This is a genomic window from Mycolicibacterium nivoides, from assembly GCF_003855255.1.
GTDB classification, from domain to species: Bacteria; Actinomycetota; Actinomycetes; order Mycobacteriales; family Mycobacteriaceae; genus Mycobacterium; species Mycobacterium nivoides.
The window spans coordinates 400,733-458,403 of sequence record NZ_CP034072.1; the positions used below are offsets into that span (position 1 = coordinate 400,733).

Annotated in this window: 53 protein-coding genes (2 of these 53 running past the window's edge); 39 read left to right on the forward strand and 14 right to left on the reverse strand. The window is 65.5% G+C overall.

Going from position 1 to position 57,671, the window contains the following annotated elements; genetic code table 11:
• Both rimM and trmD read left to right on the forward strand, forming a co-directional pair.
• Positions 1-284, forward strand: partial view of a ribosome maturation factor RimM gene (gene rimM / locus EH231_RS01980; RefSeq protein WP_090425063.1) — the 3' portion only. It extends 244 nt beyond the left edge of the window; the window shows 284 of its 528 coding nt (coding positions 245-528); the start codon falls outside the window, past its left edge; its stop codon occupies positions 282-284.
• Positions 285-297: 13 nt separating this feature from the next.
• Complete coding sequence (gene trmD / locus EH231_RS01985; RefSeq protein WP_090425064.1) at positions 298-981, forward strand: tRNA (guanosine(37)-N1)-methyltransferase TrmD; 684 nt, start codon at positions 298-300, stop codon at positions 979-981.
• On the opposite strand, the gene EH231_RS01990 is transcribed toward trmD, so the two are convergent.
• On the reverse strand, positions 978-1,934 hold the full coding sequence (locus EH231_RS01990) for a serine hydrolase (protein WP_124711775.1): 957 nt from the start codon (positions 1,932-1,934) through the stop codon (positions 978-980). The two genes, trmD and EH231_RS01990, sit on opposite strands and share 4 nt — an antisense overlap.
• Before the next feature lie 324 nt (positions 1,935-2,258).
• Here EH231_RS01990 and rplS point away from each other — a divergent pair, with 324 nt between their 5' ends.
• The 5 genes from rplS to EH231_RS02015 all read left to right on the forward strand — a co-directional run bounded on the left by rplS (position 2,259) and on the right by EH231_RS02015 (position 5,967).
• Entirely contained in the window at positions 2,259-2,600 is a 342-nt protein-coding gene (gene rplS, locus EH231_RS01995; RefSeq protein WP_029111328.1) for a 50S ribosomal protein L19, read from the forward strand.
• Positions 2,601-2,667: 67 nt separating this feature from the next.
• On the forward strand, positions 2,668-3,528 hold the full coding sequence (gene lepB / locus EH231_RS02000) for a signal peptidase I (RefSeq protein ID WP_124711776.1): 861 nt from the start codon (positions 2,668-2,670) through the stop codon (positions 3,526-3,528).
• A gap of 22 nt (positions 3,529-3,550) precedes the next feature.
• The gene (locus EH231_RS02005; protein ID WP_124714148.1) at positions 3,551-4,390 is read left to right on the forward strand and encodes a ribonuclease HII; all 840 of its coding nucleotides are present in this window, start codon (positions 3,551-3,553) and stop codon (positions 4,388-4,390) included.
• The gene (locus EH231_RS02010) at positions 4,387-4,692 is read left to right on the forward strand and encodes a DUF2469 domain-containing protein (protein WP_003881082.1); all 306 of its coding nucleotides are present in this window, start codon (positions 4,387-4,389) and stop codon (positions 4,690-4,692) included. Before EH231_RS02005 ends, EH231_RS02010 begins: the two co-directional genes overlap by 4 nt.
• 72 nt (positions 4,693-4,764) lie before the next feature.
• Positions 4,765-5,967, forward strand: a complete 1,203-nt coding sequence (locus EH231_RS02015; protein ID WP_090426035.1) for an amidohydrolase — start codon at positions 4,765-4,767, stop codon at positions 5,965-5,967.
• Here the strand turns inward: EH231_RS02015 and EH231_RS02020 are convergent.
• From EH231_RS02020 to EH231_RS02035, 4 genes are read right to left on the reverse strand one after another with little or no spacing between them, the layout of a single operon-like run.
• Positions 5,954-6,658 (reverse strand): dienelactone hydrolase family protein, encoded by a 705-nt coding sequence (locus tag EH231_RS02020; RefSeq protein WP_164480737.1) that lies wholly within the window; start codon positions 6,656-6,658, stop codon positions 5,954-5,956. The genes EH231_RS02015 and EH231_RS02020 overlap by 14 nt on opposite strands.
• A gap of 24 nt (positions 6,659-6,682) precedes the next feature.
• On the reverse strand, positions 6,683-8,137 hold the full coding sequence (locus tag EH231_RS02025) for a protein adenylyltransferase SelO (RefSeq protein WP_124711777.1): 1,455 nt from the start codon (positions 8,135-8,137) through the stop codon (positions 6,683-6,685).
• Between the two features lie 19 nt (positions 8,138-8,156).
• Entirely contained in the window at positions 8,157-8,543 is a 387-nt protein-coding gene (locus tag EH231_RS02030) for a DUF2237 family protein (RefSeq protein WP_090425068.1), read from the reverse strand.
• 35 nt (positions 8,544-8,578) lie between these two features.
• Positions 8,579-9,319 carry an IclR family transcriptional regulator gene (locus EH231_RS02035; protein WP_124711778.1) on the reverse strand — a complete coding sequence of 247 codons (741 nt, stop codon included), beginning with the start codon at positions 9,317-9,319 and terminating at the stop codon, positions 8,579-8,581.
• A gap of 137 nt (positions 9,320-9,456) precedes the next feature.
• On the opposite strand from EH231_RS02035, the gene EH231_RS02040 reads away from it, so the two are divergent.
• Positions 9,457-10,812: an SLC13 family permease gene (locus EH231_RS02040; protein WP_090425070.1), complete on the forward strand. Its 1,356-nt coding sequence runs from the start codon at positions 9,457-9,459 to the stop codon at positions 10,810-10,812.
• 36 nt (positions 10,813-10,848) lie between these two features.
• Positions 10,849-12,258, forward strand: coding sequence for an acyl-CoA synthetase (locus tag EH231_RS02045; protein ID WP_124711779.1), 1,410 nt, complete (start codon positions 10,849-10,851; stop codon positions 12,256-12,258).
• A gap of 5 nt (positions 12,259-12,263) precedes the next feature.
• On the opposite strand, the gene EH231_RS02050 is transcribed toward EH231_RS02045, so the two are convergent.
• Positions 12,264-13,868: a PucR family transcriptional regulator gene (locus EH231_RS02050; protein WP_090425072.1), complete on the reverse strand. Its 1,605-nt coding sequence runs from the start codon at positions 13,866-13,868 to the stop codon at positions 12,264-12,266.
• Between the two features lie 112 nt (positions 13,869-13,980).
• On the opposite strand from EH231_RS02050, the gene EH231_RS02055 reads away from it, so the two are divergent.
• From EH231_RS02055 to EH231_RS02075, 5 genes are all read left to right on the forward strand, one after another.
• Positions 13,981-15,474 (forward strand): CoA-acylating methylmalonate-semialdehyde dehydrogenase, encoded by a 1,494-nt coding sequence (locus EH231_RS02055; RefSeq protein ID WP_090425073.1) that lies wholly within the window; start codon positions 13,981-13,983, stop codon positions 15,472-15,474.
• Between the two features lie 13 nt (positions 15,475-15,487).
• Positions 15,488-16,873, forward strand: a complete 1,386-nt coding sequence (locus EH231_RS02060) for an aspartate aminotransferase family protein (protein ID WP_090425074.1) — start codon at positions 15,488-15,490, stop codon at positions 16,871-16,873.
• Positions 16,874-17,005: 132 nt separating this feature from the next.
• Complete coding sequence (locus EH231_RS02065) at positions 17,006-17,779, forward strand: HAD-IIA family hydrolase (RefSeq protein WP_124711780.1); 774 nt, start codon at positions 17,006-17,008, stop codon at positions 17,777-17,779.
• Positions 17,780-17,898: 119 nt separating this feature from the next.
• Positions 17,899-18,624, forward strand: coding sequence for a GntR family transcriptional regulator (locus EH231_RS02070; protein WP_124711781.1), 726 nt, complete (start codon positions 17,899-17,901; stop codon positions 18,622-18,624).
• The gene (locus EH231_RS02075; protein WP_090425077.1) at positions 18,621-19,082 is read left to right on the forward strand and encodes a RidA family protein; all 462 of its coding nucleotides are present in this window, start codon (positions 18,621-18,623) and stop codon (positions 19,080-19,082) included. The genes EH231_RS02070 and EH231_RS02075 overlap by 4 nt, the downstream gene beginning before the upstream one ends.
• On the opposite strand, the gene EH231_RS02080 is transcribed toward EH231_RS02075, so the two are convergent.
• Entirely contained in the window at positions 19,083-19,676 is a 594-nt protein-coding gene (locus EH231_RS02080; RefSeq protein ID WP_124711782.1) for an SRPBCC family protein, read from the reverse strand.
• A gap of 98 nt (positions 19,677-19,774) precedes the next feature.
• Here EH231_RS02080 and EH231_RS02085 point away from each other — a divergent pair, with 98 nt between their 5' ends.
• The 14 genes from EH231_RS02085 (at position 19,775) to EH231_RS02155 (ending at position 36,144) form a co-directional block, all read left to right on the forward strand.
• A complete protein-coding gene (locus EH231_RS02085; RefSeq protein ID WP_234927095.1) occupies positions 19,775-20,770 on the forward strand; it encodes an LLM class flavin-dependent oxidoreductase in 996 nt (331 codons plus the stop codon).
• A 354-nt stretch (positions 20,771-21,124) separates the two neighbouring features.
• Positions 21,125-22,108, forward strand: a complete 984-nt coding sequence (locus EH231_RS02095) for an ABC transporter substrate-binding protein (protein ID WP_090425079.1) — start codon at positions 21,125-21,127, stop codon at positions 22,106-22,108.
• Positions 22,109-22,143: 35 nt separating this feature from the next.
• A complete protein-coding gene (locus EH231_RS02100; RefSeq protein WP_090425080.1) occupies positions 22,144-22,953 on the forward strand; it encodes an ABC transporter ATP-binding protein in 810 nt (269 codons plus the stop codon).
• A complete protein-coding gene (locus tag EH231_RS02105) occupies positions 22,950-23,801 on the forward strand; it encodes an ABC transporter permease (RefSeq protein ID WP_090425081.1) in 852 nt (283 codons plus the stop codon). The genes EH231_RS02100 and EH231_RS02105 overlap by 4 nt, the downstream gene beginning before the upstream one ends.
• Positions 23,798-24,598 carry an ABC transporter permease gene (locus EH231_RS02110; RefSeq protein ID WP_090425082.1) on the forward strand — a complete coding sequence of 267 codons (801 nt, stop codon included), beginning with the start codon at positions 23,798-23,800 and terminating at the stop codon, positions 24,596-24,598. The genes EH231_RS02105 and EH231_RS02110 overlap by 4 nt, the downstream gene beginning before the upstream one ends.
• Entirely contained in the window at positions 24,595-26,928 is a 2,334-nt protein-coding gene (locus tag EH231_RS02115) for a xanthine dehydrogenase family protein molybdopterin-binding subunit (RefSeq protein ID WP_124711784.1), read from the forward strand. The genes EH231_RS02110 and EH231_RS02115 overlap by 4 nt, the downstream gene beginning before the upstream one ends.
• Positions 26,925-27,806: an FAD binding domain-containing protein gene (locus EH231_RS02120; RefSeq protein WP_090425084.1), complete on the forward strand. Its 882-nt coding sequence runs from the start codon at positions 26,925-26,927 to the stop codon at positions 27,804-27,806. Before EH231_RS02115 ends, EH231_RS02120 begins: the two co-directional genes overlap by 4 nt.
• Positions 27,793-28,314, forward strand: a complete 522-nt coding sequence (locus EH231_RS02125) for a (2Fe-2S)-binding protein (protein ID WP_090425085.1) — start codon at positions 27,793-27,795, stop codon at positions 28,312-28,314. Before EH231_RS02120 ends, EH231_RS02125 begins: the two co-directional genes overlap by 14 nt.
• Before the next feature lie 95 nt (positions 28,315-28,409).
• Positions 28,410-29,339: an FUSC family protein gene (locus tag EH231_RS02130; protein WP_205263341.1), complete on the forward strand. Its 930-nt coding sequence runs from the start codon at positions 28,410-28,412 to the stop codon at positions 29,337-29,339.
• 110 nt (positions 29,340-29,449) lie between these two features.
• Complete coding sequence (locus tag EH231_RS02135; protein ID WP_090425087.1) at positions 29,450-30,670, forward strand: amidohydrolase family protein; 1,221 nt, start codon at positions 29,450-29,452, stop codon at positions 30,668-30,670.
• Between the two features lie 31 nt (positions 30,671-30,701).
• Positions 30,702-31,901 carry an acyl-CoA dehydrogenase family protein gene (locus EH231_RS02140; protein ID WP_090425088.1) on the forward strand — a complete coding sequence of 400 codons (1,200 nt, stop codon included), beginning with the start codon at positions 30,702-30,704 and terminating at the stop codon, positions 31,899-31,901.
• Between the two features lie 31 nt (positions 31,902-31,932).
• Positions 31,933-34,095 carry a thiamine pyrophosphate-dependent enzyme gene (locus EH231_RS02145; RefSeq protein WP_090425089.1) on the forward strand — a complete coding sequence of 721 codons (2,163 nt, stop codon included), beginning with the start codon at positions 31,933-31,935 and terminating at the stop codon, positions 34,093-34,095.
• A 10-nt stretch (positions 34,096-34,105) separates the two neighbouring features.
• Positions 34,106-35,335, forward strand: coding sequence for a CoA transferase (locus tag EH231_RS02150; protein WP_124711785.1), 1,230 nt, complete (start codon positions 34,106-34,108; stop codon positions 35,333-35,335).
• On the forward strand, positions 35,332-36,144 hold the full coding sequence (locus EH231_RS02155; protein WP_124711786.1) for an acyl-CoA thioesterase: 813 nt from the start codon (positions 35,332-35,334) through the stop codon (positions 36,142-36,144). The genes EH231_RS02150 and EH231_RS02155 overlap by 4 nt, the downstream gene beginning before the upstream one ends.
• A gap of 265 nt (positions 36,145-36,409) precedes the next feature.
• On the opposite strand, the gene EH231_RS34185 is transcribed toward EH231_RS02155, so the two are convergent.
• The gene (locus EH231_RS34185; protein WP_241177862.1) at positions 36,410-36,568 is read right to left on the reverse strand and encodes a hypothetical protein; all 159 of its coding nucleotides are present in this window, start codon (positions 36,566-36,568) and stop codon (positions 36,410-36,412) included.
• Entirely contained in the window at positions 36,565-37,575 is a 1,011-nt protein-coding gene (locus EH231_RS02165) for a hypothetical protein (protein ID WP_124711787.1), read from the reverse strand. The genes EH231_RS34185 and EH231_RS02165 overlap by 4 nt, the downstream gene beginning before the upstream one ends.
• Before the next feature lie 486 nt (positions 37,576-38,061).
• Here EH231_RS02165 and EH231_RS02170 point away from each other — a divergent pair, with 486 nt between their 5' ends.
• The 10 genes from EH231_RS02170 (at position 38,062) to EH231_RS02210 (ending at position 50,746) form a co-directional block, all read left to right on the forward strand.
• Positions 38,062-38,751, forward strand: a complete 690-nt coding sequence (locus tag EH231_RS02170) for a FadR/GntR family transcriptional regulator (protein ID WP_241177863.1) — start codon at positions 38,062-38,064, stop codon at positions 38,749-38,751.
• A 138-nt stretch (positions 38,752-38,889) separates the two neighbouring features.
• Positions 38,890-40,008 (forward strand): ABC transporter substrate-binding protein, encoded by a 1,119-nt coding sequence (locus EH231_RS02175; RefSeq protein WP_090425094.1) that lies wholly within the window; start codon positions 38,890-38,892, stop codon positions 40,006-40,008.
• Between the two features lie 530 nt (positions 40,009-40,538).
• On the forward strand, positions 40,539-41,747 hold the full coding sequence (locus EH231_RS02180) for an MCE family protein (RefSeq protein WP_241177864.1): 1,209 nt from the start codon (positions 40,539-40,541) through the stop codon (positions 41,745-41,747).
• A gap of 50 nt (positions 41,748-41,797) precedes the next feature.
• The gene (locus tag EH231_RS02185) at positions 41,798-42,772 is read left to right on the forward strand and encodes an MCE family protein (RefSeq protein ID WP_241177865.1); all 975 of its coding nucleotides are present in this window, start codon (positions 41,798-41,800) and stop codon (positions 42,770-42,772) included.
• Positions 42,772-43,869: an MCE family protein gene (locus tag EH231_RS02190; RefSeq protein ID WP_090425096.1), complete on the forward strand. Its 1,098-nt coding sequence runs from the start codon at positions 42,772-42,774 to the stop codon at positions 43,867-43,869. Before EH231_RS02185 ends, EH231_RS02190 begins: the two co-directional genes overlap by 1 nt.
• A complete protein-coding gene (locus EH231_RS02195) occupies positions 43,866-45,320 on the forward strand; it encodes an MCE family protein (RefSeq protein ID WP_090425097.1) in 1,455 nt (484 codons plus the stop codon). Before EH231_RS02190 ends, EH231_RS02195 begins: the two co-directional genes overlap by 4 nt.
• The gene (locus EH231_RS02200; protein ID WP_090425098.1) at positions 45,317-46,645 is read left to right on the forward strand and encodes an MCE family protein; all 1,329 of its coding nucleotides are present in this window, start codon (positions 45,317-45,319) and stop codon (positions 46,643-46,645) included. Before EH231_RS02195 ends, EH231_RS02200 begins: the two co-directional genes overlap by 4 nt.
• On the forward strand, positions 46,645-48,252 hold the full coding sequence (locus EH231_RS02205; protein WP_090425099.1) for an MCE family protein: 1,608 nt from the start codon (positions 46,645-46,647) through the stop codon (positions 48,250-48,252). Before EH231_RS02200 ends, EH231_RS02205 begins: the two co-directional genes overlap by 1 nt.
• A gap of 47 nt (positions 48,253-48,299) precedes the next feature.
• The gene (locus EH231_RS34890) at positions 48,300-48,797 is read left to right on the forward strand and encodes an Rv2253/PknI dimerization domain-containing protein (protein WP_458251956.1); all 498 of its coding nucleotides are present in this window, start codon (positions 48,300-48,302) and stop codon (positions 48,795-48,797) included.
• Positions 48,798-48,985: 188 nt separating this feature from the next.
• The gene (locus EH231_RS02210) at positions 48,986-50,746 is read left to right on the forward strand and encodes a GMC family oxidoreductase (protein WP_241177867.1); all 1,761 of its coding nucleotides are present in this window, start codon (positions 48,986-48,988) and stop codon (positions 50,744-50,746) included.
• Positions 50,747-50,749: 3 nt separating this feature from the next.
• On the opposite strand, the gene EH231_RS02215 is transcribed toward EH231_RS02210, so the two are convergent.
• The 3 genes from EH231_RS02215 to EH231_RS02225 form a co-directional block, all read right to left on the reverse strand.
• Positions 50,750-51,583, reverse strand: coding sequence for a CbbQ/NirQ/NorQ/GpvN family protein (locus EH231_RS02215; protein ID WP_124711788.1), 834 nt, complete (start codon positions 51,581-51,583; stop codon positions 50,750-50,752).
• Complete coding sequence (locus EH231_RS33735; protein WP_164480738.1) at positions 51,570-52,379, reverse strand: nitric oxide reductase activation protein NorD; 810 nt, start codon at positions 52,377-52,379, stop codon at positions 51,570-51,572. Before EH231_RS33735 ends, EH231_RS02215 begins: the two co-directional genes overlap by 14 nt.
• Positions 52,380-53,275: 896 nt before the next feature.
• Positions 53,276-54,406 (reverse strand): spirocyclase AveC family protein, encoded by a 1,131-nt coding sequence (locus tag EH231_RS02225; RefSeq protein WP_090425103.1) that lies wholly within the window; start codon positions 54,404-54,406, stop codon positions 53,276-53,278.
• Positions 54,407-54,546: 140 nt separating this feature from the next.
• Between EH231_RS02225 and EH231_RS02230 the strand changes: the two genes are divergently transcribed.
• Positions 54,547-55,032, forward strand: coding sequence for a MarR family winged helix-turn-helix transcriptional regulator (locus EH231_RS02230; RefSeq protein WP_164480739.1), 486 nt, complete (start codon positions 54,547-54,549; stop codon positions 55,030-55,032).
• Here EH231_RS02230 and EH231_RS02235 read toward each other — a convergent pair.
• Both EH231_RS02235 and EH231_RS02240 read right to left on the reverse strand, forming a co-directional pair.
• The gene (locus EH231_RS02235) at positions 54,971-57,541 is read right to left on the reverse strand and encodes an AMP-binding protein (protein WP_124711791.1); all 2,571 of its coding nucleotides are present in this window, start codon (positions 57,539-57,541) and stop codon (positions 54,971-54,973) included. The genes EH231_RS02230 and EH231_RS02235 overlap by 62 nt on opposite strands.
• A protein-coding gene (locus tag EH231_RS02240) for an ABC transporter ATP-binding protein (RefSeq protein WP_124711792.1) crosses the window boundary here: on the reverse strand, positions 57,538-57,671 show its 3' portion. The gene runs 925 nt beyond the window's last position; 134 of the gene's 1,059 nt are visible here — the last part of the coding sequence; its start codon lies beyond the right edge, outside the window — the gene reads right to left on this strand; the stop codon is at positions 57,538-57,540. The genes EH231_RS02235 and EH231_RS02240 overlap by 4 nt, the downstream gene beginning before the upstream one ends.

A 57,671-nucleotide genomic window follows, 5' to 3' on the forward strand; every position in this document is an offset into this window, starting at 1 on the left:
TCATCGTCGACACCGCCGACCTGCCCGCGATCGATGACCCCGACGAGTTCTACGACCACGAACTCGAAGGACTGCGGGTCGTCACGGTCGACGGCACCGCGGTGGGCGCGGTCCGCGAGGTGCTGCACACCGCCGCCGGCGAACTGCTGTCGGTCAAAGCCGATACGGATGGCCGCGAAGTACTGATCCCGTTCGTCAGCGCCATCGTCACCTCGGTGTCCCGGGAAACCGGAACCGTCGTCATCGATCCTCCAGACGGTCTGCTGAACCTGGACCTGGTCTAGAAGGTGCGCAACCGTGCACATTGATGTCGTCACGATCTTCCCGTCCTACCTCGATCCCATCCGGCAGTCGCTGCCGGGCAAGGCGATCGACGCCGGAATTCTCACCGTGTCCGTGCATGACCTGCGGAACTGGACCCACGATGTGCACCGTTCGGTGGATGACTCCCCGTACGGCGGGGGACCCGGAATGGTCATGAAAGCGCCGGTGTGGGGTGAGGCGCTCGACGAAATTTGTTCCGAGGAAACGCTTCTGGTCGTACCGACCCCTGCGGGACGGCCGTTCACCCAAGCGGTGGCCGAACGCTGGAGTGCGGAGTCTCACCTGGTGTTCGCCTGTGGACGGTACGAGGGGATCGACCAACGGGTGGCCGACGACGCGGCCCGCCGGATGCGGGTCGAAGAGGTTTCCATCGGCGACTACGTCCTCAACGGCGGCGAGTCCGCGGCGTTGGTGATGATCGAGGCTGTGGTCCGGTTGATGCCCGACGTGTTGGGCAATCCCGCTTCGCACCAACAGGATTCGCATTCCGACGGACTGCTTGAGGGGCCGAGCTACACCCGGCCGCAGAGCTGGCGCGGGCTCGAAGTGCCCGATGTTCTGCTGTCCGGGGATCACGCCAAGGTGGCAGCGTGGCGCCATGAGCAATCGCTGCAACGGACCCGTGAACGCAGGCCGGATCTGCTCGACGAGTCCTAGATCCGGCCGCCGGGGAACATCGTCTTGACGGCGTCGGTGATGGTGTCGCGCGCGGTGGCGGCGTTCGTGGGCTGCAGTGAACCGATCACCATGATGAAGCGACGGTCGGGGCCGATCACGCCGGTCGACAGGTGCATCCAGTCCGAACCGATACAGCACATCCAGCCCTGCTTGACCGCGACGGGTTCGGCGTAGAGGCCTTCGGGAATGCCGAATCGCTGGGGGTAGATGCCGCCCGGTTGGGTGCCGTCGATGGCGTTCGGGGTGGATTGGGCCAGGTTGGCCAGGATCACGTTGGCTTGTTCGGCGGGAAGGCCGCCGCTGCCGTTCATCAGCATGTCGTAGTAGCGCACCAGATCCGCCGCGGTGCTGATGGTGTTCCACCATCGCCCGTCGTTCGGCGGCCGGGTGGAACCCAGGCCGTAGCGGGCCGCCACCCGGTTCACGATCGCGCTGCCGCCGCTGCGGTTCCAGAACACCTCGGCGGCGCTGTCGTCGGAGGACCGCAGCATCACGTCGAGCTGTTCGCGGTCGTCGGGGGTGATCACCGTCTGCCCCTTGGCCTCCTGCAGCAGGAGATCGTCGGCGATGAACAACTTCACCACCGACGCGATGGCGATGGTCGTCCCGTTTCCGTTGGACACCAGCTGGCCGGTGTTGCGGTCGAGGACCAGCAGTGTGATCTCGGCGCCGGCGTCGGCGGCGTTCTCGGTGGCCAGTTGGGCTCGGTCCCCGAGCCCCATGAATGCGGCGGCGGGTTCGCCGGGCGGCGCCTCGGGCAGCGGGGCCAGGCTGCCCTGGGGGACGACGACGGTCAGCTGCGGCGCCCCGGCCGGGGCCGGGGGTGTTCCGTAGACGCGAGCTTCGCAACCAACCGTTACGACGGCCATCGCGACCACTGCCGTCACGCCGGCCGCGTTCGCAATCCTCAGCTTCGACGGCCGCCGTCGCATGGTCCTCCTTGCACCGTCAAGAAAATCCGATGGGCTCTACAGGACCGGCACATCGGTGTGTGCAGCCTAACTGTTCGCCTTGTGGCTCGCGTGCTCAGTCGTGCTCGAAGTATGCTGCCCGAGTCGGTGCAGATGGGTACGGAGACCCGCCGGATTTCACGGTATGGGGACCCGTCTGGCACAATTGAGCAGTTGTCTGCGCAGGCCTGGTCCGGCTTGTCCGCGTTCCGCTGCGAGATACACCCCGATACACCCGAAAATAGCTTCGGCTGCGCGCCACGTGCGTGCCCGTCCGGAGCCGCGAACAACAAGGAAGTGTCACCGATGAACACGCTGGACTTCGTCGATCAGGCGTCGCTGCGCGACGACATCCCGACCTTCAGCCCCGGCGACACCGTCAACGTGCACGTGAAGGTGATCGAGGGCTCGAAGGAGCGCATCCAGGTCTTCAAGGGTGTCGTGATCCGTCGCCAGGGCGGCGGCATCCGCGAGACCTTCACCGTGCGGAAGGAGAGCTACGGCGTCGGCGTCGAGCGGACCTTCCCGGTGCATTCGCCCAACATCGATCACCTCGATGTCGTGACCCGCGGTGACGTGCGTCGCGCCAAGCTCTACTACCTGCGCGAACTGCGTGGCAAGAAGGCGAAGATCAAGGAAAAGCGCTGAGCGCGCTGCTCCGCCTGACGAAGCTCTCGTCGCGGGACCGGTCACAACGCTCGCTACTGTGGTGCCTGTGACCGGACCCACCGATTCCGCCGACGCGTGCTCGGAGGGCAGCCTCGAATCGGACTCAGAGCCTGATTCCGCCCCAGATTCGGCGGAGTCGGCCACCGGCGAAGCGCCGGACGAGTCACCCAAGCGCAAGCATTCCACCGCGCGCGAGATTGCCATTCTGGCCACCATCGCCTTGGTGCTCTATTACGTGACGCTGACGTTCATCGCGCGTCCGTACCTGATTCCGTCGGAGTCCATGGAACCGACGCTGCACGGCTGTGCCGGCTGCGTGGGTGACCGGATCATGGTCGACAAGGTCACCTACCGGTTCTCCAAGCCCGAGCCGGGCGATGTGGTGGTCTTCAAGGGTCCGCCGTCGTGGAACATCGGTTACAAGTCGATCCGTTCGGACAACACCGCCATCCGCTGGGTGCAGAACGCCCTTTCGTTTGTCGGGTTTGTGCCGCCGGACGAGAACGACCTGGTCAAGCGGGTGATCGCGGTCGGCGGTCAGACCGTGCAGTGCCGTGCTGACACTGGGCTGACGGTCGACGGAAAACGCCTCGACGAACCGTACCTGGACCCGGCCACCATGATGGCCGACCCGGGCATCTACCCGTGCTTGGGTCCTGAGTTCGGACCCGTCACGGTCCCATCCGATCGCCTGTGGGTGATGGGTGACAACCGGACGCACTCGGCCGACTCACGCGTGCACTGCAGCAACCTGCCCGCCGACGCGCGGAATGGACTTCAGTGCACCGGCGATCCGATGGCCGGCACCGTTCCGGTGGAGAATGTAATCGGAAAGGCACGGTTCATCGCCTGGCCACCGTCCCGCTGGGGCGGTATCAACGGCGTGAACCCGCAGACCGACTCCTAGGAGCTGCCCTGTGCCTCCAGTGGTGAAGACGTCGTGGCCGCCGCGAACGGTCATCCGGAGGTCATCCGGGCTGCGCACCCTGGAATCCGCCTTGTATCGCAACGGTCTCGGCCCGGTCGCCGGGGTGGACGAGGTGGGCCGCGGGGCCTGTGCGGGACCGCTGGTGGTGGCCGCCTGTGTACTGGGCCCCAACCGGATGGACAGCCTGGCGTCTCTCGATGACTCCAAGAAGCTCGGGGAGCGGGAGCGGGAGCGGCTGTTTCCACTGATTCGCCGGTACGCGCTGGCCTATCACGTGGTGTTCATCCCCTCCGACGAGGTGGACCGGCTCGGTGTTCACGTGGCCAACATCGAGGGCATGCGGCGTGCGGTGGCAGGGTTGTCCCTGCGGCCCGGCTACGTACTGTCCGACGGGTTCCGGGTGCCGGGCCTGGCGGTGCCGTCCTTGCCGGTGATCGGGGGAGACGCCGCGGCCGCCTGCATCGCGGCGGCCAGCGTGCTGGCCAAGGTCAGCCGGGACCGGTTGATGGTCGAGATGGAGCAGCACCACCCCGGTTACGGGTTCGCCGAGCACAAGGGGTACAGCACTGCGGCGCACTCCGAGGCGTTGGTCGAGTTGGGACCGTGCGCGGAGCACCGCTACTCGTATGTGAACGTGCGGCGGGCCGCAGAGAGCACCGGCGTGCGGCGGGCCGCAGAGAGCACCGGCGTGCGGCGGGCCGCAGAGAGCACCGGCGTGCGGCGGGCCGCAGAGATGACAGACGTACGACGGGATGTGGCACCAATGCGGCATGCTGAAGTGGGGTACGCAAAGATGGTCGACAGGGCATCAGCACAACCAGAAGGACAGCACACCAGATGAGCGCCGAGGATCTCGAGAAGTATGAAACCGAGATGGAGCTCTCGCTTTACCGCGAATACAAGGACATCGTCGGGCAGTTCAGCTACGTCGTGGAGACCGAGCGCCGGTTCTACCTGGCCAACAGCGTGGAGCTGATTCCGCGCAACTCCGAGGGCGAAGTCTATTTCGAGCTGAGGCTCGCCGATGCCTGGGTGTGGGACATGTACCGCCCGGCTCGGTTCGTCAAGCAGGTGCGCGTCATCACGTTCAAGGACGTGAACATCGAAGAGGTCGAAAAGCCCGAGCTGCGGTTGCCGGAGTAGCGGCGGACAGGGGGCGACGCGATGGCGGCTGTCAGTACCGGACCCGACGATGTTCGCCGCCGCGCCGAGGCCGTGCTGGCGCATCTACCCGCGGTGCGGGCATGGCAAGAGCCGCTCTATCGGGACCTGCATCAGCATCCCGAGCTCTCACATCAGGAACGACGCACTGCCGGCGTGGTGGCCGCCCGCCTACGGGAGTCCGGCCTGACCGTCCATGAAGGTGTCGGGGGAACCGGTGTGGTCGGGGTGCTGAGGAACGGCGACGGTCCCCGGGTGCTGTTGCGTGCGGATATGGATGCGCTGCCGGTGACCGAGGCAACGGGTCTGCCGTATGCGAGTAGCGAGGCCGGCGTGATGCATGCCTGTGGTCACGACACGCACGTGACCTGTCTGCTGGGTGCGGCGGATTTGTTCGCCCGGGCGACGGATCACTGGCGTGGCACGGTGATCGCGGTTTTCCAACCCGCCGAAGAGGTGGGCGACGGGGCCCGCGGGATGGCCGAGGACGGTCTGGCCGATCTGGTCGGCCCAATCGATGTGGCGTTGGCCCAGCATGTATTTCCGGCGCCGGCCGGGCAGCTGCGTACCCGCAGCGGACCGGTGTTGTCTGCGGCCGACAGCATGAGAATCACGGTCTTCGGTCGTGGTGGGCACGGTTCGATGCCGCAGGCGACGGTGGATCCGGTGGTGCTGGCGTCGATGATCGTCATCCGCTTACAGACGATCGTGTCGCGCGAGGTGGATCCGAGCCAGACGGTCGTCCTGACCGTCGGCAGCATTCAGGCGGGGACCAAGAGCAACGTCATCGGTGATCATGCGGTACTCGAACTCAACCTGCGCACCTTCGACGAATCGGTGCGCACCGCGGTGCTCGCCGCGATCCGGCGCGTGGTGATCGCCGAGTGCCAGGCGTCCGACTCGCCGCGCGACCCGGAGTTCGAGTTGTACGCCAGCTTTCCGCTGACCGTCAACGACGAAGCGGTGACGGCTCGTGTCGAGGCCGCGTTCGGTGAGTACTTCGGCGACCGGGCGCAGACCATGCCGGCCGGATCGGCCAGTGAAGACTTCAGCGACATCCCGGCTGCGCTGGGAGCGCCCTACACCTATTGGGGTTTCGGCGGAATCGACGACGAGGCCTTCCGCGCGGCGGTGGCCGCCGATCGCGCTCGTGTGGACATTCCGGTCAACCATTCTCCGCGGTTCGCCCCGGTGATCCAGCCGACGTTGGACACCGGTACCGAGGCGCTGGTGGTGGCCGGGCTCAGTTGGCTTTAGCCCCCAGGTGCTCGCCGAAGAACGCAAACACCCGCGACCAGGCGTCGGCGGTGGCGGCCTCGTTGTAGCCGAAGCCGGCAATCCGCAGAAAGGCCTGCCCCGGTAGCTGATTGGCGAAGCTGTGCCCGGCTTCGGGGTAGACCTTGATGTCGGCCGGGATGTTCTTGTCGTCCACGACGCGCTGCAGCCGGCCGGCGGCACCGATGCCCATCGGATCGCGGCGGCCGAAGCTGGCCACCACCGGGCACGAGGCGTTCAACGTCTGGTCTAGCCGCCTCGGCAGCGGGGTGCCGTAGAACGGCGCTGAGGCGCCGAATCCCTTGGGGCCCATGATCAGAGCGAACTGGCCGCCCATGCAGAACCCCGCGATGCCGATGGTCCCGTTGCACTGCGGGTGCGCGCGCAGGTGGTCGCGCGCGGCCAGGATGTCGTCGAGCGCCCGGCCGCGCTGGGTCAGCAGTTCACGGAACACCCGGGTGATACACCGGGCCCTGCCGCCGCGGGAGTAGAGGTTCGGCGTGAGCGCGACATAGCCGGCCGCCGCGACGCGTTCCGAGATCGCCTCATTGTCGGGTCCGTGGCCGATCGCGTCATGAATGATCACCACCCCGGGCCACGGTCCTTCGCCGCTTGGGAGGCTGAGGAGAGCGTCGATCGGGCCGGCCGGAGTATCCATCGTGATCGTCGTCACCCGACCTACGGTAGCGGCTGGTCCTCAGGTTCCGCAGAACGTGCGGTAGGCACCGAAGTCGGCGGGCGCGGGTGCGGCATATCGTTCGAGCCCGGGGCGTTCGTCATAGGGCGCCGTGAGGGCGTCCATCAGGTGCTCGACGGGTTCCAGGTCGCCGTTCGTAGCGGGGTTCAGTGCTTCCTCGACGAGGTGATTGCGGGGGATGTAGACGGGATTCACCCGGTCCATCGCGGCGGTGTCGGGGTCGAGGGCACGCCACCGCGCCAGCCACTCGTCGAACCCGGCGGCGATCCTGCTCTCTCCGCCCGCGGTACGGCCGAGGTCACGGAAGAACGACGTGTAGTCAGTTCGGTTCTGCTGCAGCAGCGCAAGCAGGTCGTCGATCAGAGTGCGTGCTGCTTCGTCGGTGACATCGGCGGGCAGGCCGAGCTTGGCGCGCATACCCGCCGACCACGCCGCGTCGAACTGCGGCCCGAACCCGTGCAGCGCTCGGGTGGCCAGCTCGACGGCCTGCTCACCGTCGTCGGCGAGCAGGGGGAGCAGGGTTTCGGCGAAGCGGGCCAGGTTCCACGCGGCCACGGTCGGCTGGTTGCCGTAGGCGTACCGGCCGCCATGGTCGATCGAACTGAATACCGTTGCGGGATCGAAGGTTTCCATGAATGCGCACGGCCCATAGTCGATGGTCTCACCCGAGATGGTCATGTTGTCGGTGTTCATCACGCCGTGTACGAACCCGACCAGCATCCACTGCGCGAGCAGCGAGGCCTGCGCCGAGATGACCGCCTCGTAGAGAGCCAGGTATGGGTTGGCGGCGTCGGCCGCACCGGGATGGTGGCGGGCGATGGCGTGGTCGGCCAGCCGGCGCAGCAACCCGATATCGCCGGCGGCCTGGGCATGTGCGATGGCGTACTGGAAACTGCCGACACGTAGATGGCTGCCGGCGACCCTGGCCAGCACCGCCCCGGGCAGCAGGGTTTCGCGCCGGACGTCGCGTCCGGTGGCGACGACGGCCAGTGCCCGGGTCGTGGGAATGCCCATGGCGTGCATGGCCTCGCTCACGATGTACTCGCGCAGCATGGGCCCGACGACGGCCAGGCCGTCGCCGCCCCGGGCGAACGGGGTACGTCCCGATCCTTTGAGATGCAGGTCGCGGGGACGGTCGCCGGGGCCGACGAACTCACCGAGCAGCAGCGCACGGCCATCGCCCAGCCGTGGGACGTATCCGCCGAACTGATGACCGGCGTAGGCCTGCGCGACGGGTGTGGCGCCGTCGGGGACCACGGTGCCCGACAGCAGACCGAGCCCGTCGGGGCTGCGCAGCCAGGAGGCATCGAGGCCGAGCTCGTCGGCGAGCGGCTCGTTGAGCACGAGCAGCCGCAGTGCCGGGGCCGCCTCGGCCTGCCACGCGACGGCCATCTCGGGAAGCGCGCGGGCGAAGCGGTTGTCCAGGATGACGGTCGGATCAGGTGCGACGCTCACACCACGAGCCTACGGAGCCTCAGAGGCTGCCCAGGTCGTCGGGCACGTCGACGGCGTACTGCTGGAGGACGTCGAGGGGCACAAGGTCGAGGGTGCGTTCATGGGTGGCTGCCAGCACCACCGGGGCGGCCTTGCCGTCGTCGTGTGCGCGCAGCCAGTTGACCGCGGTGACGCACCAGCGGTCCCCGGGTGTCAGGCCGGGAAACCGGTACTGCGGTGCCGGCGTCGACAGGTCGTTGCCGATGGATTGCTGATGTTCGAGGAATTCGGCGGTCACCACCGCACAGATTGTGTGCCGGCCCGCGTCGGCGTCGCCGGTCGAGCAGCAGCCGTCGCGGTAGAAGCCGGTGAGCGGGTCGGTGCCACACTCCGCCAGCGGGCCACCCAGCACATTGCGATCAGCCATCTCGGTATCGCCTCTCCAGAGTTTTCTGCGCGGGTTCACAATGCCGCGGAGATTCGTTGCGCGGTCTCGCGCACCGCACATCCGAACCTAGCGAACTTGTCGGCGGTAATCCTGCTGCTCGGTCCCGATATCGAGACCGATCCGACGGGTTCGCGCTGTGCGTTGACGATACTGGCGCCGAGTGCGGTGATGCCGGCGTTCAGGCCCTGCTCGTTCACCGAGTATCCCCGCGTCCGCACCAAGTCGATGGTCTCGTTCAACCGGTCCGGATCGGTGATCGTGTGTTCGGTCTGCGGTGCAAGCTGCTGCGAAAGATATCGCGCGACGTAATCGTCGGTGCTGGCTGCGAGAAAGGCGATTCCGGTTGCGGAGGCGTGCAACGGAATTCGTGATCCCAATGGCATGAAGGCGCGCAGCGGATGCGGGGTGTCCAAGCGTTCGATGAGTACCAACTCCGGTCCGTCTGGTGCGGCAAGGTGAATGGTCTCGGTGGTATCGAGCTGCAACTCGTTGAGGAACGGGAGCGCGGTTTCGCGCATCAGCTGATGATCGCCGGCCCGGCTGCCGACGGAAAACGCCCGGTACGTCAGGTTCCACCGGGTGGGTTGCGCGGAAGTTGGTCGCAGCCAGCCGATCTCGTGCAGCGTCAGCAAACACCTCTGCACCGTGCTCTTTGGCAGGCCGACCGCACGCGTGAGCTCGGACAGCCCCACCGGCTGCATTCGTGCGACCGTTTCCAACACCTGAAACGCGGACACCACGCTGTTCGTCGACACGCGCCCTCCTCGGCGATCCACATTGACCCGTGGCACGGATGTGAGCTAGCTTACCCGCACCGGTTCATACAGTAGACCACTGTGCCACACAGTGGACCAGTTGGGGAAGCGGGTCCAACGTTTCGAAAGGCGATGGAATGACAATTCAGCTGCTGGCGCTGGCGATCTTTGTCGGTGTCTTCGCGGTTTCGGCATGGCGCAATGCCCACCTGGGCGTGTTGATGTTCGCCGCGGCGTGCGGGGTGGGGCTCGGAATGGCGGGCATGCCGATCGACGACATCATCGACGGCTTCCCGATCGACATCCTGGTGCTGCTGGTCGGGGTGACCTATTTCTTCGGGATCGCCCACGCCAACGGCACCATCGACCGGATCATCGAGGTCACCCTGGCCAAGGTCGGGCACCGGACAGTGCTGCTGCCCCTGGTGTTCTTCCTGCTGACCGCGGCGATCTCGGCGATGGGCTCCCCGCTGGGCGGGTTGGTGATGGCGCCGATCGGCATGATGGTGGCCGACAAGCGCGCGATCGATCCGATGCTGATGGCTCTGTCGATCGGCACCGGCCTGAGCGCTGGGGCGTTCGCGCCAACCAGCCTGTTCGGCATCGTCACCTACGGCACCGCGCACCAGGCCGGCATCGACCTCAACCCGTTCGTGCTGTTCGTCGTGGCCCTGACGGTCAACCTGGTTTTGCTGGTGGCGGCATACGTCCTGTTCGGAGGACTCAAACTGCTGCACCGCAATGTGGTCACCGAGCCGGCGGTGGCCATCCCCGCCGAGGATCGACTGATCACAGTCGGCGGTGGTGGTGGGCGGGACGTGCCCCGTGGCGGCGCATCGAGCCCGGACCTGCCATCCGGACCGGAACGAAACCCCTTCACGCCCAACCAGATTGTCACCGTTGCAGCCATGGTCGGCCTGATCGGCGCGGTCATCGGAATGTCGCTGGCAGGCATGGATCCCGACATCGGCGTACTGGCATTCGCACTCGGCGCGGTGCTCACCCTCGTGGATCCACGATCAGGAAACAAGGCGATTCCCCGGATCGACTGGTCGACAGTTCTGCTGGTGGGCGGAATCATCACGTTCGTCGGCGTGCTCGACAAGCTGGGATCGGTCGATCTGCTCGGTGAATTCGCCGGCCACATCGGCGTCCCGCTCGTCTCTGCGCTGTTCATATGCCTTGTGGCAGGGCTTGTCTCGGCGTTCGCCTCGACCACGGGCATGCTGGCGGCACTCGTTCCGCTCGCTCTGCCCCTGGTGGCCGCCGGAGGCATCCCCGGCTGGGCGCTGATGTGTGCGCTCGGCGTGTGCGCGTCGATCGTTGACGTGTCGCCGTTCTCGACGGTGGGCGCGACGCTGGTGGCGACCACCGTCGACGAAGCGCAACGGCCCCGCATGACCAGGCTGCTGATGCGCTGGGGGCTGTCGATGGTGGTGATCGGCCCGGTGCTGCTGGTCGGTGCCCTTGTCCTGCCGGGCACGGTGTTGTGAGTGTCCGCCGCAAGCAATGAAAGGACTTGTCCGCCGATGTTTTTGACGTCTCTTGACCCTGCCGGGAGCGACTCGGTCGACACTGCCGCCGCACTCTCTGTGGGTGCACGGAGCGTGTCGCGGGCTCAGCTGTTCGAGGCTGCCTGCGCGCTTGCCGGCGCATTGCCTGACGGGGGACCGGTTGCCGTGTGCGCCCAACCGACGCTGGAGACGGTCGTCGCTGTGGTCGGCTGCCTGTTGGCCGGCGTTCCAGTGGTGCCCATTCCACCCGACTCCGGCTCTGCCGAACTGCGGCACATGCTCACCGATGCGCGTGTCACGTGTTGGGCGGGGCCGCCGCACCGGGATTCCGAACTCCCCGCGATACCGGCAACGGTCCGGCGTTCCAGTGGCGAATTGCCGGAGGCGCCGTCTCCCGAAGCTGTCGCGATGATCTTGTACACCTCGGGGACCACCGGTGCGCCCAAGGGTGTCAATCTCAGCCATCGGGCGCTCGCGGCCGGTATCGACGCCGTTGCCGAAGCCTGGCAATGGACACGCGACGACACGGTGGTGCACGGTCTGCCGTTGTTCCACCTACACGGACTGATGCTCGGCGTGCTCGCCTCGTTGCGCATCGGCTCCCGCGTGGTCCATACCGTCAAACCGCGGCCGGAGCGCTATGCCGCCGCGGCCGGGACGATGTACTTCGGCGTGCCCACGGTGTGGTCGCGCATCGCCGCCGACGAAGCATCGGCGCGGGCGCTGCGTGGTGCCCGGCTGCTGGTATCCGGTAGCGCGCCGTTGGTCACGCCGGTGTTCCACCGCATCGCCGAGCTCACCGGTTGCACACCGATCGAGCGGTACGGCATGAGCGAAACGATGATCACCCTTTCCACCCGCGCGGACGGCGAACGCAGGCCCGGCTCGGTCGGTCAACCCGTTCTCGGCGTCGATACCCGGCTGCGCACGGAGGACGGTCAGGTAGTTCCCGACGACGGCACCAGTATCGGACGGCTCCAGGTTCGCGGCCCCATGCTGTTCGACGGCTACCTCAATCGACCCGAGGCCACGGCGGACGCATGGACCGACGACGGCTGGTTCATGACCGGAGACGTCGCCACCCGCGACACGGACGGATTCCACCGAATCGTCGGGCGGGAATCAGTGGATCTGATCAAGTCGGGCGGATACCGCATCGGCGCGGGCGAGGTCGAAACCGCGCTGCTGGCCCATCCGTCGGTGCGTGAGGCAGCTGTTGTCGGACGCGCGGATGCCGACTTGGGGCAGCGGGTCGTGGCATACGTGGTGGCCGATGACGGGAACCGCCCTCAGCTCGCCGACGGTCTCATCGAGTTCGTGTCCCAGACGCTGTCGCAGCACAAGCGGCCGCGCGAAGTCGTGTTCGTCGGCGAGCTGCCGAGAAACGCGATGGGCAAGGTGCAGAAGAAGCTGCTCACCGATTGAGTGGATCAGGGTGCAGCTTGCGGGCTGGCGCTGCGCTGGGCGTCGAGGATGAGCAACGCCACGTGCAGTGAGGTCATCGATTCGCCGTCGTCGAGGTTGACGCCGAGTCGGCGTTCGATCGAGGCCAGCCGGCTGTAGAGGGCCGGGCGGCTCATGTGCAGGCGTTTGGCCAGTGCGGACTTGTTGCCCGCGAGTTCCAGGTAACCGCGCAGCACTGCCACGTCGTCGCTGCCCTGCTCGGCGGCGTGGATCAGCAGGGTCCTGAGTTCGGTTTCGGCGAACATCTGGACTCGCGGATCGTCGAGCAGCAACGTGATCAGCCCGCGCAGCCGGACATCGGAGGCGCGCACGAACGGACGCGTCAGATCCGACATCGACGCCGCGACCTCGGCGACGTGAGCGGCCTCGCGCAAGCCGTGGACGGCGTCGGCGAACGCACCGGCGTCTCCGCCGACGGCGATGACGACCTTGTCGGTGTCGCCGCCGCGCGCGATGGCCTCCCGCCAGCCCTCGGCCAGGCGGCTGAGCGTGGCATCGGCGCTGGATCCGCGCCGATGGTTCAGTGCCAGCACCAGGCCGATCTCGCCGTCCCGCCGGATCGAGCAGATCGCGCTGTGCCCTTGGGCTTTCACGCTGTGGGCGACGGCATCGAGGATGCGGATGTTCCGGCGTTGCGTGCCGACCGGGTCGAGCCGGTCCGCTGGCGCACCGACCCGGACCGTGGCCGGGAGGTACGGGCCCCCGGCCCGCAGGCCGAGGGCCAGGGCCCGCGCGTCCGCCTCGCGGTCGTCGTCGATCCGTCCGCCCAGTACATCGTCGATCAACCCGCTCTGGGCCTGATGCTCGAGGCCGGACCGGCCGCGTTCGGCCATCCGCTGCAGGGCCAGCGCCTGGGCGGCGCGTTCGAGGACCATCTTGGTCTTGGCCGGCGCGGACGGGGTGCGCGGCACGATCAGCCGGCCCCACTCCTCGGCGCGAGGGCCCACGGCGGTGGTGGCCCACGGTTCGGTCATCGCCCGGGACCGGCGTTGCCAGTCGGACAGGACGCCGGTGGCCGGCTCGTTGCGGGGTGAGATCGCCAGCACCTGGTGCGACAGATCCTCGAGTACCACCGATTCGTCGATCATCTCGGCTGCTGCCCGCACGATGTCCGCCATCGTCGGGCGCTTCATGCTCAACTCGGTGAAGGTCTTGTGGGTGCGGTGGGCGAACTCGAGTTCCTCGTACTGGTCGGCGACGATGAGCCGGTGCACCGCCTCGGTGACCTCGACGAACTTGGTCTCCTGGTGCAGCACGACAAGCGCGAGGCCGAGGGTTTGGGCCGTCTCGCCAACACTGTCGGGAAGCGATTCGATGCGGGTGCCCAGTTCGACCACCACGCCGACCGCACCGGCGCGCTGCATCCCTCGCAGGTAGTCACGGGGCGCGTCGCGGAGTGCGGCGCCGGTGGTGAGCACCAGTTCGCCACCTTGCAACAGGCCGGCGAGGTCGGGCATATCGCTGACATGGACCCACCGCACCGGGCGGTCGAGTTGTTGCGCGCTGAGTACCTCGGGCTGGCCGGCCCGGACCACCGGAAGCCCGATGATGTCGCGCACGGTCGGGATCATTGACAAAGTGTAATAAACGATCAGATGAGACTTACAAATTGATCGCTCCGACGGCGTGAATGGTGGCTCAGAGTGATAGCCGTACCCCAATGCCGCAGGAAGGTTCGGACCCATGAGCAATGTCATCCAGCACTGGCGCGACGGCAAGATCTTTGCCGGGACTTCGACCGCCACCGCCCCGGTAACCAACCCGGCCACGGGCGCGGTGACCGGTGAGGTCGCACTGGCCAGCGTGGATGACGCGCGCGCGGTGATCGACGCCGCCGCGGCGGCCTTCCCGGCCTGGCGCGACACGTCGCTCGCCAAGCGCACCTCGGTGCTGTTCGCGTTCCGCGAGCTGCTGAACGCCCGTAAGGAGGAGGTGGCCGCGCTCATCACCGCCGAGCACGGCAAGGTGCTCTCCGATGCCCTCGGTGAGGTGAGCCGGGGCCTCGAGGTCGTCGAATTCGCGTGCGGCATCCCGAGTCTGCTCAAGGGCGGATTCAGCGAGAACGCCTCGACCAACGTGGATGTGCACTCCGTGCTGCAGCCGCTGGGACCGGTCGGCATCATCTCGCCGTTCAACTTCCCGGCCATGGTGCCGATGTGGTTCTTCCCGATCGCCATCGCCGCGGGCAACACCGTGGTGCTCAAGCCCTCGGAGAAGGACCCCAGCGCTGCGCTGTGGATGGCCCGCCTGTGGGCCGAGGCCGGCTTGCCCGAGGGCGTGTTCAACGTGCTGCAGGGGGACAAGACCGCGGTCGACGAGCTGCTGACCAACCCCAAGATCAAGGCGATCTCCTTCGTCGGCTCCACCCCGATCGCGCAGTACGTCTACGCCACCGCCACCGCGGCCGGCAAGCGCGTGCAGGCATTGGGCGGGGCCAAGAACCACGCCGTGATCCTGCCCGACGCCGATCTGGACCTGGCCGCCGACGCCATGGTCAACGCCGGTTTCGGCTCCGCCGGTGAGCGCTGCATGGCGATCTCCGCCGCGGTCGCCGTCGGTCCCATCGCCGACGACCTGGTGGCCAAGATCGCCGAGCGCGCCGCCACCATCAAAACCGGTGACGGAACCAAGGATTCGGACATGGGCCCGTTGGTCACCAAGGTCCACCGCGACAAGGTGGCCTCCTACATCGATGCCGGCGAGGCCGACGGGGCCAAGGTCGTGCTCGACGGTCGCACCGTCATCGCCAACGGCGGAGCCGACGGCTTCTGGCTGGGCCCGACCCTGCTCGACAACGTCACCCCCGAGATGAGCGTCTACACGGACGAGATCTTCGGCCCGGTGCTGTCGGTGCTGCGCGTCGAGTCCTACGACGAGGCTCTTGAGTTGATCAACAACAACCCCTACGGCAACGGCACGGCGATCTTCACCAACGACGGCGGCGCCGCGCGGCGTTTCCAGAACGAGGTCGAGGTCGGCATGGTCGGCATCAACGTGCCGATCCCGGTTCCCATGGCCTACTTCAGCTTTGGCGGCTGGAAGGCATCGCTGTTCGGCGACAGCCACGCCCACGGCGCCGAAGGTGTGCACTTCTTCACCCGGACCAAGGCCATCACCACCCGCTGGCTGGACCCCAGCCACGGGGGCATCAACCTCGGCTTCCCCGAGAACAAGTGAGAGAATTTCACCCATGACTGTGATTCAAGAGTCCGCCGCGCTGCCCAACGGGTTGACCGTCGAGGCGGCGAAGGCCGAGGCCGCGCGGGCCTATGAACTCGACCGCGCACACGTGTTCCACTCCTGGTCGGCGCAGGAGGAGATCTCGCCGATGACGATCACCGCCGCGCAGGGTTCGTACGTGTGGGACGGCGACGGCAACCGCCTGCTGGACTTCTCCTGCCAGTTGGTCAACACCAACATCGGCCACCAGCACCCGAAAGTTGTTGCCGCCATTGCCGAGCAGGCCGCCAAGCTGTGCACGGTGGCCCCGCAGTACGCCAACGCGGCCCGCTCGGAGGCGGCCCGGCTGATCGCCGAGCGCACCCCCGGTGAGCTGAACAAGGTGTTCTTCACCAACGGCGGTGCCGACGCGGTCGAGCACGCGGTGCGCATGGCCCGCCTGCACACGGGTCGCTACAAGGTGCTGTCGCGGTACCGGGCCTACCACGGTGGCACCGACACCGCGATCAACCTGACCGGTGACCCGCGGCGCTGGCCCAACGACCGCGGCAACGCCGGCATCGTGCACTTCAACGGACCGTTTCTGTATCGCTCGTCGTTCTACGCCGAGACCGAGGAACAGGAATCGCAACGCGCGCTGGAGTACCTCGACAAGCTGATCCAGATGGAGGGCCCGGCCACCATCGCGGCGATCATCCTGGAGTCGATTCCGGGTACTGCCGGCATCATGGTGCCCCCGCCCGGATACATGGCCGGGGTGCGGGAGATCTGCGACCGCTACGGCATCGTGTTCATCGCCGACGAGGTGATGGCGGGATTCGGCCGCAGCGGAAAGTGGTTCTCCATCGACCACTTCGACGTGGTGCCGGATCTGCTCACCTTCGCCAAGGGCGTCAACTCCGGTTACGTGCCGCTCGGTGGTGTGGCGATCAGCCCGGCCATCTACGAGACGTTCGCGCATCGCGCCTACCCGGGTGGGTTGACCTACTCCGGGCATCCGCTGGCCACCGCGGCCGCCGTCGCGACCATCAATGCGATGGCCGACGAGGGCATGGTCGAGAACGCGGCCAAGATCGGCGCCGAGGTTCTGGCGCCGGGCCTGGCCGAGCTGGCCGCCAAGCACCGCAGCGTCGGTGAGGTGCGCGGCGCCGGTGTGTTCTGGGCCGTCGAACTGGTCGCCGACCAGCAGACCCGGGAGCCGTTGGCGCCGTACGGTGGGTCCAGCCCGGCGATGAACGCCGTGGTCGGCGCGTGCAAGGCCAATGGTCTGCTGCCGTTCGCCAACTTCAACCGCGTCCACGTGGTGCCGCCGTGCAATGTCACCGCGGAAGAGGCGCGCGAAGGTCTGGCGATCCTGGACAAGGCGCTCGACGTCGCCGATCAGCACACGAACTGACGTCCGATCCCGATGCCCGGCTGCGCCATTGGCGTGGCCGGGCATCGGCGTTCACCGGGCTGTGACGTCGCCGCACCCTGCGGATAACTTCGTTGGCCCCTGAGCGGCGGCGCAAGTTGGGACACTGGACTCGTGCGTTCACCTGCCCAGTGCTGGCTAACCGACATGGACGGCGTCCTGGTGCGCGAAGAACATGCGCTCCCGGGTGCCGCTGAATTCCTGCAGACATTGGCCGACAAGGAACGGCCATTCCTGGTGCTGACCAACAATTCGATCTTCACGCCGCGTGACCTGGCTGCCCGGCTGGCTCGCTCGGGCTTGATCGTCCCCGAGGCTGCGATCTGGACGTCGGCGCTGGCGACCGCCGCGTTTCTCGACGATCAGCTGCCGGGCGGCTCGGCCTATGTGATCGGTGAGGCCGGGCTGACCACCGCGCTGCACGAGGCTGGTTACACCCTGACCGACATCGCGCCGGACTATGTGGTGCTGGGGGAGACCCGCACCTACTCGTTCGAGGCGATCACCAAAGCCGTCCGGTTGATCCTCGGCGGTGCCCGGTTCATCGCCACCAATCCTGACGTCAGTGGCCCGTCGGCGGAGGGGCCGCTGCCGGCTACCGGGTCGGTTGCCGCGATGATCACCAAGGCCACCGGACGCGACCCCTATTTCGTCGGCAAGCCCAATCCGATGATGTTCCGCAGCGCGCTCAATCGGATCGAGGCGCACTCGGAGAACACCGTCATGGTGGGGGATCGGATGGACACCGATGTGGTGGCCGGTATCGAGGCGGGGCTGGACACCATCCTGGTGCTCACCGGTTCGACGTCGGTCGAGGACATCGAACGCTATCCATTCCGGCCCAGCCGGGTAATGCCGTCGATCGCCGAGGCGATCGAGCTGATCTGAGCCGTTGACTACGTTCGACGGTCAACTCTGCAGTTATGACGCGCCGCAAAGGGGCGGCGATCTGGCATAGCAACCTGGTGATCGCATAGAGTATCCAATATTAGCGAAAGCGAGATTTGATGCCACCGCGAACAGCCAACCGGCGTACAGCCGTCGCGTCCGCCTCCGCCACTGGAGCGCGGTCGGATTTCGTCCGGCCCAAGACCGCCCAGCAAGCGGTGGCCGAAGCGCTGCGACGCGACATCACCAGTGGCAAACTCGCGCCCGGCAGCTGGATCGTGCAGGAGAGCCTGGCCGAGCAGTTCGGTATGTCGCGAATTCCGGTTCGCGAGGCGCTGAAAACCCTTGAGGCCGAGGAGTACATCACCTACGTGCCGCACAGCGGATATCGCGTCGCGCAACTCGGGTTGGACGAACTCGTCGAGGTGTTCCGGATTCGCGACATCCTCGAGGCCGAACTCATTCGTGATGCGATGCCGGCGGTCACCGACGAACTCATCGATGCCATGCGTGAGCAGATGGCCGTGATGGACCGGGCCGCAGCCGAGGCTGATCTCATCGGGGTGGGCCTGGCTAACCGGCAGTTTCACTTCCTGACCTTCGAGGCCAGTCGCATGGCGCGCACCAAGCGGATCGTCACCCAGCTGTGGAACACCGCTGACGCATATCGCCCGATGTATGCGCACCTGATGGACCTGGACCAGGTCAACAGTGAGCACGTGCTGCTGGTCGATGCGATGGCGGCACGCGATGTCGATCGGGTGGTCGCGTTGAACCACCAGCACCGCAGTCATGCCATCGAACACCTGCACACCGTCTTCGGCAATCAGGACCCGGGAGCGTGACGGTCGGGGAACGCTTGGCTTCGTTGGGGATCGAGCTGCCTGCACCGGCGCGGCCGAAGGGAGCCTATTTTCCGAGCCGCCGGCATGGAGACCAGCTGTGGGTTTCGGGAACCACCGCGCGTCGTCCCGACGATCGGGGTGCGGTGGGTGTGGTCGGCGCTGACGTCACCGCTGAGCAGGCGGCAGCCCAGGCGCGGCTGGCTGCCCTCAATCTCGTGGCAGCGTTGGATGCCGCCGTCGGCCTGGATTCGGTCACCGCACTGGTGCATCTGCGTGGATACGTCCGCGCCACTTCGGATTTCGATTCCCATCCCGGGGTGATCGACGGAGCGTCGGAGCTGTTGCTCGAGGTATTCGGAGAAGAGTGCGGGGCGCACGCCCGCACCGCGATCGGGGTGGCGTCCTTGCCTGGTGGCGCGTGCGTGGAACTCGAACTCGTCGCAGCCGTGCGCGACTGATCAGGACCGTCGCGCGGCGGTGCGTCCGATCGCAAGGCCGAGCGCGATCCCGGCCAAGGTGGTCAACAGGATCGAACACCAGTCGTTTTCGGTGAACCCTGCCTGTCGTCGGGTCGGGATCACTTCGACGACCGCGCTCTGGGTGCCGTCTGACCCCACAATCATCGTGTTGAGCTTGCGGACGAACTGCCCGATGATGCGATTGCTGACCTGAGAGATGACTCCGCTGCCGAACTGGGCGATGCGGCCGCCTAGTTCGAGGTCGGTACGTACCGTGACTTCGGTGTGGTCGCCCCGTTCGCAGGCCGACATGGTGACTGTGGCTTCCGCCGAGCCGTTCCCTTTCCGGTCGCGGGCCTGGCCATGGACCGCCATCTCGTGCGTGCCGTCGTCGCGACGGATCACCGTCGCGGTGCCGGCGAGGGTGAGTCCGACCGGGCCCACTTTGATGGCGACGTTGGCGCGGTAGTCGTCACCGTCGTGGCTTTCCAGCGTCGCGCCAGGGATGCACTCGACCACGCGGGGCACGTCCGTCAGTGCCGCCCAGGCGATGTCGAGCGGGGCATCGACGGAGAACTCGTTGACTAGCTGCATGGCGGTTTCCGTCTCCTCGATCGCGTGCTGCGGTTGTGCGTCCCGAAGGCCCGCCCTACGATTGGATACGATATCCAACGTCGCCCAGGAGGTCGATAGTGCTGAGTAAGGGAGTCGGTCTGTTTCCGACCGAACCGGTGGGCACGATGTGTGAATACGTGCGGTTGAGCGAATCGCTCGGTTACGACAACGTCTGGTTCGGGGATTCGCAGAACATCTGGCGGGAGTCCTCCACCGTCATGGGAGCCGCAGCCGTCGGAACCGAACGCATCATCTTCGGCACCGGCGTCACCAATGCGGTGACCCGGCATCAATCCCTGCTGGCGTCCACGTGGGCGACCCTGGCCGAATACACCGGTGGCCGGGTGGCGCTGGGCATCGGTACCGGCGACTCGTCTTTGCGGACAATGGGTCTCAAGCCGCTCAAGCTGGCTGAGCTCGAAGAGTCGATCCGCGAGCTGCGCGCGTTGTTCAGGGGCGAGAAGGTGGCGGAGCCGACCAGCGGCTCCGAGTATCACCTCAACTATCTCACTGGTCCGATGGACATTCCGATCTACATCGCCGCCTCCGCCCCGAAGATCCTGCGGATGTCCGGACGCATCGCCGACGGTGTCATCGTGCTCGTCGGCACTGCACCGCACTTCATCGAGGCGGCGTTGCAGACGATCGAAGCCGGCGCCGCCGAGAGTGGCCGTTCCCTCGATGACATCCACGTGGTGCTGTGGACCCCGACGGCCATCGACGAAGATCGGACCAAGGCGCGGGATCTGGTGCGCGCGCACGTGTCCCGCGTGGCGATCAGGCCGCTCCCGGCCAAGGTGGATCCCGCCTTGGAGAAGGTGATCGATCGGATCCGAGACTCCTACGACTATTACCAGCACATGAATCCCGAGGCCTCGCACGCCGACCTGGTGCCCGACGAGCTGGTCGACCTGTTTGCGCTCGCCGGGACACCTGACGAATGCGCGCAGCGCCTCAAGGAGATCGAATCGCTTGGCGTCGACCAAGTGTCGATCGTGCCGTTCGTGCGACCCGGGGAGAGCCGGGCGCCCACCATCCGTACCTTCGCGCGCATCGTCGACGGCCGTGGCTGAGGGGCCTCACGGGGAGTTTCCCGCACCCGGTAGCGCGGTGCCGGGTGCCCCGCCCCCGCTGAGGAGGAATCTCACTGCGGCTGACGGCGTTTCGGTTGTGGCGGTCGGGGCCGGGGAACCGGGTGTCCCGAGCGCGGCACCCCTTCGGGTACCCGCCGCGCCGAGGTCGAGGTTCACCACGGCTGCGGCACTGATCGGTGTGGCGGTCGGACTGGAGCTGTCTCGGCTGTGGATGGGTGGCGGTGCTTCCCGCATTGGACCAAAATGTTGACCTATTGGACAAAAACATTGACCTAGATCACAGTAATTCGTATAGTGTATCCAATATTCAACCCGTCTCGGAGGTTTGCGTCCATGGCCTGGTTTCGTAAAGTGTTCGCCGCGGCGGGTACCGCGGTAGCACTCGTCGCGGCAGCAACCGCCTGTGCCGACGAATCGACAGGCCCGGAAAGTGGCGGTGCCGATACGCTGAGCATCTCGGCGACCGGCGTCGACAGTTTGCCGTTCATGGCGATACTGCAGGTCGGAATCGACAAGGGCTGGTTCAAAGAGCAGGGTGTCAACGTCGATCTTTATTCCGGTGGTGGCGGCGGCAACACTCTGCGTGTGGTCACCAGCGGCGACGCGGATATGGCGATCGCCGGCAACAGTTCGGTGATTCTCGCGGCGCAGCAACCGAATTCGAACCTCAAGGTGGTTGCGCCCTGGTTCCAGGTCAACGACTTCTCGTGGATCTCGCCACCGGGCCGGAAACTGGAGAACGCCACCCTCGGGTTCAGTTCTGCGGGCTCGTCCACCGAGCTGATCGTCAAGGGCCTGGAGCGCAAGCTCGGGGTCAAGTCGCAAGCGGTGGGACCGATGGGTGACAACTGGACCGCTGCGAAGGCCGGTCAGATCACCGCGGGTTGGGCCATGCAGCCGTTCATCGCCGACAAGCAGGCTTCCGATCACGCCGAGGTGCTCGTCGATTCCAGGGACGTGGTGGGCGACCTACCCGCCGACCTGGTCGCGGTGAATGCCGAATACGCTCAACGGAATCCCGATAAGGTGCGCGCGTTCTTCACCGTCGCCGATCGACTGAACGACTGGCTGGTGGCCAACCCCGGTGAGGCGGCCGATGAGATCGCCCCCCTGGTCGGAGTGTCGCCCGAAGTGATGAGGGCAGCGTTCGCCGGTAATCCCGATCTTGCCAAGGGCTATTCCCTGAAAGTCGACGCGGAGGGGCTGAAGAATCTTTCCGAGCTGATGGTCGGTGCCGGGCAGATCCCGGAGCAGATCGATTGGGCCGCAACGCTTGATCAGCAGTACCTGCCCGACGACGCGCAGACCGACATCTGAGCTGACCAGGGCCAGTGCCCCCGAAAGGCGTATCAATGGATCGTGACGGTATCCGGATCGACAACGTCTCCGTGGTCTTCGACACCCCGGCCGGCAAGGTGACAGCGGTAACCGACATCAAACAGCACGTGCCGCATGCCAGTTTCGTGTCCATCGTCGGACCGAGCGGGTGCGGAAAGTCGACCCTGCTGGCCGTGATCTCCGGTCTGCAGGAGTCATCAACCGGATTGGTGCGCGTCGCCGGAAGGCCCGTCACGGGCCCTGACCCGTCAATCGGTGTGGTGTTTCAGGAAGATTCCACGCTGCCGTGGCGCACGGTCGAAGAGAACGTGGCATTCGCGATGGAGATGATCGGGACCGACAAGGCCGATCGCCGTCGACGGGCGAACGAGGCGATCGAACTGGTCGGACTCGGCGGCTTCGAAAAATCCTATCCCTCCATGCTTTCCGGAGGCATGCGGCAGCGGGTCGCGCTCGCGCGGACCTTGGCGGTTCAGCCGGAAGTGGTGCTGATGGACGAGCCGTTCGCGGCGCTCGACCAGCAGACCCGGCTGTTTCTCGGTGCCGAGGTACGGCAGATCTGGGCGAGAACCAAACAGACCATCGTGTTCGTCACCCATGATATTTCCGAGGCGATTCTGCTCTCCCAACAGGTTTGGGTGATGTCGTACCGGCCTGGATCGATCATCGATGTCGTTGACATCGACCTACCCGCCGAGCGTGACGCGAGCATGGTCTCCACCCCGCGATTCAACGAACTCCAGAACCGGATCTGGACGTCACTGCAAGCCGAATCCATGCGCGGGTTCAGACAGCAGGAAGCCCAGAAGAAGGTGGCTACGTGACGACGTCTTATGTCGCACAGGATGACCTGCCCACCGAGGCCATGAGTACCCACGCGGGCCGCCCGGAGCCCCAGCGGCGCAAGGTCCGGTTGGGCAGCTCGGCGATCAGTCTGGTCTCGACACTCGCGCTCATCGTCGGCTTCCTACTGATCGCCGAGTTGGGAGCCCGGACGGGGCTGTGGAGTGACCGCATTCTGCCCGCGCCTTCGGTGATTCTGTCCGAGCTCGGCAGCCTCCTCGGCGAAGCGCAGTTCTGGAAGGACGCGGCCCGGACGGGTATCGAGGTGGCGTTCTCGATTCTGTTCGGCAGTTTACTGGGTTTCGCGGCCGGCCTGACCTTCTGGAAGCTGCCTGCCGTCGGGCGCATCTTCGAGCCGTACCTGGTGTCGTTCTATGCGGTGCCGCTCGTGCTGTTCTATCCCGTGATGATCGTGATCGTCGGGATCAACGCGACGTCGGTGATCATCCTGGCGACCATCATGGCGGCCATTCCGATGGCGCTGAACACGGCGGTCGGGCTCAACACGATGCCGCCGGTGTACATGAAACTGGCCCGCTCACTGAAGGCTTCGCCCCGCCAGACCCTTTTCGCGATCGCCATCCCGGCGGCCGGCCCGTACATCGTGGCGGGCCTGCGCCTGGCCGTCGTCTACGCGCTGATCGGAACCATCGCGATGGAGTTCACCACCGCGCAGGCCGGCCTGGGCTACCGGATCCGGTACCTCTACGAGATTTTCAACAACAACGAGATGTTCGCCTACATCGCGGTCGTGCTGGTGCTGTCCTGCATCCTCACGGCGCTGCTGGCCGCGGTGGAACGCATTCTGCTGCGCGGGAGGAACCGATGACCTCGACCCTGCAGTCACCTGCCGGACACCATGCGGTGCCCGCGCCGCGAACCATGCCGCAGCGACTCCGCGCCGTCCTCGGCAACCAGGCCGTCGGGGCGACCCTGCTGGCACTCGTGGTGGTCGTCGTCTGGGAGATCTTCTCGGCGTTGACGTTTGTCATTCCCTCACCGGTGGAGACCTTCCGGGTACTCGTCCACAATCTTGCCGATCCCGGGTATCTGTTCGATCTGCAGGTCACAGCACAGTCGGTGTTCCTGGCGTTCGTGATAGGCACGGCAATCGGTGGGGCGCTGGGGCTCGTGCTCGGTCTGTCTCAGCGGTTGCGCGTGATGTTCGAGCCGATGCTGATAGTTCTGAACGGAATTCCGAAGATCGTGCTGTACCCGGTACTGCTGCCGATCTTCAGCCTTTCTGGCTCCAAGATCGTCATGGGGGTGCTGTTCGCACTGTTTCCGGTATTGATCAACGTGACCACCGGCGTGCGGGAAATCCCGCGGGTGTACTGGAAACTGGCCCGGTCGGTGCGGGCCAACGGCTGGCAGACCTTGGTGCACATCATCATTCCGGCGATCCGGCGGCCGCTGTTGACCGGAATCCGGCTGGCGGTGAGCCTCGCGGTGGTCGGCGTGGTGCTGTCGGAGTTCTTCGCGACCAGACGAGGTCTCGGCCGGGTGGTACTGCAGGCCTACAGTCACGGCGACTACCCGTCCATGGTGGCCACCATCATGTTGCTGATCACCATCTCGTTCGGTATCTCGATCGCGCTCTGGCAGTGGGAGAAACGACTTCATTGACCGCGAACTCATCGGCGCCGGGGCACATCGGTAGCTCGGTCCGGCGTCGCGAAGACGAGCGCCTACTCGGCGGTCACGGTCAGTTCGTGGCCGACTGTGCGGCGGGTGCGCACCACGTCGTGTTCCTGCGGTCGGCCCAACCGCACGCGAGGATCATCCGACTCGACGTGTCGGTGGCCGAGCAGATGCCGGGCGTGATCGGTGTCTACACCGCCGATGACCTGGGTCTGTGTGGTGTCCCCATCCCTTCACTGACCACTCCCGATCCGGACTTCACCGCAGCCACGTCGTGTGTGTTGGCCGAGCAGCGGCTGCCGATCCTGGCTCACGACCGCGTGCACTACGCCGGACAACCGGTGGCGGTCGTGGTCGCCGAGGATCGCTATCGGGCCGAAGACGCTCTGGAGGCCGTCGAGGTCGACTATGAGCCGCTGCCGGTGGTAACCGATCCGTTCAGCGCTCTCGATGCCGACTGTCCGCCGCTGTTCGAGCACCTCGACAGCAACGAGGCGGCCCGATTGCACTATTCGTTCGGCGATGTCGAGAGCGGGTTCGCCTCGGCCGCAACGGTGGTCAGCGGTACCTACCGGATGAACCGGCACGGTGCGGTCCCACTGGAATGCCGAGGCGTGCTGGCGCAGTTCGACTCTCGGCGGCAGCGGGTGGAGGTGACCACCTCGACTCAGGTTCCGCACATGGTGCGCAACGCGATCTGTGCGGTAACCGGCTGGTCACGCCAGGATGTCAAGGTCGCGGTTCCCGACGTGGGCGGTGGCTTCGGTACGAAGGCCAACGTGTACGGCGAAGAGGTCCTGCTGGCACTGTTGGCCCGGCACACCGGCCAGCGGTTGATCTGGATCGAGGATCGCCAGGAACATCTGCTGGCCAGCGCGCAGGGCCGCGATCAGGTGCACCGCACCAGGCTTGCCGTCGATCGCGACGGCCACATCCTGGCCTGGGTAGACGATTTCGTCGTCGATATCGGGGCCGGAAGCCTCTGGGTGGCCGGCATCATCGCCAACACCGCGATCCACCTCCTCGGCCCGTATCGGATACCGGCCGCACAGATCTCCGGTCGCGCTGCACTGACCAACAAGACGTTGGTCGCCCAGTATCGCGGTGCCGGCCGGCCCGAGGCGACGTTCGCTCTGGAGCGCAGCCTCGACGCCGCAGCCCGCGAGATCGGCCTGAGTACCGACGAGATCCGGCGGCGCAACCTCCTGACCAATGCCGACATGCCTTACCCCAGGCCGATTCCCTACCGTGACGGTGTGCCCATCCGGTACGACGGTCACGACTATCGGGCCTGTCTCGAATCGGTGCTCGACGCGCTGCCGCGGAGCGAATCGGCCGCCTGCGCAGTCGAGTTCCCGCAGTACCACATCGGGTACGGCCTGTCGTCCTATCTGGAGGCCACTGGCCGTGGGCCGCACGAGACCGCGCGGATACGCCTGCTGCCCGACGGCCAGTTCGAGGTCACCGCTGGAGCGGCGTCGGCCGGTCAGGGGCATGAGACGGTGTTCGCGCAGGTTGCCGCCGAGGCTTTGGCGGTGCCGTTCGACCGGGTCCATTACGTGCCGGGGGACACCGAGCGGCTGCCCGACGGCGTGGGTACCTTCGCCAGCCGTTCGGCGATTCTCGCAGGCTCAGCGGTACACAAAGCCGCCTGCACCCTGATTGAGCTGGCCACCGAGCGGATCGCAGTCCTGTCGAACGCACAACGCGGCGACGTCCAATACGTCGGTGGGCGGTTTCACGTCGCCAGGGACTATTCGATCGACTGGGTGGAGCTCGCCAGGGCGGCCGCGGTGGGCGGCGAGCAGGAGAGCAGCGGTGCTCTCGATGTCACTGCGGTACATCGGGTTTCGACGGTGACCTGGACGATGGGTGTGCACGCTGCGATCGTCGGCGTGCATCGGCGGACCGGAATCATCAAGGTGTTGCGGTATGCGGTGTCGCACGAGGGCGGTCGTGAGATCAATCCGAGAATCGTCGAAGGACAGATCATCGGCGGTGTCGCTCAGGGGGTCGGTGGGGCGCTGTTCGAGCAATGGAAGTACTCGGAAACCGGTCAGCCGCAATCGACCACGTTTGCCGCCTACCACCTGCCGTTGACGACGGACATGCCGATGGTGCGGGTACGGCATCTGTATGCCGACACCCCGGCGAACCCGATCGGGGTTCGCGGGGCGGGGGAGAGCGGGACCATCGCCGTGTACGCCGTGCTCGCCGGGGCCGTCGACGATGCACTCGGTCGACGGATCGAGATCGACAGCACGCCGATCTGTACGGCACAACTGTTCCGAGCCCTTGACCGGCAGGCATCGTGAAGCCCGCGTCCTTTCATTACCTCCGGCCGGATTCGGTCGGCGAGGCCCTCGAGCAGTTGGCGAGTTATCCAGACGCCAAACTGATGGCCGGCGGACAGTCGCTGATGGCGCTGATGAACCTTCGGTTGGCGCGACCGAGCGTGATCATCGACATCGGCCGCCTCGATGAACTCCGGCGGGTTTTCGACGACACCGACGATCTGATCCTCGGCGCCTTGGTGACTCATCGCACCGTGGAGGTCGATCCGTTGATCGCCGCTCGCGCGCCGCTGCTGGCGACCGCTGCCGGCCAGATCGGACACATCGGGATCCGTAACCGAGGAACTCTCGGCGGTTCGGTGGCTCACGCCGATCCGGCGGCCGAAATGCCGTTGGCCACCTTGGTGCTCGGCGCGACATTTCACACCGAGTCCGCGCGCGGCGGCCGTCGCGCTGTCGCGGCCGAGGACATGTTCGTGTCGTTCTACACCAACGCGCTCGAACCGGACGAGATGGTCACGTGGGTTTCGATCCCCGCCATAGGCCGGGATCAGGGCTGGGGATTCGTCGAATATGCCCGGCAACATGGTGATTACGGGCTGGCCGGTGCCGGTTGCCTGCTGAGCGTCGACAGTGCGGGCCGGGTCGCGTCGTTGCGCGCCGGTGCTCTCAGCGCCGCGGACCGGCCACTGTTGTTCACCGGCGACGAGGTGGTCGGTGAACGTCCCTCGGCGCGATTGTGGCGAGGTCTGGCACAGCGTTGGGCGGCTACCGCCGAACCGTCGTCCGATGATCCCGACTACTCGCGGCGGTTGTGCGGCGAGGCTTTGGCGCAAGCGCTCACCGAAGCTCAGCGGCGCATCGAAGAGGGACAGGAGACCTTCCATGCGGGCAATTGAGACGCTGGCTACCGATACGTCGCAGCCGCCGGCGGGTGTGCCGATATCAGCTGTGGTCAACGGCAGGTCGATACAGCGCACGGTGGCGCCCCGATTGACGCTGGCCGATTTTCTGCGGGACGAACTGGGCCTGACCGGAACACACCTGGGTTGCGAGCACGGGGTATGCGGCGCTTGTTCGGTATTCCTCGATGGTCGCAGCGTGCGCACCTGCCTCATGCTGGCGGTGCAGATCGACGGGATGCGGGTGACGACGGTCGAGGGTCTCGAGGAGTTCGAGGAGACCAGAAGGCTGCGCCAGGCGTTTTCCGAGCGAGGGGGCCTGCAGTGCGGGTTCTGTACTCCGGGATTCCTCGTCACTGCCGTCGAGCTGTTGCGTGATCCCGATACCGAGAAGCCGCTGACCGAGGATTCGGTGCGAGAGGCGTTGTCAGGCAATATCTGCCGTTGCACCGGCTACCAAGGCATCGTGCAGGCGGTGCTGGACGCCGCCGGTCAATCCGGGTGATGGCGTCGCGCGCGGGGCCTGCCGACAGCCTTGTGAACGTAGGCCGGCTCCGCACTCCGGAGCTGCTGCGTCCCGTGGGCAGTAGCCGGTGGGGGATGGGTGCGGCGCTCGCCGTCGGGCTGGGTGTGATCCTTTGTGGCACAGCTCTGTTGGGCCGGGCCGAGTGGGGGTCGGCGATCGGGCTGGGCTTCGTGCTGACCGCCGTTCCCGAGATACCCACCGCCTGGCGCCCGGCCCTGCACACCATGGCTGTGCGAGCCGCTACGGTGATGGCCGCCGGAGCGCTCGTCGTCAGCATGCACAACGCCGTGGTACTCGCGGCGCTCACCGTCGCGGCGTCGATCGCGGGCGCACTCGTGCCAGGGGTCGGTGCCACGGCGGGCCTCGCGGTGGTTCTGATATCGCTCGACCTGGATGCCGACGCCACGGGTCCGACCGCGCTGTGGCCGTATCTCGTCGGCATCGTCATCGTGTTCGTCGGCTGGATGGTGTGGTTCGCGGTATCCCGGCTGCGGCACCGCGGCGAGGATGAGCCGACCTCGGCGAGCGGCCCGGCCGGGGTGGCTCATGCGGTTCGCGTAGGCGTCGCCGTGGGGCTGGCCGTCTTGCTGGCGACACTGCTGCCCGCCGGGATGGTGGGCGGCCATTGGTTGGTCACCAGCGTGCTGTTGACCATTCAGCCGAGCCAGTCCCAGACCGGCCAGCGCTTGGCCCAGCGGCTTTCGGGCAACGCAGTCGGTGCGGTGATCGCCGCAGCTCTGCTGGGGGCACATCCACCGGCGCCGGTGGTGATCGGACTGACCGTGGTGCTGTTCCTGCTCGCGATGGCGCTGCGGCCTGTCAACTACACGTGGTGGGCGATCACCGGTCCTCCCGTGCTGCTGGTGATCAGTGAATACCCGGAATTGTTCCCCTGGTACGAGGGCGTGGTGCGGCTGGCGATGAATATCGCGGGCGCGTTGATCGTGTTGCTGGTCGTGTTCGTGGCGCCGTTGGTGGCACCGATGTGGTTGCGGCAGCGGTGAATACCAACAGGGCTGAATCGGCGGGCACCGCAGTCGTGTCGCCGACGGTTGCGCTATGCCGATTACGCAACATCGGATAGTGTATACAAAATCCAACCGTGGGAGGACCTGTGACCACACTGCTCGTCGAGGACATCGGCCTGCTGGTGTCCGGCGATGCCTCGTCGCCACCCCAGCGTGACACCACGCTGCTGATCGAGGACGGATACGTCGCAGGCATCGGGGTCGACCACCACGATCCCGACCACGTGCTGTCCGCCGGCGGGTTGACCGTCGTACCCGGACTCGTCGACGGGCACGTGCACCCGACGTTCGGCGAGTGGACGCCGGCACAGAACTCGATCGGTTGGATCGGCAACTATCTCCAGGGCGGGACCACCTCGATGGTGTCCGCGGGCGAACTGCACATCCCCGGCTTGGATTTCGGCGCGCTGACGCCGGAACTCGTACTGAGCATCGCGATCACGTCCAAGCACACCACCGGGCGTGCGCGCCCTTCGGGCGTGAAGGTCAACGCGGGCACGGTGCTGCTGGTGCCGGGTATGACAGAGGAGCACTTCGACCGGGCGCACTGCGAAGGCATCGACCAACTCAAGTTCATCTTCTACGACTGGAGCCGGCTGGGCGACGGCGAAGCGCAGCGCTACGTCCAATGGGCCCATGAACGCGGCATGACCGTCAAGATGCACTCAGGCGGGGTGTCGCGGTCCGGGTCGAGCCGGGTGGCCGGACGTGACGTCGTGGTAGCGGTCAAGCCGGACATCGTGGGTCATATCTCGGGTGGCCCGATCCCACCCCCTGACGACGACATCGTGGCGATCATCGCCGATCTGCCCTCGGCGCACGTCGAGGTGTGCAGCTCCATGAACTACCGCGCGACCAAACTGGTCGTCGACCAACTGTCCGCGCGCGACGAACTCGGCAGGCTCACGCTCGGCACCGATACACCCGGCGGCACCGGCGTGATCCCTCGAGGAATGCTGCGCAACATCTGCTTTCTGGCCTCGGTCTGCGGCGTCGACCCGGCCCGCGCGGTTGCGGCGGCCACCGGCCAGACCGCGCGGGCACACGGCCTGGACACCGGGGTGCTCGCGGAAGGGCGACCTGCCGACCTGCTGGTCCTCGGACCGGTCACCGGATCGACCGCCGACGACGCCCTGGACTGCTTTGCCTTCGGTGACCTACCGGGCATCGCGACCGTGCTGGTCGACGGTATGCCACTGGTGAAGACACGCAGTGAACAGACCCCGCCTCCGAGCCGCGCGGTCAAATGGCGCGGCGAGCCGGCGCCGGCCGCGCATTCCACGGAGCGCCGCATCGGGTGCTGCTGAACCGACCACCAACCACCAGGAGTCCAGAAATATGGTTGAAGCTGCTGTGGCCCCGCGCAGTTCCGGAACCGTCGACGCCGACCCGATGTTCGGTATCGATGCGCTGCTCTCGGCCGAAGAACGCGAGATTCGCGACACCGTGCGATCGGTCGTCCAGCGGAGTATCAGCCCGCACGTCGCGAGTTGGTATGAGAGCGGCGAGCTCCCGGCCCGTGAGTTGGCGCGCGAGCTCGGCGAACTCGGGTTGCTCGGCATGCACCTGCAGGGTTACGGATGCGCGGGCACCAGCGCGGTGGCCTACGGGTTGGCCTGCCTGGAGCTGGAAGCCGGTGACTCCGGGATCCGGTCGCTGGTCAGCGTGCAGGGATCGCTGGCCATGTTCGCCATTCACACATTCGGCAGCGAGGAGCAGAAGCAGCGGTGGCTCCCGGCGATGTCCGCCGGTCGCACGATCGGGTGCTTCGGCCTCACCGAACCCGACCACGGGTCCAACCCGGCCGGGATGCGAACCCGGGCTATCCGGTCCGGCGACGACTGGGTGTTGACCGGCACCAAGATGTGGATCACCAACGGATCGGTGGCCGATGTGGCCGTCATCTGGGCGCGCACCGACGAGGGCGTCCGCGGCTTCGTCGTACCCACGGACACAACGGGTTTCGCCGCCAACACGATCAAGTCGAAGATGTCGCTGCGGGCGTCGGTGACCAGCGAGTTGGTACTCGACGGTGTCCGGCTGCCCGACAGCGCGCGGCTCCCCGGAGCGACCAGTCTCGGCGCGCCGCTGCGCTGTCTGAACGAGGCGCGGTTCGGCATCGTTTTCGGTGCCCTCGGTGCGGCGCGGGACTGCCTGCAGACCGCACTGGAGTATGCGCGGTCACGTGAACAGTTCGGCCGGCCGATCGGCGGCTTCCAGCTCACGCAGCAGAAGCTCGCGGACATGACGCTGGAGTACGGAAAGGGTGTGTTGCTCGCACTGCACCTCGGCAGGCGTAAGGACGCCGGCGATCTGGTTCCGGATCAAGTCAGCCTCGGCAAGCTCAACAATGTCCGGGAAGCCCTGGAGATCGCCCGCACCGCGCGCACCATCCTGGGCGCCAGCGGTATCAGTGCCGAATATCCGGTGATGCGGCACGCCAACAACCTGGAATCGGTGTTGACCTACGAAGGCACCAGCGAAATGCATAGTCTGATCATCGGGCAGGCGCTCACCGGAATTCCGGCGTTCCGCTGATCGTCCGCCCGCCGCGAGCTCAGGAGGCCAGGTGGCCAGTTCTCACCACGAAGCCATCGACGAATACTTCTGCACCACCGTTTCGGAGTTCACTGGACCCGGCGACCAACCGTGGCCCGACGGATCGGCGTTGACCGAACGGATTGCATTGGCCCTCTTCGACGCCCAGCTGGGCAGTCGCCACCTCGACCTGGCCGCGCGCTGGTTGCGGGCACAGGGCAAAGGCTTCTACACGATCGGATCATCCGGACACGAGGGCAACGCGGCGGTCGCCGCGGCGCTGCGCGCAGACGATCCAGCACTGCTGCATTACCGTTCCGGAGGTTTCTACCTGGCCCGTGCTGCTCAGGTGGCCGGCAGCGATCCTGTGCGCGATGTGCTGCTGGGCCTGGTCGCTGCCACTGACGAGCCGATTTCCGGCGGGCGGCACAAGGTGTTCGGCCGCCACGACCTGAACATCATTCCGCAGACTTCGACGATCGCCTCGCACCTACCGCGGGCGGTGGGGGTCGCCTTTTCGATCGCCCGGGCCCGCAAACTCGATGTCGCCTGTCCGTGGCCCGACGATGCGGTCACGGTGTGCAGCTTCGGTGACGCATCAGCCAACCACTCCACGGCCGTGGGCGCGATCAATGCCGCACTGCACGCCTCCTACCAGGGACTGCCCATGCCGCTGCTGTTCGTCTGTGAAGACAACGGCATCGGGATCAGTACCAAGACGCCGCGCGGGTGGGTGGCCCGGACTTATGCCCACCACGACGGACTCAAGTATTTCGCCGCCGACGGCTGCGATCTGTTCACGGCGTTCGACACCGCACTGGCCGCCGCACAGTGGGTGCGCAACCATCGCAAACCCGCCTTCCTGCATCTCGGCACGGTTCGGCTGATGGGCCATGCCGGCTCCGACTACGAGCCGGCCTATCGCAGGCCCGATGAAATCCTGGCCGACTTCGACCGAGATCCGGTGCTCAATACCGCGAGAATCCTTGTGGCACACGGTGTACTAACCGCCAGCGACGCCGTCGAGCGATACGAGGCCAAACGGACCGAGGTGATCGCGCTGGCAGGGGAGCTCAGCGCCTGCTCACAGCTCGACAGCGCGCCGGCGGTGATGAAACCGCTGCGCGATACGTTCGACGAGGCCCGGGCGGTCTCGGTGGCCGGCCCGGCAGAACCGGGCGGCGCGCCGCTGACCCTGGCGCTGGCCATCAACCGAGCCCTCAAGGACGTGCTGCGAGCGCACCCGGAGGCGATCGCATTCGGAGAGGACATCGCCCGCAAAGGCGGCGTCTATGGCGTCACCCGGGGCCTGCAGAACACCGCCGGACCCGCCCGCGTGTTCGACACCCTGCTCGACGAACAAACGATTCTCGGCCTGGCCCTGGGGGCCGGGCTATCGGGCCTGCTGCCGATCCCGGAGATCCAGTACCTGGCCTATCTGCACAACGCGGCCGACCAGATCCGCGGTGAGGGAGCCACGCTGCAGTTCTTCTCCAACCGCCAGTACCGGAATCCGATGGTGGTGCGGATCGCGGGCTACGGCTACCAGAAGGGATTCGGCGGCCACTTCCACAACGACGACTCGATCGCTGCGATCCGCGACATCCCCGGGGTGGTGATCGCATCGCCGGCCCGGCCCGACGATGCGGCAGCGATGTTGCACACCTGCGTCGCCGCGGCGAAAACCGCTGGTGCCGTGTGCGTTTACCTCGAACCGATCGCCCTGTACCACACCAGGGACCTGCACGCCGATGGCGATCAGGAATGGTTGGCGCCCTATCCGGCCGAGCCGGTGCGCATCGGTGCGGCCCGCACCTACGGTGCCGGCGCCGACCTGACCATCCTGACGTTCGGCAACGGATTGTGGATGAGCCTGCGGGTGGCCCGTCGCCTGGAGCAGGCCGGGATCGCCGCGCGGGTGGTCGACCTGCGCTGGCTGTCGCCGCTGCCGGTCGAGGACATGCTGCGCGAGGCGGACGCGACCGGCCGGGTGCTCATCGTCGACGAGACCCGCCGCACCGGAGGCGTGGGGGAAGGCGTGCTGGCCGAACTCATCGATCACGGCTTCACCGGCAGCGTGCAGCGCGTGGCCAGTGCCGACAGCTTCATCCCGCTGGGCGACGCCGCGCTGCAGGTGCTGTTGTCCGAGGACACCATCGAGGCCGCCGCAGTGAAACTGGTCGGCGCACGATAGCTTGACTGGCATGGCCGAATCTGTGACGCCGGATCCGACCCGTCCGCTGGCCGGGGTGCGCATCATCGAGATCTCCAGCTTCGTCGCCGTGCCGCTGGCGGGCATGACCCTGGCCCAGTTGGGGGCCGAGGTGGTGCGGGTGGATCCCATCGGGGGTGCTGCCGACTATCACCGCTGGCCGCTCACCGACGGCGGTGACAGCATCTACTGGGCCGGGCTGAACAAGGGCAAGCGCTCGCTGGCCGCCGATATGCGCTCACCCGAGGGGCAGCAGCTGGTACAGCAGCTGATCGCCGAGGCCGGCGTGCTCATCACGAATGTGGCCGGGCGGCAGTGGCATTCGTACGACGTACTGTCCGCGCTGCGTCCCGACCTGATCCATGTCGAGGTGTCTGGGCGCGCCGACGGTGGCACCGGGGTGGATTACACGGTCAACGCCGGCCTGGGCTTCCCGATGGTGACCGGGCCCGCGCAGTTGGCCACGCCGGTCAACCATGTGCTTCCGGCCTGGGATGTCAGCTGCGGGCTGTACGTGGCGCTGGCAGTCAGTGCCGCACTGCGCCATCGGGATTCCACCGGTGAGGGCGCACGGATCAGTATTCCCCTGGAGAACGTCGCACTCGCCACGGCGGGCAATCTCGGGTTCCTGACCGAGGTGATGATCAACGGCACCGGCCGAGAACGGCTCGGCAATACCCTGTACGGCACCTACGGGCAGAACTTCACCAGCAGCGACGGCGTCGGCTTCATGCTCGTGGCGCTCACCGGCCGGCATTTCCGCGATCTCACCGAAGTCACCGGGACCACCAAAGCCGTTGCCGCCCTTGCGGAGGCGTTCGGTGCCGACTTCAGCGACGAAGGTCAGCGCTACACCCACCGCGACGCGCTGACCGGACTGTTCACCCTCTGGTTCAGCGAGCACACCGCCGAGGAGATCAGCACAGCGCTCTCGGGAACATCGGTGCTCTGGGAGCGGTACCGCAGCTTCGCCGAGGTCGCCGTCAACGAGCGGGTCGTCGCCAACCCGCTGTTCACCCCGCTGGAGCAACCCCGTATCGGGACCTACCTGGCGCCGGGCCTGCCCGTGTCGATCGGTGGGATGTATCCGCCCGCCGTCCCCGCGCCCGCGCTCGGGGACGACACCACCGCCGTGCTGGCCGAACACCTCGGGCTCGGTGCCGACCAGATCGTGGCACTGACCGAATCCGGCACCGTCGCAACGGGTACCGACAAGCGGTGAGCACCCTGCTGAGGCTGTTGGACGTCGGGGCCGATGCTGCCGCCGACGGGGAGGTCTTCACGGGGCAGGCCAGCGGTCCTGCCGGTAAGCGGGCCTACGGCGGTCTGATGGCCGCGCAGAGCCTGGCGGCCGCCTGCCGGACGGTGGGCGATGACCGGGCTCCGACCAACATGCACCTGCAGTTCCTGCGCGGCGGGGACGCCGGGGAAGCCGCCGAGTATCGCGTGCAGCACGTGTACGACGGGCGCACCGCCTCGGCCCGGCGCGTCGAATCCTACGAGCATGGCCGCATGCTGACAACGGCGACGGTGTCGTTCGCGACGGCGCTGGCCGGGCCCGTGCACGGGTTGAGTGCGATGCCGCACGATCCTGAGGTGCTGCCGTGCACCGGCCCGCCCGGCCCGGCGCCGTCCCTGCCGCTCGACGAGTTCGACATCCGTATCGCCGACGAAGGGGAGGGCGACGAGTTCGTGCGCCGGATGTGGTGGCGGGTCACCACCGGCCTGCCCGAGGATCCGTTGGTGCACACGCTCATCGCGGTCTACATCACCGACCTGTACGGGATCGATCCGGCGTTGGCCGTGCACGGGCACAGTATGCGTTCGCGCAGTCACCGCAGTGGCACGACCGATTCGTCGATCTGGTTTCACCGTCCGGTGCGTGCCGGGGAGTGGAATCTGCTGGAGTCGCGCTCACCGGCCGCGGCGCGGGGCCGCGGCCTGATCACGTCACGCCTGCTGCGCGCCGACGGTGCGGTCGCCGCCACCTTGGTGCAGGAGGGGTTGGTCGCCGAGCGCCTGGCGGACTGAGTCTTCTATGGCTCCGTTGCCAAACAGTTGTCGGGACTTCAGTCGTTGAGATGGCGTACACCGTGGAGAACTTTCGACGTAGTGCGGTGCGATTAAGGTCTTGGTGATCACCACCAGCACCATCAGGATGCCTATGGTGGCGAACCCGGACACGACGGTGGTGCTCAGCGGGGTGCGCTCGCCTGGCTGGCGATGATCAGTGCGACGAACCCGCCCAGCACGGCCCAGATGAGTGTGCCGAGCGCCATCACGATCGCCTGACCGATCAGGGCGGGATCGTTGGGACGGCATAGCTGAGGTTTATCACTACCAGCCCTTGCAGCAGAATCGTAATGAGAAACCACGCCAGATAGATGATCTCGGTGCGTCGCTTGCCGGGGTTGGCCGCCAGGAGATGGAACTTCGGCGGTTCGGCCTGGGTCACCGCCCGCGCGCGAGGTCGAAGGGCGCCATCGCCATGTCGAGGATTTCGGGGGCGAGCAGCGCACCGGCGTATTCGACCCAGCACCAGCTGCGCGACGGAACCTTGGCCGACGAGCTGGCGGTGAGACGCCCGAAGTAGTGGATGTAGCTGCCCGAGGTGTCGAACGTGAATGTGTATGTGTCCGAACCGATGTTGGCGTCCAGCCTGGTCAGCTTCCCTGCATCGTCGAACGCCGGAGTCGCCGTTATGTCGTCGTGCGCGATGGTGACACCGTCGGTGACGTGGTATCCGGGACCGAACGCGACGCCGTCGCGCCCCTGCCAGAAGCAGCCGCCGCCCCACTGCCCGTCCGGGTACTCGTGCATCCACGACACCCACATCCCCTGCAGGTGCCGGACAATGGGCAGCTCCGGGTACACCCGTCCCGGCGCCCCGTAGGCGTAGTCCTGATGCAGGTATCCCGAGACGGGAATGCCGTCGATGGTTCCGGTGGCAGCCATCAACTCGTGCCGGTAATACGCGTGCTCCGCGACGCCGTCCTGCACGGGTACGTGAACGGTGAATACGTCGGTGACGTTGGTGCCGTGTATTTCCCAACGTCCGCTCGCGTCGTGCCAGTGGAGACCGTCGGCGTCGCGTTCGATGCGTCCGCTGGGATAGGTTAGGGAGACCGAGGCAGCGGTGTCGGCGTAAGCCATCGGCTCGAACCAGTCGATGGTCGAGTACTCCGCGAACAGGTGTGGTTGTTCGGAGTCGAATGTGGGCCGGAGCTTTTTGAAGCCGGCGATCGGTGACACTACGTGTGTCATCCCGGTGAGGAAGTCGTCGGCCCCGCGCAGCCCCCAATAAGTCTGCCCTGCAGAGTTATTGACCACCGCACCGATCCACATTCCGGCCAGAGCGGCATCTGGTCCGGGGATCCAGCCCCGACGGTAATGATCGAGTGTGGGTCGTTCCGTCGTGACGGTGAATTCGAACGCGCTTCGTTCGTTGAATACATTGCTCACGACCCTGCCTCCGAACCGAAGCAGACGGTGCTACGGACCCTGCCGCCTCGCAGAGATGCGTTACCGCAGTGTTGATGTCGTGGAGGTCGTCGAGCTGGGGGATGAGCTCGCGGATTCTGGGGGCGACACCCTCGGTGGAGGATCTGCGGCTTCGCTACGTTTGGTTGTGAGCGGGTGGGGCGGAGTGTTTCGCAGTCATACCGCGCCCATGAAGGGGGCCGCCGTGTGTTGCGTTGGTATCTTGAGACACGATTGACCGCCATGTCTGCATCTAAACCTCTAAAGGTATTATCTGTAAAGAATGGATCGCGTGCCTGGGAGGTTATGCGCTGCGTACATGGACAAGTTTGATTCGTGCCTCATGCGGTGGTCTGCATCGATGGGGCGGTAGGGAGAGAAGTGGCCAAGCCGACGGTAGGTAGGAGTGGATCGGCCGGTGGGCCTGCGCCCGGAAAGCCCAAGCAGATCGCCGACGAACTGCGTGGTTTGATCATCGAAGGCGGGCTCGATGAGGGCGACCTGCTGGGGACCGAGGCCGAATTGCTCGAACGTTTCGAGGTGTCTCGACCGTCATTGCGGGAGTCGTTGCGGATTTTGGAGGCTGAGGGTCTGATCTCCGTGGTCCGGGGCGCACTAGGCGGGGTCGTCGTGCACCGGCCCGATCAACGGATGACGGCGCGGGCCGCGGCGTTGGTGCTGCAATCCCGCAGCGTATCGCTGGCTGATGTGTTCGAAGCCAGCGCGGTGATCGAGCCTGCGGCGGCTCGGATGGTGGCCATCTCACGCGGGCGTGAGCGTGCCGCGCAGCAACTGCGTGGATTGGTGATCGAGATGAAGCGCACCGTGAACGACCCGACGGCATGTACTGCCGCGATGGTCGGATTCCACAGCGACATGGTGCAGTTGGCCGGAAACCAGACGCTAATTCTTATCTGCGAGATGATCAATGAGGTCATCGTCCGCGCAGCAGTGGCCGACGTGCTTACGCGAAGCCAGCGGGAGCCCATTGCGTCGCGGCGCCGCACGATTCGGGAGTTTGAGCAAATAGTCGACTTGATCGCGGCCGGTGATGGTGAGGGTGCGCAGGCGCGTTGTGCCGCGCATATGGCGCGTCTGCGGCGGACGTTGCTCGGCGAGCATGGCAGTTCGACGGTTGAGCTGGCTCGTCATCTCTGACGCCCGCGCGCGCGTCCGCCCTGAAACCTATAGAGGCTTCTCTGGACTGCGGCCGTAATGATGCGTTAACTTTGAACTCTTCGAAAGAACAGATGTATCGACCCGGGTCCCGCCGGCAGGTGACGGGAAAGGAGCCCTATGGCCGACGTGACCCCGGCACGCATCGGGCTGCTCATCGACTACCTGGATGAGGACGGCAGCTACGACGAGAACATCCTTCCTGCAATGCAACTCATCGCTGACGAGTTCCAGGAGCGCGGAATGATCGAGCGGCCGGTCGAGTTCGTCGTACGTGCGGTTCAGGGACTGCCGAACGGGTGTTTTCGTGCCGTGCGCGACGCCTTCAATCAACTGGTCGACGCGGATGCGTTGGTGATCTTCGGGCCGTGGGTCTCAGAGAATGGCGTCGCGCTGCGCGGGTATGTCGAGGACCTTGCGCAGGTACCGATCATTACGATGGCTGCGTCGGAAAGTATGCTGGGGGAATGGGTTTTCGGCCTTCCGGCCGGCTCCATGGAGGAAGAACCCATCATCATTGCCACGGTTGTGGCCCTCGATGGGTGCCACACCGTCGGACTTGCTTTCGAGAACAGCCTGATTGGCCGTGAGTACCTGCGAACCAGCCGAGAGGCCTGCCGAGATGCAGGATTGACGATCACGGCCGAGGTGGCGATTCCTCAGGTTGAAAGCGACAAGCGAGCCGCAATGGCCACGCTGGCAGAAGGTAGGCCCGACGCGGTCATGCACGTCGGTTTCGGCCTCGGGCTCATCGGGATGAACGCTGCACTTGAGCACATCGGTTGGATGCCGCCGCGTTACACGACGACCGCATTCGAATTCGCCGCGACAAGTCCGTGGTGGCGCGAGCAACTCGCCGGCTGGATCGGTCTTGACCAGTACGACGAGCGGAATCGGACCGGGCAAGCGTTTCTGGATCGTTTCGAGCGGGCCTACGGGCGTCGCCCTGAGTACTTCTTTCCCTTGTACTGCTACGACGTGGGCCGGCTCATGATGACCGCTCTCGCCGGCGCTCGGCCCTTGACCGGTCCGGCTGTCAAAGAGGCGTTGGAGCGCATCAAGATGCTCCCGGCGGCGACCGGTGCCCCCGGGACCCGGTTGAGGTTCGGAAAGTTCATCCGGCACGGCTGGGTCGGCAGTGAATTCCTGGTCGCGAGGCGAGTGCTTCCTGACGGCAGCGCGTCTGTACTGCACGCCACCATCGAGGGCCACGTAAATAACCCTGTCATGCTCCGCTAGTCACACTTATATCTACATGTATCTGGCGCATCTTCCCAAATGGTGCGAGGTGGAAGACTTGTAAAGCAGTCGCGGGGCGGGGAGCTGTCGCGCCTGGCATCGGCAGCGACGAGTTATCGAATGAGCACTCTGAACTGCATGTTAATACTTCCTCCTGGCGGGTCGACGTTGTCGCATCGCCATCGAGGATCGGTCGATTGAGGGTAGACAACCCGTTGTGTGCTGCGTTATACCTTTAGAGGTATGTGGCACGCGGTATCCGGATGGTCGCACACAAGTCAGATATGAATCTGCTTGCGGTGATCAGGGTGGAGGGCAGTGGAGCGCCGCAACATCGACCGGCATGGCGAAAGCATTGCCGTCGAGGTGATTTGGTCAGCCGCAGGGGTGCGATCGGGCAGTCGTAGCGGCACGGGTGTCGTCGCGGACTTAGAGGGGGTGAAACGCCGGTGAGCCGATACGGGGATCGATCCGACGTGGCGGAAACGCGGGTACGCGTGGGAACGCACCGACGTTCCTCAGTAGCAGCGGTGAAGCCGACCTCCAGCGTCGGGCGTGTCTGGCCGCGCCCGGTGGCCGGGTTGATCACGGTGCTGATCATCGGATTGGCGATCGCCATGGTGGCGGTGCTGTTTCGCGGTGACCTGAACTCAGCAGTCCCGGTGACGGTGATGTCACCCCGCGCGGGACTGGTGATGAACCCCGATGCCAAGGTGAAATTGCGGGGGGTTCAAGTCGGAGCCGTCAAGTCGTTGGAGGCCTTACCCGATGGGCGCGCAGTACTGCATCTGGCGATGGATCCAGCGCAGCTGCAGCAGATTCCGGCCAACGTAGGGGTTGATATCGCGTCGACCACAGTGTTCGGCGCGAAGTACGTTCAGCTCATTGATCCAGCGGATCCGTCACCGCAGCCAATGGTTCCCGGTCAAGTACTGGACGCTTCACGGGTCACTGTCGAAGTGAACACCGTTTTCGAGCAACTCACCGCGGTGCTCTCGACGATCGATCCGGCCAAACTCAATCAGACGCTGGGCGCGATCGCCTCCGCCGTCAACGGCCGCGGGGAGTCGATCGGTCAAATGCTGGTCGACCTGGACACCTACCTCGCCACCTTGGAGCCCGGATTGCCGGCGTTAAGCCACGACTTGGCCACTGCACCAACAGTGCTCAACGCATATGCCGATGCAGCACCCGATCTGCTCACCGCTGCCGGCAACGCAGGCCGAATCAGTCAGAGCATCGTTGATGAGCAACACAATCTCGATGCATTTCTGGTCAGCATGATCGGACTCGCCGATGTCGGCAACGACGTCTTGACGGCAAACCGCGCCCCACTGACCGATGCAGTCCATCTGCTGGCGCCGACTACCGATTTGACCAGCCAGTACAACCAGGCCCTGTACTGCCTGATGGGAGGTTTGATCCAAGCCGCCTACATCAAGCAACCGCAGGTGCCCGGCGCCATGGTCAATGCGGGGTTCGTCCTGGGCAAGGAGCGCTACCGGTACCCGATAGATCTGCCCAAGGTCGCTGCGACCGGTGGCCCACAATGCGTATCAGGGCTACCGAACGTGCGCTATCTGTCCCGGCCCCCGCTCGTCATCGCCGACGTCGGCACCAACCCCGCTCGATACGGCAACGAAGGCATCCTGTTGAACACCGATGGCCTCAAGCAAACGCTGTTCGGACCGCTCGCTGGGCCGCCGAGAAACTCCGCACAGATCGGTCAACCTGGATGAGGCACGCGACGAGGGGCACGGCGGTCAAGTTCGGTGTGTTCGGTGTCGTGATGACAATACTGACCACCTGCTTGTTCGTAGTTTTCGGCCAGTACCGGACCGGATCGTCGCATGACTACTCAGCAGTATTTGCCGACGCTTCCAGTTTGAAAAAAGGGGATTCGGTGCGGGTGGCCGGCATCCGAGTCGGCACGGTCACCAGCGTCCAACTACGGCCGGACACCACCGTGCTGGTCAGCTTCGATGCAGACCGCTCGGCGGTGCTCACCACCGGAACCCAGGCGATAGTGCGCTACCTCAACCTGACCGGAGACCGCTACCTCGAACTCGCGGCGGCACCAGGATCCACCACCATCCTGCCCGCCCAAGCTCAGATTCCCATCGAACGCACCGCACCGGCCCTCGACCTCGACTTGCTCCTGGGTGGGCTGCGGCCGGTAACCCAGGGATTGAATCCCGACGACGTCAACGCGCTGACCCAATCGTTGTTGCAGGTCTTGCAAGGGCAGGGCGGTGCCCTGCAATCGCTGCTGTCGGAGACCTCTTCGTTTACCACCGACCTCGCCAACAACGATCAACTCGTTGAACAACTCATCGACAACCTCAACACGGCAGTGGGCACACTAGCCAAAGACGGCGAGAAGTTCTCCGGCACGATTGATCGCCTGCAACAGTTCACCAGTCAACTCGCCGCCGACCGCGATCCCATCGGCAACGCGATCACCGCCCTCGACAAAGGAACCGCGTCGCTGGCCGACCTGCTCACTCACGCGCGTCCACCGTTGGCCGCCACCGTCGACGAACTCAACCGCCTGGCACCCAACCTGGAGACGCAGAAAGACCACCTCGACGCCGGATTGCAGCGGATGCCGCACAACTATCGCAAGCTGGCGCGCCTGGGCGCCTACGGCAGCTTCTTCAACTACTACCTGTGCGGTGTGGCAGTCCGAGTCACCGATCTAGAGGGGCGCACAGCAGTCTTTCCCTGGATGAAGCAAGAAACGGGAAGGTGCTCAGACAACTGATGCTGAAATACCTTGCACCCCAGCTTATCCGAGGCGGCTTCATCGGTGTCGTTGTGATCGTTTTGGTGATCGTCGTCGGGATGCGGAGCCAACAGTTGGTGTCCTATGCCACCGAGATCCGGTATCAAGCCTTGTTCGATCAAGCCGGCGGGTTGGCCGAAGGCAATAACGTCACCATGTCGGGAACGAGCGTTGGCACCGTATCGAGCGTGGAGCTTCACGACGGGCAGGCCCTTGTCACCTTCTCTCTGCGCAGTGACATTTCGCTGGGAACGCAAACAACCGCCCACATCCGCACCGGTTCGCTGTTGGGACAGCGAGTGCTGACCGTGAACGCCGCAGGACCCGGCCGGATGCCAGCCCTTGACGTCATCCCGTCGACCCGTACCTCCTCGCCGTACTCGCTCACCGAAGCGGTGGGCGACCTCACCACCGACATCGCCGGCACCGACACCGACACACTCAACCAGTCCCTCGACGCTCTTTCGGCCACCATCGAGGCGATCTCGCCGGATCTGGGATCAACTTTCGACGGCCTCACCCGACTGTCGCGGGCGCTCAATGCACGCAACCAAACCCTGGGCGAGCTGTTCGAACACGTCAGCGACGTCAGTGCGGTCCTCTCCGAGCGCAGTCAACAGGTCAATACCCTCATCCTCGACGGCAACGCATTGCTCGACGTTCTCGTGCAGGTGCGCCAAGCAATCGTTGAACTGCTCGCCAACACCTCGGCAGTGGCCAACCAACTCACCGGCCTGGTGCACGACAACGAGGCCGAACTGGCACCCACACTCGACAAACTCAACGCCGTCACCGCAGTACTGGAGAAGAACCGCGACAACATTGCCAAGGCGCTGCCCGGATTGGCGCAGTACGAACTGAGCACCGGTGAACTGGTCTCCAGCGGCCCGTACTACCAAGCCCAGATCGCCAACCTGAGCATGCCTCAACTGTTGCAGCCCTTCTTGGACTATGCCTTCGGATTCCGCAGAGGAGCCGGCGCCGGGCAGCCACCCGACAATGCGGGCCCACGTGCAGAATTCCCGTTCCCGCGCAACGGGATCCCGCAACAACAAGAACGATGGGGTCCGCCATGATTGCCCGCCCACACACCGCGCTGGCAGGTGCGCTCATCGCGTTGGCCCTCGCGGCCAGCGTGGTGCTGGTGCACGCCTCGTACTTTGGCGTGAAAACGGTGACCGCTTACTTCACCTCTGCCACAGCCATTTACCCGGGCGATGGTGTCCGGGTCGCCGGAATCAAAGTCGGAACCATCACCGCCATCGCTCCCGAAGGCGGCCAGGTGAGGATGTCGCTGGACATCGACGGTGGCGTGCCCATCCCGGCCAATGCCAAAGCCGTCATCGTCGCTGCCAACCTGCTCGCGGCCCGCTACGTGGAGCTCACCCCGGCCTACCGGTCCAGCGACCCTCACGCCAACGGCCCCACCATGGGCGACCACGCCGTAATCCCGATCGATCGCACCGCCGTCCCGGTCGAATGGGACGAAGTCAAAACCCAACTGATGCGCCTGGCGACCGAATTGGGGCCCAACAGTCAGGTCTCGACTCCAGCGATCGCGCGATTCATCGACAGCACCGCCAATGCACTCAACGGCAACGGCGACAAACTCCGCGAAACGCTGAACCAGCTTGCCGGCGTCGGACGCATCCTGGCCGATGGGAGCGGCAACATCGCAGACACCGTCAAAAACCTGCAAATGTTGGTCACCGCGCTGCGTGACACCAATCCCCAGATCGTGGAATTCCAGGGCAGGTTCGCCACGTTGACCAGCATCCTCGATGACAACCGCACTGATCTCGACGCCGCGCTGAACAATCTGTCCTCAGCACTCGGTGAAGTCCAACGTTTCATCGCCGGCACCCGTGACAAGACCAGCGAACAAGTCCAACGGCTGACCAATGTCACCTCCAACCTCGTCGAGCACCGCAAGGACCTAGAACAGCTCCTGCATGTGACACCGACTGCGCTCGCCAACGGCTATGGCGACTACAACCCTGACACCGGCACGATTATGGGCTCGATCTCGTTCACGAACTTCTCCAACCCGGTGCAGTTCATCTGTGCCGCGATCGGCGCCGTCAAGAACACCACCGCATCCGAAACCGCGAAACTGTGCGCGCAATACCTCGGGCCGGCACTGGGCCAACTCAACTTCAACAACTTGCCGTTCCCGATCAACCCCGCGCTGGCTCCCTCTCCGCGCAACGTCCTCTACACCGACCCAGCGCTGGCACCCGGCGGGACCGGGGGCACTCCCGTGCCCGCCGAGCAGCCTCCGTCTGTTTCGGCCTACACCGGGGCAGGCGATGTGCCCCCGCCGCGGGGCTGGAACCAACCGCCCGCGCCGCCGGGCCTATATGCACCATTGCCGGCAGCGCCGTCGCCGGCGCTCTATCCCGGCGCGCCGCCGCCCACGGTGCCCAGCGTCGAAAATCTGTTACTACCTGCCCCCGCGCTGCAATCGCCACCTCCGCCCGAACAAGCCGCGCCCGTGCCACCCACCGAAGGGACACCCCCACCATGATCGGCTGGCATTCAATGAGAATGGGAGCGGCGGTCAGCACCGCTGCGGTGCTCATGCTGTCAGGCTGTGCCTTCAACGGGGTGAACTCCCTGCCGCTGCCTGGCACCGTCGGCCATGGACCCGGAGCCACCATCTACCACGTCGAAATCGCCAATGTGGGCACGCTTGAGTCGAATTCGCCGGTCATGATGAACGACGTCGTCGTCGGAAGTGTTGGCACGATGACGCTGCGTGGTCAGCATGCCGACGTCGAAGTCAGGCTTCAAAGCGGGGCCAACGTCCCGGCCAACGTCGTCGCCACCGTCGGGCAGACCAGCTTGCTGGGATCACAGCACCTGGCGCTGGACCCGCCACCCGGGCAGCCTCCGCTGGGGCACATCGCACCCGGGTCCACCATCGCGCTGAACGAATCGTCGACCTATCCCTCGACCGAGCAGACGTTGTCCTCGCTGTCTGCGGTGGTCAACGGCGGAGGCCTGGGCCAAGTCGGCGACATCGTCCACAATTTCAATGCGGCACTGTCGGGACGTCAGGACGCGATCCGTGACCTGATCACCCGCCTCGACAGGTTCATCGGTGTACTTGACGATCAACGCGGCGACCTGATCGCCTCCATCGATGCCCTCACCCGACTGACCGGCACACTCGCCGGACAACATGACGTGATCACCGAGACGGTGCGCACACTTCCCCCCGCACTTGACGTGCTCCTGGCCGAGAAGCCGCGCATCATCACCGCGCTGGACAAACTGCGGACCTTCAGCTACACCGCGATCACGCTGATCAACGACACGCAGGCCGACCTGGTGAAGAATCTTCAAAACCTCCAGCCCACCATACGTGCACTGGCCGACGCCGGCCCAGGCGTTATCGACGGCCTGATGTACGCCACGGTTTTTCCATACGGCCAGAACGTGATTGACCGCGGCCTCAAAGGCGACTATCTGAATCTCTTCGCCGTCGCGGACCTGACCGTTCCCCGCCTCAAACGCGGCCTGTTCCTGGGAACTCGCTGGGGTGTCGACGGAGCGCAACTGGTGCCAGCCCCTGGAGACCCAGGCTATGACTGGTACTACACCAACAATCCGCTCGGCGCGCCACTGACGGTGCCGCCGGAGGGCACTGCGCTTGCCCCACCAGTCCCGCCGGCCGGGCCGCCGGTGATTCTGCCCGGTGGGCCCGTCCCGCCCGCAGCGGCGCCGCCATCGACGGCGCCGCTGGGCTCACCGCCGCCCCTTGACACGCCAGCCCCATCTGCGTCCGCACCCACCGAACAACCAAGCGGCGAACCGCCCTTGCCTCCGGCTGATCAGGGAGAACGCTAATGCTCACACGGTTGGTCCGGGTTCAGTTGGTGCTCTTCACGATCGGCTCCATCGTGGGGCTGGTCACCATGGTGGTGGTCTACATGCAGGTGCCGACACTGCTGGGCGTGGGACGTATCACCGTGACAGTGGATCTGCCGGGAACTGGTGGGCTGTACCGCTTTTCCAACGTGACCTACCGCGGTGTGCAGATCGGCAAGGTGACAGCGATCTCGCTCATTCCACGCGGAGCCAAAGCGACTCTGTCACTGGATGCCTCACCAAAAATCCCCGCAAACCTGGAGGCTGATGTGCGCAGCGTGTCGGCAATCGGCGAGCAATACCTCGACCTGAAACCCATCTCGGACACACCCCCATACCTGCACGACGGTTCGACGATCGCCAAGGCAGACACCACTGTTCCGCAACAAGTCGGGCCACTACTTGACCAAACCAGCGCGCTGATCAAGAGCATCCCGAAAGACAAACTCGGACTGCTGCTCGACGAAAGCTCCAGGGCGTTCAACGGCGCCGGTTACGTCCTGGGATCCCTGATGGACTCATCGGCCAAAGTATCGGCCGGCCTGAACGATGTGCGCGACCCCACCAGAGCCCTCGTCGAGGACTCCGCGCCGCTACTCGATTCGCAGGCCGCTGCCACTAGTGATTTGCGGACCTGGGTACGCGGCCTCGCCAACATCACCACCGCGCTAGTCGACGACGACCAACAGATCAGGAAGGTGCTCAACGATGGACCGGCATCGATCAACGAGGCGTCCCGGCTCTTCGAGCAGGTCAAGCCGACACTGCCGGTGCTGCTGGCCAACCTGACCTCGATCGGACAGATTCTGGTCACCTACCGACCCGGCCTCGAACAAATCCTGGTGTTGATGCCGCCCTTCGTCGCCAACATCATCTCGGCAGCGCCCGACCACAATCCGACCGGGCTAGGACAAGGCGACTTCACTCTCTCGTTCGGGGATCCACCGTCGTGCACCGTCGGCTTCCTCCCGCCCAGCCAATGGCGGTCTCCGGACGACACCTCAGAGGTCGATACGCCCGAAGGTCTGTACTGCAAACTGCCCCAAGACTCACCGCTGGCGGTGCGCGGGGCCCGGAACTACCCCTGCATGAACAAGCCGGGAAAGCGGGCCCCGACGGCCGAGATCTGCAACAGCGACAAACCGTATGTACCCCTGGCAATGCGCCAACACCTCACAGGCCCTTACCCACTGGACCCCAACCTGATCGCCCAAGGCGTACCGCCCGACGCTCGGGCCACTAACGACGACCACATTTTCGGTCCGATCAACGGCACCCCCATGCCGCCGCCGGCCGCACCAGACCCTGACACTGACGGACCCATCCAAACCCCGCCACCTGCACCACCGCTGCCCAACCCCGTACCCCCAGTGCCGACGCCCGATCCCGGCGGCGCGGTACCGGCGGCACCAAGTGTGTTCGGCGGCAACAACACTCGCTCACAACCTGCGGTCGTCTTCGCGCAATACGATCCCAATTCCGGACGCTACGTCACACCTGACGGCCAGACCTATCATCAGGCCAACCTCGTTGCCTCCAAGCGGGCCGCGACCTGGAAAGACCTCGTGATGGAGGATCGCCCGTGACTTCGGCGCTCAGGTTAGGGCAGCAACCAGCCACCACTGCACTGCCAATGCTTCTACTGATCGCTGCGTCGACTGTCGCGGCATTGACTACCGCCCCGAGCGTGGCCGCTGCATTCTGCGACCCCCCACTCAACGGCGCCTACCGTGCAGTGTCAGACGGGACGTGGGCGAAAACCAACGAGATCTTTCACGACGAAGCCACGGTGACCAGTACCTGGACGGTCAGTACCACGTGCAGCTCCGAAACATCTGACTGTGCAGGAGATGTGAGAAGCAGTCAAGGGTGGAGCGCACCCATCCGATGCGACTCAGCGGGCCTGTGGTCAGTGCGACGACACCTTGACCGATGGGCGCCCTGCCACGACGGCACCGTGGCACCAGCCGATCAGCTGCTGTACTTTTCGCCCGACCTGTCTGGATCGCCGAGCTTCGAGGAAGTCGCAGCGTTCTCGGGTTGGGACCGCACAGTGGGGATCAGCGGTGGCTGCGGAATCAACCGCCCGCTGGTCATCGAGATGCCATTCCAACTCACCCGAATTCCATGACATAGGAACACCGGCACCCTCACGACCCACCGCCGCTGCCAAGGACCAGCGACCAAACACGCACCTGCGCAGGCGAACTGCGGGAACGCAGGCGGTGAGACCGGCGAACAGCCGAAGATCGTTGCACCCTATGTACTAGTCCAACACTTGCCTGATCCGGGATCAGCGCTGTGAGGGGTGTCGCCCGTATGGCCTTGTACTGGAAAGTATCTGGTCTGGACGCGATGCGAGATCTGGATGCGCTACGGTCGGTACATAATTCAGAAACTGAAATATATGCGGGTCCAAGAAAGGTCTGGGGAATGAATCGAGCGCCGGTTATCAAAGGTTCGGCCGGTTTGGAGTCGGCGGACTACGTCGTCGTGGGATCGGGTAGTGCAGGTGCGATCGTCGCCCGACGTCTGGCCGACACCGGCGCGGCCGTCATCCTGATTGAGTCAGGGCGCCAGCGGCGTGGCCCGCTGGTCACCGTTCCCGGTATGTGCGGGGCCATCCATGCGGTCACATCCCTTCAACGGCGGGTCACCTGGCCGGCGTACAGCGTTCCGCAACGACATATGAAGGGCCGCACCCTTCCCCAGTCGCATGGCCGGATACTCGGCGGCGGCAGCGCGATCAACGGGATGGCGTTTGTGCGCGGAAACCGGCAGAACTACGACGAGTGGGCCGCTAGTGGTGCGAAAGGCTGGACGTTCTCAGAGGTCCTGCCCTCGTTCCGGCGGCTGGAGAGTTTCGAGGACGGTCCCAGCGAGCTGCGCGGCGGATATGGTCCCATCGCCGTCGAACGTGCTACAGGACTGGCGAGTATCACCGAAAGTTACATGGTCGCGCTAGCGGAAACCGCCGGAGTCGGAATGAACGACGACTACAACGGCTCGCAGCAGACCGGGGTAGCGCCACTACAGCAGAGCATTAGTGCCGGCCGACGAGTGGGTACCGATCGCGGGTACCTATCGGACCCGCCGCCGAATCTTCGCGTACTGACCGACGTCACCGCGACCCGGGTAGTCATGGAGGCCGGGCGCGCAACGGGTGTGGAGCTCGTCGAGGGCCGCAACCGGCGACCGATTGGCTCTGCTCGCGCCAGCCGCGAGGTGATCCTCAGCGCCGGTTCGCTCGGTTCGCCGCGGCTCCTGATGCTCTCAGGCATCGGCCACGCGCACCACCTGCGCGAGCACGGTATCAAAGTCATCGTCGACCTGCCCGTCGGTGACAATCTGCACGATCATTTGTTTGTGCCGATGTCCTACCAGGCTCGCGGCGGGCGCAGCGCATCACCGCTGAGCTTCGCCGGCGCAGCAGTGCGAGAATGCGTGCGTCCAAGGTCGACGTACCTGGCGCACACCCTGTTTGAAGCGGTGGCGTTCCTCGATAGCGGCGTCGGAGCGGGCCGTGACGTTCCGGATCTCCAGATGTTCATTCTTCCGATGAGCTATCCGGAAAATCAGGACAGTCCCGGTCTGCACTTGGCCGCTGAGTCCTCGTCTTCGCTGACGCTCATGCCGACGATGATCTATCCCGAGAGCCGGGGAAGCGTGCGTTTGGCGTCGACCGATCCGTTCGCGGCTCCGTTGATCGACCCCAACTATCTGGCTGAACCCCGGGACGTAGCGACCCTGGTGGCCGGTATGGAACTGGTCCGGGAAACGTTGCCCCACCGGGCGATTGCACGAGAGATCGACCGCGAAGTGCTGCCAGGCTCGAATCGCACCGGTGCTGACCTGGCCGACTTTGTGCGCCGAAACGCCTCAGGTGTGTATCACCCGGTCGGGACATGCCGGATGGGTACAGACGAACGCGCGGTCGTCGATCCAGCGCTACGGGTCCGAGGGGCGGAGGGCTTACGCGTTGTCGACGCCTCGATCATGCCGAGCATCGTCGGCGGCAACACCAATGCTGCAGCGATGATGATCGGCGAACGAGCCGCCGAACTAATCATCGGCGGTTGACCCTCAGTCGTGCCGCTGGCCCGCCAGATAAACATCGACAAGCTGACGAAGGCTCGCGCCCACGGCGTGGTCGTCGGTCAGCGGCGCGATAATGGCAGCCTCGGCCGCCTCACGCAGCGACAGACCGGCCTGGGCAAGGCGGGCGGCGGCGATCAGCACACGGGTCGAAGAGACCTCCCTGAGCCCCGCACCGTCAAGGCGGCGGATCGCCTGGGCAAGGCGAACCAAGTCTTCTGCGACGTGGGGACCGATGCCGCTTTCACGCTGCACGATCATGCGTTCAACATCTTGGTGTGGATAGTCGAACTGGATGGCGACCATGCGCTGGCGCGTGGAGTCCTTGAGATCCTTGAGAACGCTCTGGTAGCCAGGGTTGTAGGAGACAACAAGGCAGAATCCTGCTGCAGCGGAAAGTGTTTCACCGAGTCGTTCGATCGGCAGTGTACGGCGGTGATCTGCGAGGGGATGAAGCACCACGGTGGTGTCCTGTCGGGCCTCGACGACCTCATCGAGATAACAGATCGCGCCCTCGCGAACCGCGCGCGTCAGCGGGCCGTCGACCCATTCGGTTTCCCCGCCACGCAACAAGAACCGCCCGACGAGATCGGCGGTGGTGAGGTCGTCGTGACACGCCACGGTGATCAGCGGGCGTCCCATCTCATGAGCCATCGCCTCGACGAATCGTGTCTTGCCGCACCCGGTCGGCCCCTTGAGCAATACGGGGAGTTGTTGTCGGAACGCGGCCGCGAACACGCGTTCTTCATTGCCGACCGCGTGGTAGAACGGACGCTCCGTGGCAGGGCTCGAGATGTCGATGGCAGCGTTAGGTGGCGGCATCGGATCGCTGGTCCTTTCGGCGTTCTGATCGGTGTCGGTGGACCTCGGCGGTGCGCAAAGCCGCTCGACAGAGGCTGGCGATGACCGGCACCAGTCGATCGGGCCGGGGGACCGCTGCGTGGGCCGCGGTGCCGAAGACGAGTCGCAAATCCTCTGACGGAGCGGTGGCGCCCACCGTCAGGCACAGACACCCTGTACCCCGGCTGCGCACTTCGGCGAGTGCCCGTCGAACGTCGCGCGCTCCGTGATCCAGGTCGTACCCGTGATCGAACGCTAGCCCGTCCGAGACCACAATCAACAGACGCCGGGTGGTGCCGCCACTTTGGTCGATGATGCTGGCGCCGTGCCGGATTGCGGCACCCAATCGCGAGTACCCACACGGTTCTAGCTGACTCAGGCGTGCGAGCAGAGAACGTTCGTTGTACTCGGCAAACGTCTTCAACGTAGTCAGCCGGACGTTGTGCCGTCCGTGTGAGGAAAAGCCGTACACGGCAACGCGATCACCGAGCCCCTGCATGGTCGTGGCCAGCGCGGCAACCGCGATCCGTTGATGATCATGGATCCGAACTTGCCCGACGCCGGGCTCGGCGGTTGATCCCGAGACATCGAGGAGGATCAGCGCCGACAGATCACGACGATCGCGGACCCTCGCGAGATAGAACGCTCCGTCAGATTCCTGTGCGGTCAGTGCACAGATCCGGCCCTCGACGGCGGCGTCGATGTCGATGTCGTCTCCGTAGGGCTGTCGGGGGCGGATCCCGAGACCGGTACCTAGCCGAGACAGTGGTCTTCGCATACCTAGATCAGGGTTCGCCATCGAACCTTGCGGATGTTCATCGGGCTCGACGACGCGCACAGTGCACCACTCGGGCCGGTAGCATCCGCTGCTTGAATCCCACTCCGGGTACCGAAAGCCCGTGCCGGATAGCGATGTAACTAGTTCATTCGTGACGTTGACACCGATCACTGCGGTAGAGCTCGCGCGCCCCGCTGCACCCAGCTGTGACATCGAACGTCCCCCGACCGGCCCGTCCGTAGCTGCCAGACCTGACCCCCGCAACAGTGCATGCAGGAGGCGCCCGATCAGTGGAGAGCCATTTCCGGCGGCGACGAAACTGTCATCGGGCATCCGAGTCGACGGCACTGGCTGCGTCGACGCCTCGGCGGCGGCGCTGCGCTCGCCTGAGTTGTGGGCCTCGGGAGTTGCCGAACTATTGGGCATTGCCGCCAGTACCTGGTGTGGCCGAAGCGCCCCCAGATACAGACCGGACTCCGGGATGGCAAAACTGGTGCGTGCGAGGGCTAGTGAACCTGCCGGTGAGTCACTCAGCTTTGCGATGTCGTCGCGAATCATGTAGTCGAGTGACCGCGGCAGAAGGTTTCGCAGTTCGGCGACAGCGCGCGGCCCCTCGATTCTCAGAAATCGGCGACGTAATCGACTGTGCCACAGCAAGGGACGCATCAGCTCGCGCGAGAGGCTACCTGCGCCGATCAGCGCTGCGTGGACTACGACCGCCTCGATAGCGCTTCGCGAGTCCTCTGTGGGGTTGAGCGTGATCGTGTGGCCATCGGACCAGGCATGCTCGCCCGGCCCGCCGGCGACCACCTCAACTGGCTGGCCGGCGACCGCCGATGCAAGCATGTTGTGCAAGTGCGGCGAGCCATCAGGGCTTGGCTCCGCCGCCACGGCTGTCACTGGAGATTGCAGCGGTTCGACTCCACGGTGATATCCGTAGGCCGGCCGTCGGGTTGCCCGATCTGCCACGTGCTGGCTTTGCCGGAGGTGAATGGTCCTGGGGCGCCTTGTGATTGGTAGTAACCGCGTGGATCCCAGGTCTTAGCCTCTGGGTAGGGCCACGGGCAGGCTACAGCGGAGGCTGCTCCCGTCGTACGTGCCAGCCAGAACGCCGAGCTGAAACTCATCATCGCGACATTCAGCACGATCGCCATCACCAGAAACGTCGCCAGCTTGGGTCGACGATTGTGCAAGTGCAGTCGTTGGGCGATCTTGTCTGCCTGCGATTTTCCGGTGTCGTCCCGGTACAACAGAATTGACGCCGGGATCATGATGATCGTGATGAGCACGCTGGCCATCAACAGCGGGAACTGACTGTTCTTGCCCACATCGATAGAGCCGAATTCGACCACGTGGCTGTAGGTGAGGAACTGGGTGCGAGTGAGCAGGATCTCCTGGGCGGCATCCCAAATCGCACCGATGACGAATGTCAGCACAGCTATCGAGATCAGTGGGTGGCGCCAAACGAATGTGTCCGGGTCCCGCCGTCGCTGAATTGCCCGCAGGATCGGCATAGCCAGGAAATAGGGGAGCAGGACATATGGTGCATAGATCACTGAAGTCAGCGGTTCGATAACCGGAGAGATGTTGAGCCACGGCCAATCTCGGGGGAAGTGCCACAGGTCCGGGTTGTAGACCAGGCCGATCGCCCAGTTGTTGATCGGGTCCCACCAGAAAAGCGTGCTGGACGCAAGGATCATGAGAATGACCGGATGCCCGGGATGGCGCCTCCAGACCGCCGCCGAGGCACCGATCGTGACGGCGAGGAGCACTGCGCCCAGTATCTGCCCCCACAGGACGAAGTCGATGCTCGACCACAATGGTTGCACCGGCGGTGGTTTGCCTACGCCCGCTGGATTCGCGTTCTCAGATGAGGCCGGTCCATGCTTCTCCGCAGTCACCAGGATGAAGACCGCGACCGCGGCTCCAATCCCCCAACAGGTGAGGGCTCTCCAGGGTAGGGGCGCGCGCAAGCGTTCGCCATGGTCGGCAACCGAAGGTTGATGAACACGAGTTGATGGCTTCATGGCACTCCGCACTGTTTCCCGTAACAGACGACCGGCGAGGTGAACCTCGCCCAAGTGAGACAGTAGCGCACATACTTCAGATAATGAACTATTTGCGGGATCTCGGTCCTGGAACGCGAGGTCAGGTAGGGTGTGACGTCGTGGCTGACACCATCGGAGCTGCCGACGACAGCGACATCGTGGACTTCCTCGGCGCCGCGACCGACATCCGGCGCATGATTTCAAACCTCACCACGCCCGTGGCCCGTGAGTACGGAATCTCCGAGCGCGCACTGGGCATCATCTTTCTGGTCCACGCTGGGCTCGACCGTCCGGGCATGCTGATCGACTACCTCAACGTCTTGCCGAGCACAATCACCTCAGATATCGACAAACTCGTCGCGGCAGGCCTTTTGCGACGAACCCCATCGAGCGACGACCGCCGAGGCATCCGTATCGAGGTGACCCGTCGGGGCGCTGGCGCACAGAAGAAGTCACTGGCCCAGTTGCACGACTTCTTTAGCGCTAAGGCGGCCGGCGTCGCCCTCGAAGAACTTCATGCGTGCATCGCCACGCTCCGCAAGCTCAGCGGCGTCCCGCAGTCCACAGTTCCGAATCCGCATCGCAAGGCCGACGACGTTTCCTGATCGAGAATCGTCGAGTCACGAGTGCGCACCACGATCGAAGGCCGTATCCATGGCCCGACCCGGCGGCGACAGATGCCACGTACTTCCGGGCCGCGTTGACCACGTAGGTGAGTGCCACGCCCGCAATCAATGCGGCCAGCACGCCGATCACCCGGTGGTCACCGAACAGCGGGTAGATCTGGTAGTGGGTGAGGTAGATGTACAGCGACGCCTCGGCGAGTATTCCGCAGCCCGTCGCCACCACGGCGGGGCAGCGCAGCGCGGGCAGCCAGATCAGCAGGGCGAACCCCGCCAGCACCAGGGTTTCTCGGCCACTGTTGTTGAAGTAGCCGTGCAGGCCGACCACCAGCACCAGCGTGACGATCACGCGCTGCCAGGTGGCCGTGGCCTTGGCCGCCGCCCATCCGGCAGCGAAGAACCAGAACGCCAGCACCGTGAACCAGGCGTCGCGGCCCAAGCCGAAACCGGGTAGGTCGTAGCGCAGTACCAGGCCCAACGCCAGGAACGCGGCGGCGAAGGCGAACGGGCGGCGCCGTTCCCATCGATCGGCGCCCGGCAGCGCACACACCGCGGTCAGCGCCACCAGGATCCAGAACAGCACTTCGACGAACCACAACCGCCCCGCGGTCATACTGTCGTGCGGCCCGAGGAACTTGTTGGCCAGCAACAGGTTCGAGGCGTGGTAGTCGTCGGTGAGGATCAGTGCGATGGCCACCCATGCGATCGAGGGCACCGCGATCCAGGCCATCGTGTTGCGCAGGTGGCGCAACCGCGTGAGCCGCGGCACCGGTGTCAGGCAGAACCGGCCGAAGTTGTAGCCGGCCACCCCGAGCAGGACGTGCGCACCGCCCCACAGCGCGAACAACTCGGCGTGCGAGCCGACGATGAGCACGATGGCCGCCGCGCGCAACGCGACACTGGTTTCCACGGTCGCCCATCGACGTGGTCGGGGTGTGCAGCTGTACTCCAGCTCCCGCAGCGCCATCCGGTGCCAATCCTTCGGCAGCCGGCCCAGGGCGCGTTCCAGCCGGACCGACATGGCCACGTAGGACAGTGAGTTGCCCCCGAGATCGACGAAGCTGGCGTCGCGGTCGATGGATTCGGCGGGGAGGTGTAGAACGTCGGCGAACATCTCCCGAAGGTCGGAACCATCGGAGAAGGGCGGTTCGGCGGCCAACGTGCGCACCGCGGCGTAGTCGGGCTTGCCCGAGACCAGCCGGGGGAGTTCGGCAACGAGCACGGCGCGCACCGCGCCGGCGGGCACACCCGCCGCGATGGCGGTCAGCTGTTGCACGTCGGAGGCGGTGGCTCCGCCGGCGTCGACAGCTGCGACGGCAAGGGTGTCACCGTCGTCCGTGCACAACACGGTCACCCCGCGGTCGGCCAGGGCGGCTTGTAGGCGGTCCAGGTCGATGCGCAGTCCGAACAGTTTCACGAACCGGCTACTGCGGCCGATGATCTGGTACAGGCCGTCAGGGCCGCACCGGGCGATGTCGCCGGTGCGCAGCTCCTCGACAGAGGCGCCGAGGGCCAGATCCTCGGGCTGTTGCGCGTATCCGAGCATCACATTGGCGCCGCGGTAGATCAGTTCCCCGGTGCCGTCGGGCCACGCGGCACCGGGGCGGATGGACAGGCTGCCGCCGGGGATCGCGCGGCCGATGGTCTCGGGATGTGACAGGGCCAATTCCGGTGGCAGATAGGCGATCCGAGCGGTCGCCTCGGTGGCCCCGTACATCACGAACAGTTGCCAGCCGCGGCGCTCTCCCAGTGCTGCGAAGCGGCGCACCCGATCCGGTGCCATCTGTCCGCCGGCCTGGGTGATGTAGCGCAGGTGGGGTAGGTCCATGGAGTCGAAGCCGATGCGGTCGAGCAGTTCGAATGTGTGGGGTACTCCGGCGAAGGTGGTGGCACGGTGGCGGGTGAACAGGTCCCAGAACTCGTCGTCGACCACCGAGCGGTCCGTGAGGATCAGGGCGGCGCCGCGCGGCAGGTGGCTGTTGACCACCGAAAGGCCGTAGCAGTACGACATCGGCAATGTGGTTGCCGCCCGGTCAGTCTCACTGATACCGAGGTACTCGGCGATGGCGGCGGCGTTGCTTGCCAGGTTGGTGTGGGACAACCGGACCAGCTTCGGTGACCCGGTGCTGCCCGAGGTCGACATCAGCAGCGCAAGGTCGTCGTGCAGTCGGTGCGTGCTGTGGGCGCGCCGATGGTGGATGCCCGCGGCGTCGATCACGGTATCGGGGGAGTAGGTCCGCAGGATCTCGCGGTGATCGCCGCCCGCGGGTACCGGCACGGATACGTGGCCGCCGGCGAGCGCGCCCAGATAGTGCACCAGGGTGGGCAGGTCGTTGCGTGCTTCGAGGAGCACGAGCCGGCGTTCGGGGCCCAGCGCCGTCGAGGCCTGTGACACGAGATCGGCAAGAGTCGAGTAGCTGACCTGCTGGGTATCGGTCACCACCGCGATCCGGTCACCGTGAGCCCGCAACGCCTCGACGATGGGGTTCAAGGCAATGCCGTCCCGGTGCCACGCACGTCGATTCGGACCTTGGTGTCGCATGCCGGCGGATTCAGGCTGTGCTGACGCACGACGATGGGCTCACCGGCCGCCGGCGGTTCGATGGTGAGCAGCACGTCGT

Coding starts and splice junctions, on each gene's coding strand:
- EH231_RS02055 (WP_090425073.1), top strand. CDS start 13,981: ATGAGCAATGTCATCCAGCACTGGCGCGACGGCAAGATCTTTGCCGGG.
- EH231_RS34890 (WP_458251956.1), top strand. CDS start 48,300: ATGCTTCTACTGATCGCTGCGTCGACTGTCGCGGCATTGACTACCGCC.
- EH231_RS02185 (WP_241177865.1), top strand. CDS start 41,798: ATGACAATACTGACCACCTGCTTGTTCGTAGTTTTCGGCCAGTACCGG.
- EH231_RS33735 (WP_164480738.1), bottom strand. CDS start 52,379: ATGCGAAGACCACTGTCTCGGCTAGGTACCGGTCTCGGGATCCGCCCC.
- EH231_RS02215 (WP_124711788.1), bottom strand. CDS start 51,583: ATGCCGCCACCTAACGCTGCCATCGACATCTCGAGCCCTGCCACGGAG.
- EH231_RS02150 (WP_124711785.1), top strand. CDS start 34,106: ATGGCCGAATCTGTGACGCCGGATCCGACCCGTCCGCTGGCCGGGGTG.
- EH231_RS02010 (WP_003881082.1), top strand. CDS start 4,387: ATGAGCGCCGAGGATCTCGAGAAGTATGAAACCGAGATGGAGCTCTCG.
- EH231_RS02140 (WP_090425088.1), top strand. CDS start 30,702: ATGGTTGAAGCTGCTGTGGCCCCGCGCAGTTCCGGAACCGTCGACGCC.
- EH231_RS02080 (WP_124711782.1), bottom strand. CDS start 19,676: ATGCAGCTAGTCAACGAGTTCTCCGTCGATGCCCCGCTCGACATCGCC.
- EH231_RS02190 (WP_090425096.1), top strand. CDS start 42,772: ATGCTGAAATACCTTGCACCCCAGCTTATCCGAGGCGGCTTCATCGGT.
- EH231_RS02030 (WP_090425068.1), bottom strand. CDS start 8,543: ATGGCTGATCGCAATGTGCTGGGTGGCCCGCTGGCGGAGTGTGGCACC.
- EH231_RS01990 (WP_124711775.1), bottom strand. CDS start 1,934: ATGCGACGGCGGCCGTCGAAGCTGAGGATTGCGAACGCGGCCGGCGTG.
- EH231_RS02175 (WP_090425094.1), top strand. CDS start 38,890: ATGGCCGACGTGACCCCGGCACGCATCGGGCTGCTCATCGACTACCTG.
- EH231_RS02210 (WP_241177867.1), top strand. CDS start 48,986: ATGGCCTTGTACTGGAAAGTATCTGGTCTGGACGCGATGCGAGATCTG.
- EH231_RS02040 (WP_090425070.1), top strand. CDS start 9,457: ATGACAATTCAGCTGCTGGCGCTGGCGATCTTTGTCGGTGTCTTCGCG.
- EH231_RS02095 (WP_090425079.1), top strand. CDS start 21,125: ATGGCCTGGTTTCGTAAAGTGTTCGCCGCGGCGGGTACCGCGGTAGCA.
- EH231_RS02060 (WP_090425074.1), top strand. CDS start 15,488: ATGACTGTGATTCAAGAGTCCGCCGCGCTGCCCAACGGGTTGACCGTC.
- EH231_RS02110 (WP_090425082.1), top strand. CDS start 23,798: ATGACCTCGACCCTGCAGTCACCTGCCGGACACCATGCGGTGCCCGCG.
- EH231_RS02045 (WP_124711779.1), top strand. CDS start 10,849: ATGTTTTTGACGTCTCTTGACCCTGCCGGGAGCGACTCGGTCGACACT.
- EH231_RS02100 (WP_090425080.1), top strand. CDS start 22,144: ATGGATCGTGACGGTATCCGGATCGACAACGTCTCCGTGGTCTTCGAC.
- EH231_RS02130 (WP_205263341.1), top strand. CDS start 28,410: ATGGGTGCGGCGCTCGCCGTCGGGCTGGGTGTGATCCTTTGTGGCACA.
- EH231_RS02125 (WP_090425085.1), top strand. CDS start 27,793: ATGCGGGCAATTGAGACGCTGGCTACCGATACGTCGCAGCCGCCGGCG.
- EH231_RS02070 (WP_124711781.1), top strand. CDS start 17,899: ATGCCACCGCGAACAGCCAACCGGCGTACAGCCGTCGCGTCCGCCTCC.
- EH231_RS02050 (WP_090425072.1), bottom strand. CDS start 13,868: ATGATCCCGACCGTGCGCGACATCATCGGGCTTCCGGTGGTCCGGGCC.
- EH231_RS02205 (WP_090425099.1), top strand. CDS start 46,645: ATGCTCACACGGTTGGTCCGGGTTCAGTTGGTGCTCTTCACGATCGGC.
- EH231_RS02195 (WP_090425097.1), top strand. CDS start 43,866: ATGATTGCCCGCCCACACACCGCGCTGGCAGGTGCGCTCATCGCGTTG.
- EH231_RS02200 (WP_090425098.1), top strand. CDS start 45,317: ATGATCGGCTGGCATTCAATGAGAATGGGAGCGGCGGTCAGCACCGCT.
- EH231_RS02225 (WP_090425103.1), bottom strand. CDS start 54,406: ATGAAGCCATCAACTCGTGTTCATCAACCTTCGGTTGCCGACCATGGC.
- rplS (WP_029111328.1), top strand. CDS start 2,259: ATGAACACGCTGGACTTCGTCGATCAGGCGTCGCTGCGCGACGACATC.